This is a genomic window from Stenotrophomonas sp. STEN087 (assembly GCF_056759115.1).
This window is the reverse complement of the sequence record NZ_JBRRCR010000019.1, coordinates 1-53718: the sequence shown is the minus strand read 5'-3', so window position 1 is coordinate 53718 and position 53718 is coordinate 1. Positions and strand designations below refer to the sequence as shown.

Sequence of the window (53718 nt, the reverse complement as noted above, 5' to 3'; positions counted from 1 at the left end):
CTGCAGAGAGGCGTTCGACCGCCAGCCCAAGCAGAGCCAGCTTGTCTTCCGGTGAAGGCAGCCGGCTCTCGTCGATCTGCCGCTGTGCGCGGAACAGGTGCGGCAGATGCGCGTAGCCATACACCGCCAGGCGATCCGGGCGCAGCGCCAGCACCAGCTCCAGGGTGCGCCCGAAGCCCTCCAGGCTCTGCCCGGGCAGGCCGTAGATCAGGTCGACGTTGACCGAGCGCATGCCGCTGTCACGGCAGGCCCGCAGGATGTCCAGCGTCTGCCGCACGCCCTGCACGCGGTTGATCGATTCCTGAACCTGCGGGTCGAAATCCTGCACGCCGAGGCTGGCGCGATTGAAGCCCAGGCGCGCCAGCATCGCCACGTCACCGGCATCGATGAAACGCGGATCCAGCTCGATGGAGAAATCGCGCTGTGACGAGTCACTGAAATCGAAACGGCGACGCAGCCCTTCCACCAGCGTGGTCATGGCCTCGGCATCGAGGAAATTGGGCGTGCCGCCACCCAGGTGCAGCTGGATTACTTCGCGCCCGTCATCGAACTGCGGTGCCAGCAGGTCCGCCTCGGCCAGCACCCGCGCAACGTAGCTGTGGCCACGGCCGCGATCGCGGGTGATCACCCGGTTGCAGCCGCAGTAGAAGCATGGGCTGGAGCAGAACGGCACGTGCACGTACAGCGACAGCGCGCGCGCCGTCTGGTTGCTGTCGGCGATCGCCTGGCGCAGGGCCGGCGCGTCGAAGCCATCGTGGAAATGCGGCGCGGTCGGATAGGAGGTGTAGCGCGGCCCGGGCCGGTCATGCCGGCGCAGCAGATCAGGGTCGAAGGTCCAGGCCAGGCCACCAGCAGCGGGAGAGAACGTGTCCATGGCGCCAGCATCGCGCCGGCGCGGCGTCCCCGCCTTGACCTTGATCAATCCTGGCCGCGAGCACCCAGCACCGGCAGGCCCACCTGCGGCCAGCGCAGCATCTGGTAGCGGCGCCAGAAGGTCTCGGCGATGCGCTTGGCCACGTCGTCGGCCAGCGCCTGCATCGGCGGGTTGCCGCACTCGGCCGTGGTCCTGTGGAACAGCACCAGCCAGCGGTCGAACAGATCCTTGTCCAGGTCGATGGCCATGTGCTTGGACATCGGCGAACCACTGAAGCGGCGGGTACCGCGCAGCATGGCCGACCAGAAATCGACCAGCTGGTCCAGGTGCGAGGGCCAGTCATGGACATGCCCGTTGAACACCGGCCCCAGCCGCTCCTCCTCGCGCACCCGCGCATAGAAATCGTGGACCAGGCGGGTCACTTCCTCTTCGCTGCACAGCGCCAGCGAGGCGACGGGAAGTTCGGTCGGGGATGGTGCGTTCATCGGGTTACCCAGTACGGATCGGCAGTGTGCCGAAGGCGGCGGCTGCCGCTGTTGATCCAGATCAATGTCGGCGCGGACAGGCCCGCCTAGGCTGACGCGCTTGCAGGACGCATGCCCTGCGGATGCTGCGCCGACCACCGCGAAGTATACGCGCCGCCCTCTTCCTCAGACCTGGGACAGCATGAACACATCGTCTTCCGGCCGCCGCCAGCGGCGGATCCAGCACTGGGGCGCGGTCCTCTGGCCCAGTTTCATCGCCGCCGGCCTGGCCTGCGTGGTGTTCTTCGCCTTCGTCGATCCCCTGCGGCTGCAGGCCATCAGCTTCCCGGGCAGCACAATCAGCCGTGAACTGGGCTACACCGCGGGCTTCTTCATGTTCTGGGCGGTCACTGCGCTGTCCAGTGCAGTAACCGGCTACCTGCTGCGCCCGATCGGCGATGGCGACGACGATGAGCTGCCACTGGGATGAGCTGCGCCCTGCCCTCCCTGCCGCGCCCCTGGCGCTGGCGTGGCGCCCTCAGTGCCACGCTGCTGGCGCTGTTCTACGTGCTGCCCTGGCTGCGCTGGGATGGACGCCAGGCGCTGCTGCTCGACCTCGCCGCACGCCGCTTCGATCTGTTCGGCTGGACGCTGTGGCCAGATGACATCGGCATGCTGCTGGGCCTGCTGGCGGTGCTCGCCGTGGGCCTGGCCCTGCTGACCCACCTCGCCGGCCGGGTCTGGTGCGGCCACGCCTGTCCGCAGACCCTGTGGATGCGCGCCTTCGACGGCATCGCCCGCGTGCTGGCGCAAGGGCTGCCCCCGCGCGCGGCCACGGTCGCGACCCGACTGTGCTGGGTGCTGCTCTCGCTGTGGACCGGCATCACCTTCGTCGGCCTGTTCAGCCCCATCCACGGCCTGCTCGGTCTGCCCGCCGCAAGCGGCTGGAGCGGATGGAAAGTGTTCTGGGTGCTGTTCTATGCCGGGGCCACCTACGGCAATGCCGGCTTCCTGCGCGAACAGGTGTGCCGTTCGCTGTGCCCGTTCGCGCGCCTGCAGCCGCTGCTGACCGATCCTCATACCCCGCGCATGCTGTACGACGCGCGCCGTGGCGAACCCCGTGGCGCACGACCTGCCGCACTGGGCGGCGTGCAGGCGCGCGGCCGTGGCCTGCTCGATCCGGTCACCGCGCAGGACTACGTGTTCCGTGCCGCCCATCCGCTGCTGGCGGGGCCGATGCCCACCTTCAGTGCGGACCGGCTGGGGGATTGCACCGACTGCGCGGCCTGCGTGACGGCCTGCCCGATGCAGCTGGACATCCGCCATGGGCCCCAGGCCGATTGCCTTGCCTGCGGTGCCTGCCTGGAAGCCTGCGCGCAGCAGCAGCACCGCGCCGGATTCGGCCCGGGACTGGTGCGTTACTGCAGCCCGCAGGTGATGGCCGGGCAGGCGCCGCGCTGGTGGCGCACACGCACCACCGTGCTGGCATCCCTGCTGGTGGCCCTGCTGGCGTGCGGCGCCTGGCGCCTGTGCTGATTCAACGCGGGCGGCTGCTGCCGTCCGGCGGCACCAGCTGGGCCCGGCGCACGATACCCAGCTGCTCGATGATGAGCGCCAGATCGTTGGTGACTTCGGTACGCTCGGTCCCCTGCGGAACCAGGCGATCAAGCACCTGCTGGTAGGTGTCCCAGAACGCCGGACCGCATCCGTGTTTGTGATAACTGGCTTCCAGTTCGCGGCGTACCCGTTCAGCCAAGCCATGCATGCCGTATTCCATACGACCTCCGTTGGACTTGTCCTGCATCTTTGACGGTCAACCGATCTACGTGCGTGGTACTGAAAGACTCCCGGCCTTCACAACCGGTTGATGCCAATTAGTCATAATTTTCACGACAGGTCAATTACAGGGTGCGACTTTTGTGATTGAAATTATTAATCGTTCATGATCTGAGCAACTGGGCCGCCCCGCCCGCCGTCGCGCCAAAGCCGACACCCTCGCCCGACACGCATTCCGCCGCGCCCCTGCAGCGCCTGTTTCAATCGAATTCAACTATCGCGATAAGCACGCTTAACAAATCGGGATAACCGCGCTAACCGCGACAGTATCAGTCGTTACTTAGATGGTTTCTACCTGATCGCTCTTTTCCGCAGGAAACAGACTCGGATAGCGCTGCTGCAACATGTAGCGCCGCAGCGGCGGAATCGGAAAGTCGCGGGGCCATTGCGAGACAGCGGATCGGCTGATTCCAAAGAGCCTGGCCAGCTCGGCGTCGGTCTCCAGTCCCAGCCGGTTGCGCACCTGACGCTTGCACCAGATTTCGTCCATTTTCGATCTCTTTCGTCATCAGACTTATTCTGGTGGCAAGGATTCTTTTGAATCCACGCGTTAAGCTGGCTTGCATAGATGAATACTCTTGGACAACGACTCGCCGCCGCCATGAAGGATGCCGGGCACCCCCGCCCGGCCGACCTGGCCCGCGCTGCGCAAAGCACTACCGCCACCGTCAGCAACTGGCTCAACGACAACGTCAAGGCCGACCACGTAAAAGCCGAGCAGCTCTTCCGCATCGCCGATGCTGTGAAGATGGATCCGCGCGAACTGCTGTTCGGTCCGGTCGATGGCGCGGTCGGCGAACGCGGCAGCGCCTATATGTACCTGCCCAGCGAGGCCTATCTGGATGTCTGGGAAACCGCCTATGAGCTGGTGGCCAACATCCTCGACCGGCGCGGGCTTGATGTTGGCTTCCGCCGGCAGGCATCGCTGGGATTGATGGCCAACGATCTGCTGCGCGAAGGCATCAGCCGCAGCAAGGTCGCCCGCGTGGTCGCCACCGCCCTGCCCTGACAGATTTATGCCCAGCGCCGCGTCGCGCTGGTAGCATGGCGCGTGATGGGGATGGGGCTCCCCCGATAACCGCCTGAGATGGCTGATGGCTCCTGTTGTTGACGAACCCGGCGTTCGTCGATGGCAGGCCGTGCCCGCCATTGCATACGCCGTCGATCCTGCTAACCAGCATTCGAGGCAAACGATGCAAGCACTGAACAACTATGTCCTGGTCTTCCTGGGAGGCGGCGCGGGCGCGTGCCTGCGCCATGCCTGCAACCTGCTCGGTGCGCGCGTCGCCGTCGGCAGCCCGTGGCCCTGGTCGACCTTCCTCATCAACATCAGCGGCGCACTGTTGATGGGCGTGGTGGTGGAGGCCTTCGCCCTGCGCAATGGCGCCTCGCCGCAGCTGCGGCTGCTGCTGACCACCGGCATCCTCGGCGGCTATACCACCTTCTCCACCTACTCGCTGGAAATCGGCCTGCTGCTGCAGCGCGGCCAGCACGGGCTGGCGGCGCTGTATGCCGGCGGCTCGGTCGCACTTGGCCTGGCCGGCCTGTTTGGCGGCATGAAGCTGGCCCGGCTCGCGCTGGGCTGACCACTCAGGCGGCGCTGGCGCGATCCTGTTCACGCCACTGCCGTGGCGACTGCCCGGTGTGTGCCTTGAACGCACGCGACAGCGCGGCTTCGCTGCCGTAGCCGACGTCGTCGGCAATCCGCTTCAACGGCCGCCCCTGGCGCAGCGCCTGCTGGGCCAGGCTGACACGCCAGCCCTGCAGGTACTGGCCCGGCGTGGTCCCCATCGCCTCGCGGAAACTGGCGGCGAATACGCTGCGCGACATGCCGGCGGTTTCGGCCAGGTCCTCCAGCGTCCAGGCCTGCGCCGGCGCCTCATGCATGGCCACCAGTGCCAGGCGCAGGCGCGGGTGGCCGAGCCCGGCAAACAGGCCGCCGCGCATCTGCCCACCTTCCATCAACTGCCGCAGCACCTGGATCATCACCACCTCGAACAGGCGATTGACCATGACCGTGCGCCCGCAACGCTGCTCGAACGCTTCCTCGAACAGCAGATCCAGCGCGGCGCTGCCGCCATACAGATCCGTCAGCGGCATGCAGATGAAATCGGGCAACGCCGCGCTGATCGGATTGAGCCGGCCGCCTTCGAAATGCAGGTTGGCGCAGGCCATGTCGGCACCGTGCTGCGGGTCGGTACTGAACCGGTGCGGCATCGGCCGCGGGTACAGCAGCAGGCTGGGCACATCCACCTGCACGGTCTGCTGGCCATGGCTGACCTGCACCGGCCCGCGCCGCACCAGGTGCAGCTGGCCGGCCTCATCCTCGCCCGGCAGGCTATTGATGCCGCACAGCGCGCCGGCATGGAACACCGAGGCGTTGACCGCGAAACGTTCCAGCAGGATGGCAAGGCGGTCGACCATGACGGGACTCCGGGTCAAGCGGGTGGTGGCTGATGCGACTTATCGTATCGAATCCAGCCGTGCCGTGGGCGGCACTGGCCTGCGCGGCGGGCCGGCGCTATACAGGCGCTCATCCGCGCTCGCATGGAGGCAATGATGTCCGACCGTATCGCCCTGGCCCTGGTGACACTGCTGATGGCCGCGACCGCGCACACCGCGCCGACAGCGAAGATCGAACAGCTGGCCTGGCTGGCCGGCTGCTGGCAGCTGGAGGGGCAGCCGGTCGGCGCCGGCGAACAATGGTCCACGTTGGCTGGCGGCACCCTGTTCGGCAGCAGCCGCAGCCTGCACGAGGGCCGCACGGTGGGCTTTGAGTTCATGTCGCTGCGCCAGCACGATGATGGCCGTCTGGTCTTCACCGCCCTGCCCAATGGACGGAATGCCACCGACTTCAGCGCCACGCGGGTCGACGCCAACGAGGCGGTGTTCGAGAACCCGGCCAATGATTTCCCGCAGCGCATTCACTACCGCCGCCTAGACGACAACCACCTGCACGCACGTATTGAAGTGGCACGTGACAACCCCACGCAGGCCATGGACTTCCCGATGCACCGCGTGGCGTGCGGCGGCCCCGGGGTGCACGAATGACTTCGATGCGCGCGCTTCTCTCCTTCGTGTTGGCAATTGGCCTGCTGCGTCCCGCTACCGCACTGCACGCGGCCACACCGCCAGCGCCGCGCGCGCTCAGCGGTGAACTGCAGGGCGCACCCTGGCGGCTGGATGTTCCCGCGCAGTGGAACGGCGAGCTGGTGATGCTGGCCCATGGCTATGAGCCGGTGGGCGTGCCGCGCGAGACACCGATGGCGGCTGCAGACAGCACCCAGGCACTGCTCGATGCCGGTTACGCCGTCGCCCAGAGTGCCTACTCCAGCCAGGGCTGGGCGGTGGCCGATGCGGTGGCCGACATGGAGCGCCTGCGCCAGCACGCGCTGGGCGAACTCACGCACGTGCGCCGCACCTGGATGCTCGGCTTCTCGATGGGCGGCGCGGTCACCGTGGCCAGCCTGGAGCGCCATCCGCAGGGCTATGCCGGTGGCGTCTCGCTGTGCGGCGCCAACCTGCCCGGCGACATGCTGGCTGGGGAGCTGCTGACCACTTTGGTCGCCTTCGACTATTTCTTCCCCAAGTCCGAGGGCCTGCCGGCCGGCGGCCTGCTGTCGAGCGAGGCCGGCGCGCTGCCGCAGATGGCGCTGTACCAGGGCATCGCTGCCGCACTGGCGACTCGTCCGGCACAGGCTGCACAGCTCGCCACGCGCCTGCAGGTCGCACCCGATGCGCTGGCTGGTGCGATCAGCCTGCACGCATTGGTCCTGCACGAACTGGCGAAGCGCGCCGGTGGCATGCCGGCCGGCAACATCGGCATCGTCTACAGCGGCTTCGGTGACGACGCGGCCTTCAACGCGGGCGTGCAACGCGTGCAGGCCAGTGCCGCTGGGCAGACGTACCTGCGCGACCGCCTGGCACTCAACGGCGCGTTGCAGCGGCCACTGGTGATCCAGTTCAACCATGACGATCCGAGCATCGTGCCGCGCATGCAGGAGGTGTATCCGCAGCTGGTGGCACGTGCAGGCAGCGCATCGAAACTGCATGTACTGCCTCCCGTCGGCGAAGGCCATTGCGGTTTCTCCGGCGCGCAGGTTGTGGATGCACTGAAGGCGGCTGCCGCGCACTGAGGCTACGATGGAGGCACGGCGCAGCGCGCGTCGCGCACTTCATTCCACTGCCCTGTGAGCCCATGGCCTTCTTCGAACGACTGAGCGACACCCGCTACCTGCCGACCGCACACGTGGGCGGCGCCTGGAACACCAACGAGCAGCACATCGCCCCGGCGATGGGATTGCTGGCCCACCACCTGGAACGCGACGCCGCGGCGCGAGGGCACGGCTTCCTGATCGGCCGCCTGTCCTACGACATCCTCGGCACCATTCCGATCGAAGCGATGGACGCACACGTGCAGATACTGCGCGGCGGCCGCACCATCGAACTGGTGGAAGCCACCCTCAGCCACCGGGATCGCGCGGCCCTGCGCGTGCGTGCGTGGCTGATGCGCCCGAACGATACCGCGGCGATTGCCGGCACGCCGCTGGCGCGCATCGCAGCTGCCGACACGATGCCCGAATGGGACCCGGCGACGGTGTGGCCGGGCGGCTTCATCGAGAACGTGCAGATCCGCCGCGATGACCACGGCCCCGGCCGTGCGACCTACTGGGCACGCGCGAAGCAGCCGCTGCTGGACGGCGAGACGGTAAGCCCGCTGGCCCGCGCCGCCACCCTGTTCGACCTGTCCAACGGCATGGCCGTACGCGCCGATCCAAAGGACATCGCGTTCCCCAACCTGGACCTGACCGTGCACCTGTTCGGCACGCCGCAGGGCGACTGGCTGGGCTTCGACACCTCGGTGTCGTTCGGCAGCGAAGGCATCGGCCTGACCAGCACGGTGCTGCATGACGAACGTGGCCCGATCGGCAGCATCGGGCAGGTGCTGACCGTGCGCCCCTGAGCGCAGCCGCGCAGATGCAGCGGGCGGCGTCAGCCGCCCAGCGTGCCCATGGTGAAGGTGTAGCCCGAGCGCATCAGGAAATCGCGCATGCGCAGTTCAGCGCGACGCGGTGATGGCAGATCGGAGGGCCCATACAGGGCGTAGACCACGCCCGAGCCTTCGATGCTCTCACGGCGCACGCCGCAATGGCGCGTTTCGGCCGCGATCACCCAGCCGTCCTTCAATTGATCCGGCCCGATCGACTGACCGTTCTTGAGCCGGAATGTCAGCCAGCGCACATCCGCAGTGGATCTGCTCATCGCTGGCCTGCCGCGTGCTGCATGCGGTCTTGCATGTCCCTGCGTGCCATTGCTGCTCCCGAATACCGAAGCTCGACCATACCCCCTTCTCATGTCGTCCCGGTTTGAGATTGGTGACGCTTGCACATGCATTAGCGCTAATGCATATTGCCTCTTATGAAACGAACTGCCGGACTGGGCGAACTGCTCCGCTACACCGCCGAACTCGTAGACCAGGGGGCCGAAACGGTCTACCGGGACATGGGCCTGGACTACCGCGCGCGCTACACCCCGGTGATGCGCGCCATTGCCGGTGGCGCCCGCACCGTAGGCGAGATCACCGACGCCAGCCGCCTCACCCAGGGTGCGATCAGCCAGACCGTCGGCCTGATGATCCAGCAGGGCCTGCTCGAACGCCTGCCGATGGCCGAGGACGCACGCAAGAGCGCGCTGGCTTTCACCGCCGACGGTCGCGCACTGCTGCGCCGGCTGGAGCCGCACTGGTCGCTGGTATTCGAGGCGATCGGCACGCTGGAGGCGGAGATCGGCCATCCCCTGCTGGACGTATTGGAGGCCACGGCATCGGCACTGGAACACAAAGGCTTCGCCGCGCGCCTGACCGAAGTGCGAGGACTGCATCGATGAGTACCGCCACTCCCACCAACTGGTTCGACGCAGGCGGCAGCGCCTACGCCGCACATCGCCCCGACTACCCGCCTGCCCTGGCCGACTTCCTGGCGCAGGCCTGCAGCACGCACGCGCTGGCCGTGGACGTAGGTTGCGGCACCGGCCAGCTCACCCGCCTGCTGGCCCCGCACTTCGATGCGGTCGTGGGCCTGGACTCCAGCGCCGACCAGCTGCACAACGCCGCCCCTGCGGCGGGCGTCAGCTACCAGCAGGCCCCTGCCGAACACCTGCCCGTGGCACCCGGCAGCGCCAACCTCATCACCGTTGCCCAGGCCGCGCACTGGTTCGACCTGCCGGCGTTCTACGCGCAGGTGCGCCAGGTGGCGGCTCCAGGGGCGATCGTCGCACTCATCAGCTACGCCACGCCCCGGTTGGAGCCCGACCTGCAGCTGCGCTTCGCCCGCTTCTACGCCGATGACCTCGGCGCGTACTGGCCGGCCGAACGCCGCCAGGTCGACAGTGGCTATGCGGAACTGGAGTTTCCCTTCGCCGAGTTCGACTACCCGCCCCTGGCCATCGAACGCAACTGGACCCTCGCCGATACCCTCGGCTACTTCGGGACCTGGTCGGCGGTGCGACGCGCGCGCGAAGCCGGACAGCAACCGATGCTGCAGGCCTACACGGAAGCATTGGCCGCGCAGTGGGGCGACCCGCTGCAGCGCCGAGCGATCTTCTGGCCCATCAACATGCGGATTGGACGGCTATGACGACGATTGTTTCCCTGCAGCCAGGCGTGCGCTTCGAGGCGTCCCAGGTGGTCTCGGCGCATCAACTGGTACCGAACGTGGCGCCGGACTGGCCCGGCTTCCTCGGCATGCCACCGGTGTTCGCCACGGCGATGATGATCGGCTTCATCGAACAGACCTGCATCCAGGCCCTGGCCCCGTATCTCGACGCCGGGCAGGCAACGGTCGGTACGCACGTCGATGTCAGCCATGTCGCGGCCACGCCGCAAGGCATGCGGGTGAGCGCGCAGGTGGAGCTGGTCGCCATTGAAGGGCGCACCCTGCTGTTCAAGGTGCGCTGCGAGGACGAAGGCGGATTGATCGGTGAAGGCCTGCACCGTCGCGCGATCATCGACAGCGCGCGCTTCCTGCAGAAGCTTGCAACGAAGACCCCGCTGCCAGGCTGAAGCCTCCGCAGGCAGCTACGCGTGCGCGGCCTGGTTGCGCTGGTAAAGCGCATCGGCCAGCACCTGGATTTCCGCGCGCATCGCCAGCACCTGCAGCCAGTGCGCGGGGATGCCGGCCGCACCATGGAAGGCACCGGCCAACTGGCCGAGCACCGCCGCGGTGGTATCGGCATCGTCGCCCAGGTTGGCCGCTTCCAGCACCGCAGCGGCGAAGGTGTCGTGCCGGTGGAAGCACCAGAGCGCCGCCTCCAGGCTGTCCACCACATAGCCACTGCCGCGGATCTGCTCTCGGCTTGCCTGCTGATACTGCCCAGCGGCGATCTGCTGCAGGCGTTCGCCCTGCACCGGGATGTCGCGCAGATCCAGCACGGCCTGCTTCGGCTGCCCGTCCAGCGCACGCTCGATCGCGGCCGCCAGCAAGCGGCATGCATCCAGGCACTCGCGTGCGGCATGGGTCGTGCGCGAACTCAGCTCGGCCATTGCCGGCAGTTCCGGCGTTCCTGCATAGCGCAGCACCACCGGCGCCAGGCGCATGATCGAGCCATTGCCGGCACTGCGCGGGTCCTCATTGCCCGACAGCGGCTGCCCGCTGAGCAGGAACTGGTCGATGGCAGCGCGCGTGGCCATGCCGATGTCGAAGCACTCACCGGTCGCGCTCCAGTAACCGTTGCGATACCAGTTGGCATAGCGGGTCATCTGGTCGCGCGTATCGAATTCATCGCAACGCACCAGGCTTTCGGCCAGGCACATCGCCATCGAGGTGTCGTCGGTCCACTGCCCCAGCTTCAGATTGAACGGGCCACCGCCGACCATGTCGGTGAGCGGGGTGAAGCTGCCGCGCGGCTTGAATTCCACCGTGGTGCCGACGGCATCGCCGCAGGCCAGTCCCAGCAGTGCGCCGCGGAAGTTGTCGATCTGGTTCATGCCTTGAGTGTAACCAGACACACCATCAGCTGCTGCCGGACAGCCGTCGCAGTTCCAGTGCGGCGAACGTGTACCAGCCAAATGCCGGCAACAGCGCGATGCGCTGGGTCAGCCCGTGCCAGGGCTGCGGATCGAAGCCCGACAGCATCAACCAGAGATAGGCCATGCCCAGCAGCGAAGCGGCGCGTGCCACCCAGGCGATGCGCCTGGAGGCATCGGCACCGAGCTCAACCAGGAACAACAGCGGCGTCAGGATGGAAAAGATGCCGATAGAGTACATGCCATGCAGCGGACTGCCGGTGGTGAACACCCCGTTGCTGAGCATGGCCACGCCGAACAGCATGGAGGTGAGCGCGGTGAGTGCGAAGCGGCGGCCCCAGCCCAGCAACGCAAGACTGAAGACGATGATGGCCGCGCCATTGACCGCGATGCAGGCCGTCAACATGTTTGCCGGCAGGCCCGGCATCAGTCCCATCTCGCTGAGGTGCTGCGAGAGCGAGCTGTAGCCGGGCACGGTGAAGCCGAATGCGATTGCGGCGAACATCGCGCCGAGGGGAAGGTAGATTGCCTCCCGGATTGCCAACGCGCGCACTGCCTGCCCCTCTTCCCGAGTGTGACGGCGGACGTTAGCAGGGGTGCTTGTTGGAGAGGAGTGCGGTTTGGCAGGGGGCCGCGCAAAGAAAAAGCCCTGACCGGAGTCAGGGCTTTTCAATTGGAGGCCTCAAGCGGAATCGAACCGCTGTAAACGGATTTGCAATCCTACGCATATCCTTACTTTTCCGTGACTTAGATCGCATTGGCACCCGATAAGCCATCCGATTGGAAAGCAGTTCACCTTCGCGAAGGTTCCTTGCCTGTCCGCTAGTTAGTATTTGTACTAACATCCGCGCCGTCGCGGCGGGTGAGACCCGCCAATCTCAGAGTACGCGCCATGCAGTCCCTTCCCTACCCCACCACCCTTGCCCTGGCTCTCGGTCCGGCGATGATCGACGGCCCCGTGCAGTTCGTGCCAATGGCCGCAGTACGCGCGCGGCTGGGCTTCCCGTCGCCGGCCGACGACTTCATGGATGAAGCGATCGATCTGCACCGCCTGCTGGTGCGCAACCCGGCCGCCACGTTCTTGTACCGGGCCGATGGCTGGTCCATGAGCGGCGTCGGCATCAGTGATGGGGACATCCTGGTGGTGGACCGTTCAGTCACGCCGCTAGCCGGTGACCTGGTCATTGCCATATGGGATGGCAACCAGCCCACCTGCAAGGTGCTGCAGCTGTTCGAGAGTCACATGGAGCTGCATTCGGCCAACCCAGACTTCCCGCCCATCGTCCTGGAACAGCCCACTGAGGTCGAGGTGTTCGCCGTTGTGGGCGTGGTCCGCCAGATGAGGCGCCGAGGCCCCTATGTTCGGGCTCGTTGACGGGAACAACTTCTACGCCAGCTGCGAACGCGTGTTTCAGCCGGCGCTACGCGGCGTGCCGCTCGTGGTGCTGAGCAATAACGATGGCTGCGCAATCGCGCGCTCGGCCGAGGCCAAGGCCATGGGCATCAAGATGGGCCAGCCGGCCCATGAGCTGAAGCACCTTGTGCGTCGCCATGGCCTGCAGATGCGTTCGGCCAACTTCGGTCTTTACGGCGACATGAGCGCCCGCGTAGTGACCATCCTGCGAGAAGCCGCACCCCGGGTGGAGGTCTACAGCATCGATGAGAGCTTCATCGATCTGGAGGGCGTGCGGGACCGCGAGCGGTTCGCCCGGGATCTGCGGCAGCGCGTGCACCGATGGACCGGCATACCCAACTGCATCGGCATAGGGCCGACGAAGACGCTGGCCAAGCTGGCCAACAAGGTGGCCAAGAGCGCCGACGGCGTGATCGACCTCGGGGACGCGGCCTACCGAAACTCGGTGCTGCAGATGTTCCCCGTCGGGGATCTGTGGGGTGTTGGTCGCCGACTGGCGCCGCGGCTGGAAGCCATGGGCATCAGCACCGCAGCCGCTCTGCGCGATGCACCGGCGGACGACATCCTGGCCACCTTCGGGGTAACGCTCGCGCGTACCCAGCGCGAGCTGCAGGGGCACCCCTGCATGGAGCTGGAAGAGGTGGAGCCGGACCGGCAGCAGATCATGGTCAGCCGTTCGTTCGCTGACCGAGTCGAGGACCACGAAGCCGTAGCCCAGGCGCTGGCCACCTTCGCCGTGCGCGCCTGCGAGAAGCTGCGTGCCCGGGGCCTGGTCACCGCCGGCGTGTGGGTGTTCGCCCATTCCGACGTGTTCCGGCCGGAGTTGCGGCAGCACAACGCCAGTAGGACCGTGGGACTGCCCGCGTCGACCGCAGACACCACCGTGGTGCTGGGTGTCGTGCGCAAGCTGCTGCGCGGCCTGCTTCGCGACGGGATCGGGTACAAGAAGGCCGGGGTGGCGCTGCTCGACCTGGCCCGGCCGGATGAGCTGCAGGAAGATCTATTCGGGCCGACGGTGGTCGGCAACGAGAGGCTGATGGCCACCATGGATCGGATCAACCAGAAGTTCGGGCGCGGCACGGCGGGCCTTGGCGCATCAGGTTGGCAGGCGCGGCCAGCGTGGGGCATGAGGCAGCACATGGTCTCGCCGAACTACACCACTTCCGTTCAGGAAATACCCATAGCGCGCTGCTGAGTTGGAGAGGTACAAGCACGCAGGGACCGGGCTGGCCGGTGCGAGGTTCTATAGCGACGGCATCGCCCCTCCCGGTTAAGGGAGGGGCTTTCAGTTTCCGCAGCGGTCAGCCGAGTGTTACTTTCGGCGGACCAAGAACGCAAACGGCTTTCCATCCTTACGGAAAACCGGCTTCCCGGTGATGTAGTGCCTGAACGACATGCAGAACACCCATGTGTAGCCAGGTGGAGCGACGAATGGTTCCATCGTCGTAATTTCCTTCAACTGAGATTGAAGGCAATAGTTGCCTGAAGCCGGCAATCCAGATATCGTTTCGCCGTCCCCGCTAGGACGCTTCAGGTGACAGAGGGGTGCCTTACCACCTTGTCATTTGTTAAAAAATCGTTGCAACCGAGGGCGATGGCTTGCCGGCCATCGCCCTTTTTTGCTTTGTGGATGCTGGCCTACCGCTATGCAAATTGATCGGCCGAAGATCCACTTCCGTTTGGGTACTTCTTCCACCTCGCAACATAGATTCCAAACATCTGGCTGAGCATTTCCCAATCATCAGCATCCATGTCGTCAGGCACAATTACGGAAACACTCGGCTTGCCAGGGATCGGTATCTCAAACCTGTGGGTGTTGGGACGCTGAGCGTCCGTGACAGCCGCAGGTAGTGCGACAGCAGGCTCCGGGGTTGGATCGACCCGCTTTTCTTTCTTCGCCTTCGAGACACCAGACGAAAGTTTGGGCGGCTTTACGTTGTGCGAGACCTTAATTCCGGCTTCCTTTGCTGCTGACAGAAAGAAGCTTATTGCCTTTACAACTGTGCTGCCCTGGACGCCTTGCTGACGGAACAAATCAGAGACCTGTCCAGTACTAGCGCGCTCAATGTCGAAGTCCGGCGCCTTAAGTAAAAATGCGTAGGCATCCTCAAGGATCTTCCTAAGCACCGCCGGGCGCTCGGCATCTTCGGCCATCACGTACTGTTCAAACAGAGCCGTAGGCTTCACAGGCTTGTCGCCTGCCGCCAAGCCAAGAAATTTGAGCGCAGTCATCGTCTCAGATTTGCCAGATCCAGACAGGCTGCCCATCAACGTCCTATCGATCTGCATAGGGACATGGCCCCCATCACGAATCGAGTTCGCGAAGCTCACCAGCGTCTTGAAAGAGCCGTATGCGGGTGAAACACCTTTCGTCGGGTCGAGTTGTTCAGCCATGCCTGCCTCCGAATCATGGGGAGATCCTACTTGCGCCTTTTACGAAAATCAACCACCCGTGATAAACAAATCTCGATTCGTGAGATTTTTAGATTTTTACCTTTTATTTCAATTGGTTAGATTTTTTTGAATCTGTTTTGGACAAATTTTTGTAGGCGGTTCGTAACGCCGCAGCTATTGAGCAAGGCGACGTGGACACTTGTCGCAGCCGTTTTGAAGGGCTGCCTCAGACCTGTTTTCCTGCGGGGCCACCCCCGTGGCTGTGGCCCTGCACATAGCAAATCAGCTGCCGACAAGTCAGGACACGCGGCGTCGTTGCGGGCGCTGATAACGCACGCAGCAACACCGAGGGGCTGGTGGAGCCTGTCGCCTAAGCCTTACAGCAGGGCTGCCTGCCTATCGTCCCAGCTCTTGATGATCAGCTCACCGAACTTGCGCCCCCGGCCCTGCCCGCCGCCAATCGTGTAATCGAGCTGCAGCGGCACCAGGTCGAACCCAGCGAACACCTCGCGGATCTGTGGGTGATCGTTGATCGACACGACGAACCGGCCAGCAGCACTGCGCATCAGCTCTGCCATCGCCTCGTACTCGCTGAAGGGGAAGTCGACGCCGTAGCCCTCAGTCTCCCAATACGGCGGGTCCAGATAGAACAGCGTGCCGGGCCGGTCATAGCGTCGCACGCAGTCCTGCCACGGCAGGCACTCGATAATGGTGTTGGCCAGGCGCAGATGCATCGCGCTGAGCTCTTCCTCGATCCGCAGCAGGTTGAGCCGCGGACCTCCCGTGGTCACCACACCGAACGTCTGCCCCTGCACCTTGCCGCCGAATGCCAGCTTCTGCAGGTAGTAGAAGCGAGCCGCCCGCTGGATGTCGGTCAGGGTTTCGGGGCGCTCCATCTGCGCCCACTCGAACATCTGCCGCGACACCAGCGACCAGCGGAACATGCGCACGAATTCGTCCAGGTGATGCCGGACGCAACGGTACAGCCCGACCAGCTCGCCGTTGATGTCGTTGAGTACTTCCGTCGCTGCCGGGTACGGACGCATGAGCAGGGAGGCGGCGCCGCCGGCGAATGCCTCCACATAGCAGTCGTGCTCAGGGAAGTGTGGATACAGGTGCTTCAGGAGTCGGCGCTTGCCGCCCGGCCAGGAAATGATGGGCTTGATCATGGGATCTCAGGTTTTGCGATGGGTGGGGCCGACAATCCCAGCCGCTCTCGAGGGCGACAGGGACGCGGCCAATGCCAGGTGCTGAGATCACCTGTGTTGCGGCACTGCCCGGGTGCTTGCCGGCACACGGGCAGTGCCCTGTTTCATGGAGCTATTTCAACTTTCGAGCTCTGCGACAGCTGACCGAAGGCGCACCTTGGGTTAGAAGACCTCGATCCCTCGATCCGCCATACGAATGTTCTTCGACCTGGCATAGATGGCGGCCAAGTCCTCCGGGGAGACGATGTGGTCGTACGCGATGACCTCGGCTACTGACACGCCGCGATCGTATGGCGTGCCAGTGGGTGGCGCGTAGTACGCATTGCCGATACCCAAGCCCCGGGCAGAAGCGGCATAGGCGCTCGCCATCGTCCCGCTGACTGCAGTTGCGCCACCGACGGAACAGCGCCAGGTCTTCGCGGGGCCATCCACCTGCATGCAGAGGAAGATCCACTTGCCCAACGCGCTGGGGATGTTGCTCGCCGGCATCGCCGTGCCTGACCCATTCGGACGCAGCAGGTGCTGGATGGTGTCCGAGGTCGGCCCGCGCAGCAAGCCCCAGCCCTTTGCGTCCCCGTTTGCCGCCTGAGTCGTCCCGGCGTAGATCACGGCCTTGCCATTCTGCACGTCGTACCGGGTGACCATGCACACCGTGAATGCCGGCGACTCTGCGATGTTGCTGGCCAAGCCATTCAGCACGCCGTCGACCGTGGTGATGTAGTTGTCCTGGAAGACAGGAGCTGCGGCAGCGGGGGCGAACGCCGCAACTCCCTTCAGGCCATACAGTGAGTCGTCGCTGCCGCCGAACAGGAAGTGATCCAGCGCACCATCCTCGCCGCGAATGGGGTAGACGGGTTTCAGGCTGGACGGGTTCAGAGGCGGAACACCCGGCCGGCGGGGGATGCCTTCCAGGGTGGGAAGAAGTACCTGAAGCATGAATCAACCTCCGATAGAAATGAGCTGGTGACACAGCGCCTTGTGCATCTGCAGACCGCCGCATTCCGGGCTCCACTGCCCGATGGATGCGACGCTGCGGATGGTGGAACGGGGGATGGTTGCTGCCTCTCGAGGTACGCCGCTGGTGTGCCCTACGACCGCAGCGCCGACCTGTGAGACCGCTGCGGCATCCGGCACCGTGATGGTGATCTGGCTACCGCTGACCGTGACTGACTCGACCGCACCAACGTCGACAGAGATGCCGGCGTTCGCAATGTCCGACACCGCCCACGCCGCGTCCCGCACTGCAGGCTCGCTAAGCTCCACCTGGATCTGGGTCGCGCTGATCCTGGTGGCGGAAACCATGTGCAGCGGGCGCCAGTACCCCGTGCGTTCCATCACCTCCACGGCCCTGTCGAAGAACTCACCCCGCATGGCATGGCCGACGCTGGTGTTGTGGAGGAAGTCGCTGTGGAAGGGGTAGCAGTACGTGGGCCCGAGGCACCAGAAGTCGCCCCACTTCTGCTCGATGGCCAGCGCCTTATCCAGCACCGACCGGGGCGACTGGGAGCCTCCGATGAAGCTGCTCATCTGGCTGGTCATCATGCGCAGCGGGATGGTCTGCCCGGTAATCGGATAGATGGCAGCCTGATGTGCCTGAAGCAGGCTGTAGTGCTTGTCTCCGATCAGAGCATCAGCCGAATTGCTCTCCATCTGCGCCATGTTCAGCCAGGCGTGAGCAAACCGCTTCCCCTGCGCTGCAAGGATCTGGGTGATGCGGGTAACGGTCGCGACCACGTTGGCGAAATAGAAGAAGCCGGCCGGGGCGCCAGGCATCATGTTCTGAATCGACTGCCCTCCTTCACCGTTCGTCCAGACCACCACAGCAGGGGCCCACCCGTTCAACTCCGCCGCCGCGCGGCGCACGTAGCTACGTCCAGCGGCCTCTTCGGCCACAGTGCCGTGCTGGTTGGTCGATGCGATGGCGCTGCGCAGCCTCGCCAGGCCCGTGATCGAGGAAGGGACCAGTTCAGTGGAAAGGCCGCCCTGGGTGGGCGTGCCCGTCCAGACGTTGTTGGCAGCGGTGGCCGGCATCAGCAGCTTGCTGGGGAACTCGTAGAGCTCTCCGTAGACGATGGACCGGTTGGACGATCCCGCCTGCCCAGCGGCGTTGGACTGTCCAGAGCCGGAGATGCCACGAACCACGTCGACCGGGTATCGATTGCCCGATCCGAGCGCGACGCGCACGGCATGCGCCGCGCCCTGCAGATCCCGGAACACCCCCTTGCCGGCGCCGCCCTCAGTCTGCACCTGAAGCCAGACGCGCGACGCATCTGCATCCACGACTCGATCACCTAGGCCGCCCACGCTTCGCAAGGTGCCGTTGTCGATGTAGGCGACGTTCCCATCGTCAGCGGCGGCGGCCTCGCCTCCACTGCCAGGGTAGAGCCGATCTTCGCTGATGCTGTAGTACACCAGCGGGTAGACCTTTCCGTCACTCGGGTCTCGGGTGGCCAGCAGAGGAACGATGTCCCCATCGACAGTGAAGAGGCGGGCCGTTTCCGGAACAGCTTTGGCCAGATTGGCCAGCGCAATGTTGTTGATGCTGGGATTGTCCGGGGCGAACCAAGCGAGCAGTTCGCCAGTGGACACGCGAAACGCAGCCAGCGGGACGCCCGTCACCGGGTCAATCGCGCCGATCGGCACCAGGTCATCGCTCGCAGCGTAGAAGCTGAACTGCTCGAACGGAACCATGACCGCATCAATCTTGGTGGCCACCAGCGAGTTGGACGCCTTGAGCAGCAGTTCCGAACGATCGGCCTTCTGGCTCAGCAGGTCGGCCCGGGAGAACACCCAGGACGCGCCATTCCAGATGTACTGTCCAGCGCCGGAGCCGTTGTTTACGAAGGCGCCCTGACCCACATAGGTGCCCGCGATTGCCTGCAGCTGAGCCAGCGTGTCCGCGTAGATCGCGTTCGACTGCTGCCCCGCAGTCAGCGCGTCGATCTGCGCTTGAGCCTGTTTGGGTGTCGGCAGCTCGTTAAGGCGGAAGGCCGCCAGCACATCACCAGCGCGAACCACACCCAGCAGCGCATCATCCACGCCCGCATATCGCTGCGGCAGGTCCGATGCAGGGATTACCTGCCGTCCATCAATCGTCGTCATCTCTCCCCCTTACAGAACAGCCGAGGCGTCCACCGCCCCGGTATTTATGTTGGCCAGCTGCAGCGCCTGGCGAATGCTCACGTCCAGCAGCACCTGGCCAGACCAGACAACCAGCTCCGGCGGCTCGCCCAGCAGGGCCAGCAGGACATCCCTGGCCACCTCGTTGGCCTTGTCCGGCCTCGGGTCGGTGTGCTGGAACTCCCGCGAGATGGGCTGTCCATCAGCGCCAACCACTGCCTCGCCATCGGAGGTCACAGCGCGAGCCCTACCCCGAAACAGGATCTGCCCGCCCAGCAGCGTTCGCGTGCAAACCACGGCCACCAGCTCTCCGGTGTCCAGCTCGACCGCCGTCTCGCCCTCGGCAACCAGCACGCCTTCTCTCTTCACATAACTCATAGCGGAACTTCCTCAAACGCAGGATTTCTGGAGCCGCCGCTACCGCCGCCGCCGCCGATGCCACCACCGCCACTGCCGGAGGAACCGGCAGCCGGGAAGGTGATCTGGAGGGAGCTGATTGCCACGTTGCCGTTGGCGTTGGCGGTTTCGACGATGTTCGTGGTCAACATCAGCTGTCGGCTGCCGCCGGCCAGCTGCGGATCGACGTAGTAGAGATAGACGGTGACCTTCTGCCCAGCAGTGCCGGTCAGGGTGGCGCTGCTGGCGGCGTATGCGACCTGGACGGAACCAATGATGAGCGTCCCAGCGGTCACGCTGACTGTGGCCACCGATGCGCCCTCGGCGTCACTGGACGCGGCAAAGGTCACCGAGGTCGTCATGTCCCACATTGACTGCTGGTTGCCGATGTTCGGCAGTGCGGCAGCGCCGATTCGATTGGTGTCCGGCACATCGACAGCCACATCCACCCATGCGGAGGCGCGTCCGTTGGTACCGATAGACCGCATCTGCAGCTCATAGGGCGTACCGCGCTGCAGCTCGCGCACCACAAACACGGTGTTGGCTACCTGGCTGCGGTACTGCCAGGCCGCATCTGGCGCACCAAGCGCGCGGAAGCGCAGTTCGTACGAGGCGATTGGAACCGACATTACAGCGCCTCCGTCATAACCGTGGCGTAGCCATGCCGCGGCGCCGTGCCAATGCGGACCACTGCGGTGGGAATACCCGCATCGTCCACCTCATCGTTGACGGGCGACGACACCGCGACGGTCACCTGCGGCGCCGCCGGCAGGCCGTAGTTGCGGCCACTCACCTCGCTGATGATCTCCGCCGGCGGGTTCTTCCAGTAAGGGGCAACGCGGGCGTCATACGCCACAGCCGTGAACGAGGACGACAGATCTTCCGAGTACCTCACCCCGGTGATGATCAGGGTGGTCATCTCGATCCCGCGCTCGCCGACCACAACCCGGTCGCCAGCGACCGTACCTGCTGGCCTGCTGTCCAAGTAGAACGTGTCGCTGAACGCGCTGTGCGGCCTGCAGTTCACCTTGCGCTTGCCGCCGTTCCCCGTGCGCGTCTGGATGCCGTACAGCTTGGTAGGATCGCTGTAGATCTCTGTGTCGAGCTTCAGGGTGGCGCCCTCGGCGCTGTCCGGCGTACCAGTGGTCAAGCTCAACACCCGGCCCCACCCCGTGCCCCACTCGGCCACGTCATGGGCGACGTCCACCACATCCCCACGGACTATGCCCAGCCCGGAGATGTCGGTGGTGAAGCTGTAGACGGTGCTGCGGTAGAGACCCTGGGCAAGGTGGTAACGCGCCAGGCGCCATGCCTGCTGCGGCAGCATGGCCTGCTCGAGCTGGAAGGTCTCAAACAGCGTGGCTTCCGGATCGGCCGAGGCCTGGCCCCGAGCGTCACGGCCGCGATAGCTGTAGCCGTCCTGGACGACGATGATCTCATCATCCTGCCAGTCCGCGTCTGGGTTCTTGAACTGCACCCTCAGCGCGTGCGGCACCTTGATGAACTGCCGGCTTGCGCTGAACTCTTTGATGTCCAGGGGCGACAGCTCCGCCGTCGCTTCGCTGACGTTCCGGTCGAAGACCACGCAATACCGGCCGTCCCGGTTACCGATATCGCCCAAAGCCGTGCCCAGTACCTTGCTCAGGAGGTCCCTCGCCGTCAGCTGGGCATCTACCACCATCCGGCATTCGAGCTCATTGGCGTCGCAGAACGCAGCGAAGTCCGCGAAGGAATTCAGGTCGATCCGCGAAGCCGGCACGTGCTCGGCCAGTGCCGGGCTCTGCGTCATCAGCCAATAGGCAACCCACGCCGGGTTGCGCGACATCTGGGTCGCCCAGGTGTTCGAGCTGCGTCGGTACACTGGGATGTGTGGCTGGGCCAGCACACTGAACGACTGCAGCGTCCCGGACAGCTGGTCCGTGCCCTTCACGCGCACGTTGAGCTTGAGCGTGCCGGTCGTGCTGGGGTTGGTATAGCGGATGCTGCGGAACGAGGTCCAGATCGCCCCGTCTGCCCACGTCCGGTTGGTCTGGTTCTTCCGCGCCACCCGCGTGACCCGCACTTCGTACTGCCCATTGGCCACGTCCCACGCGATGCCCGATGCGAAGGGATCGCGCGTCTGGTCCCAGGTCAGGAAGAGGCCAGGGCCAGGCGCGGTGGTTGGGTACTCGCTCGCGCCGGGCGTCCAACTGCTGACCAGCTTGGACAGCCGCGGCGTCGGCGGCGGCAGCCAGGCGGTCGTGCCCACAGCGCGGTACTCCACCCGCCACAGCACCCACATGGGCCAGCCCTTGTCCAGCGAGTCGCCGAAAACCTTCAGGCCGTTGGAGAACAACAGGTCAAGGCTGATGGCGTCCACGCCAGGCGCGGTAGTGCGCGTCACCTGGTCGCCCTCGCTGTTCATCGTCGCATTGACGGCCTGCTCATCGATGTCGTTGGTGTAGAGAGTGGCTGCCGCCGAGCCAGGCCAGTTCAGCTCCCACCAGAACGCGTTGAAGCTTTCCACCGGGGTGTCACCGATGCGCATGTCGGACACGGTGATGAGGCCGAAGCCCAAGTCGAACATGCAGCACTGGTAGGCGGTGTAGCCCACCACGTCGGTATAGGGCATCGCTGCATGCGGCGGGAACAGGCGATGCTCCCCCAGCACCAGCGGGATGACCCCGTAGGGGTTGATCTGGTTGGAGTTGCCGGTCAGCGCATTCCACGCCTTCTGTGTCTCAGATCCGCCGCCGGCGGGGGTCGGCACAGACACCAGCGCATTCACCGCCAGCGAAGCGGCTAGGGTGATGCCCGAGGCGATCGCGTTGCCGGCGGCAGCGCTCCACCCGGCGCCCTTTGCCAGCGCGGCACCCCAACCGGGTGCGAAGTAAGCCACAACGATCATCGCCACCGCGGCGAGGATCTGGCGTGCACCGCCCTTGGCCAGGCCCTGACGCAGCACGTCGACACGGACACCGGCCTTTGGCCTCAGCCGCGCCCAGGCCTCGCGCGGCACCTGATAGCCACCCACCCGCACAACGACGTCGGCGGAGATCTCCGCGCCGCCGGCGGCAGCCCTGAGCATCTGCAGCAGCGTCTGCCCGGGCTGGGCGTAGACCACGCCTGCCACGTCGAACTCGTGCCCTCGCAGGTGCAGCGGAACGTCATTCATCCTTCTTCCCCATATATCGATAGAAGCCAGCGATGCGCGCCTCCCACATGGGGGAGCCGAGCCGCTCGATGCGGCTGGTGCGACCCAGCTCCACGTGCAGAAAGTCGCCGCTGCCCATGCACACACCGACGTGCCACGGCCTGCCTGCGCTGTTGAACACGACCACGTCGAAGCGCTTAGGCATCTCGACCTGGGACCAGCCAGTCGCATCGGCCGGTGCCGACACATCAGGCATAGGGATGCCCTGTTCGGCCAGCACCATGCGGGCGAACTCCCGGCAGAACTTGTCGCCCTTGTACTGGATGCCGATCCACTTCCTCATACGAACAGCCCGGGCGAATTGGATGGCGTGTAGGTCTGCGCGGGCACGCCCTGGTTGAGGAAATCTTCCTGGTAGCCGAGCTGCACACCCAGCTCCATGATGTCGAAGTCCACCTGCAGCACGGAGAAGTTGAACGGCCCCATCTCCACCACGCTGGGCTGGCTCGCCAGCACGGCCTCCAGACGCACCTGCGGCCGCGGACCCTGCAGCGCCTTGATCTGCCGGGTGATGTCGCGGTCGACGTTGTCGATGCGCAGAGTGACGTTGGGCGTCGCGTCGTCAGTGTCGTCGGGGAACGATGCTTCGAACGGGTACGGCTGCCAGACGGTACTTCCCCGTGCCACTGGCTCGGTGTTGTTGACGATTCGGATCGTCTGCAGATCCGGATGGGTGATGGTGAGCAGGCACAGCCAGGTTTCGGCGGTGTCTTCTGCCAGGATCGATTTGGCGGCCGCAGCCGAGAGCACACGGGGCATCAGGTCGTCGGCCAGTTGTTGGAATCGTAGAAGTCGAGCAGGAACTGCCCTTCATAGCTGGCGACAATCAGCAAGTTGATCTCCACCCGCCACATGTCCTCCCACTTGGCATAGCTCGGGCGAGCCATGAACTTGTAGGTGGCGTAGCGCTGACCATCACCAGGCCAACGCCAATCCCACCAGTAGAAGGGAAGCACCCGCCGGGCACTGATGTTGTAGAAGTCCATCAGCGTCTTGAGCTGGGCCGGCTCCAAGTAGAGCCGGCACTTGAACGTCTCGAGGGAGCCGGTCCGGATCGGGCGCGTCTTTGTTCCCGCCCCCATGGGCGACCGCAAGACATCCTCGCCATACGGTACGAACTCCAGACTTTCGTTCTCCGGGTCCGGGATGCTCGATGGCATGTAGAGATCAACCACCGCGGCTCCCCCTGTAGGCCAACCCATACCGGCTGCGGAAATCGTTGTCGAAGGCCCCGCCACGGATCTGGCTACGCATCAGATCGCGCAGCGTGATGCTGATGTCCAGGTTGCCGGAGCTGTCAACCTCAGTCTGGACAGCGCCGGACTCCCCCTTAACGCCATCGATGTAGACGCTCACGTCCCCTCGGCCCGCGCTCCCGGTGCCGCCGCGCATCGAGGCGTCATAGGCAGCCGTCTGGCGCCGCGAGAGAACCCGCTCGCCGGTCTGCAGAACGGTGAGGCGCTCATCTGCACGCAGACCATGCTGGCCGCCGGTATGGAAGCGCGGGGCGGCGCCCAATGCGATCGGGCTGATCGGCAAGCTGACGCGCGGGCCACCGGTTCCCACTCGACCGCCAGTGTGTCTCTTTCCCGCAACCACGGTGGAGCCGCCTTGTGTGCTGCCAGACGCACCCTGCCCCCACGATCCGAACAGTGCGGAAATGCCCCTCAGAGCAGCCTCCTGCGCCACCATCCGGGCGACGCCAGCCACGAAGCTCTTGACCATGTCGCTGAAGGATTCATTGAAGCCCTTCGTACTGGTGGTCAAGTCCGCCAAAAAGTCGCCAAACGCGCTGCTCGCTGTGTCCTCGATCTTCTGCCGCCAGACCTGCTGGGACGCGGCAATAGTGCCGATCTGTGTATCGATCTCCTGCAGGCCGGCCAGGGCCGCGGTCTGCTCCGGCGATCCCTGGGCATAGCCAGCCATGGCATCGACGGCAGCAACCCGAAGCGCCTGGAGATCTGCTAGGGCCTTGGAACGGGCTTGGGCGAGCTGTTCCTCACCTTCTCCATAGCCCAACATCCGGCCGCCGACCTGAGCTCCAATGGCCGTCTCTCGCCCCTGCAGCTGGGCCGTGATGCGCCCCATCGCCTCGCGCAGCTCATCGGTCTTGGACTTTGCCACCAAGCGATCGATGAGGCTGGTCACCAGCGCCTGCCCCGTCTTGTCACCCTCAGCCCGAAGCCGATCAAACAGGCCTTTGTACTGCGCTTCCAGCTGCCGCCTCTCTGCCGCGCCCGTTTCACCGTCCAGCTCAAGCAGCCGGCCCTTCACCTCGGCCAACGATTTCGCAAGGCCTTCCTCGGCCTTCTGCTGATCCTGCGCCGCCTGCACAGCAAGCTCGGCCCGGTCGCGCTGCAGCTTGACAATCTGCTCCTCGCTACGCCTCCGCGCAGCCGCATCTGTAGCAAGGGCCTGCTCGCTTTTTGCTTGCTCGAGCTCCAGATCGATAGCCCGCTGCTGCAGGGCAAGGCGCTTGGAGAAGTAGTCCGCGATGGACACGCCATTCGCCTCATACAGGCGATCCAGCTCCGCCAGGGAACGGCGAACCGCATCAAGCATGGTTGCGTTGGACTTGGCGATCGCAGTGGCACCACCCTCGACCCCCTCAACCACCGGCTTGAGGATCTGATCAATGCCGGTAGTCATGATGTCGAACAGAGCCGCATCGATCTCATCGAGGCTCTTCTGCGCCACATGGGCCATGGCCTTCGCACGCGTCACGCGGGGATCGTTCTCACCGAGCGATACCCGCGCTCCACCAAGTGGTCCACCGCCACCCGCAGCGAACCCGGTGGCTTGCGATTCGTACCGCGCAGCCTCCAAGTGCGCCTTAGCCGCGCGCAATGTCTCAATGGCCTCGTTCCGCTTTGCTGCAGCGAGCTCGAAAGCCGCGTCGCGCGACTGCTTGCTCAGATCCTTAACCTGCTTGAGGACACGCGCGTGCTCCTCCGCTGCCTCCTTCGCGTCCTGGGTGCGTTGGTACAGGTAGTAGAGCGCGGTCGTCAGCGCAGTGATTGCAAGCGTAACTGGACCACCAACCGTAGCCAGTGCCGCCTTGAGACCTTGTGCGGCCGTAGTCGATGCGAACAGACCGGCCCGCAGGCTCACCAGCCAGCCGATTGCGATTCGGACCCCCGCAATGAGCGCGGGCACCGCGCGCCCGGCGAGCGTGGTGCCTACCGCCACGGCAAGCAATTCAGCGTGCCTCACCACCTCGACAAAAGTACTGATGATTCGACGCAGGTAGCCAACACCATCCTGCGCCATGAACTTGGCGAACGCCGCAACCGCGCCAAGCACGCCAGTCGCGATCTGCGAGAACGCCGCCTTGATCTCCGGCCCTGCCAGCGCCTGGGCAAGCTCGTTGAGCGCTTGGGTTACCCCACTGAGGTTGGCGCTTCCAGAACCGTCCAGGAGGTCACGCAGCGAGTTTCCAACAGCGGTCAGGGCGCCACTAAAGGTGTTCCTGGCCGCCGCAGCGGCACCGGCATAGCTCTCGGCCATCGCGTCCAGGACGATCTGCTGAGCCTCCGCAGTCCGACCGGTGGCCTCCATGACCTTCATCTGCTGCTTTTGCTGCTCGGTGAATTTGAAGCCCTGTTTTGTCAGCGCTGTGACGCCCTGCGACGGCTTGTCCAACGCCTTACCGATCGTCTCAGCGGACTGCTCGATGTTTTCGCCCAAGCGAGCGGATTGATCGATGGCCATCTGCAGAGCTTGGGGAAACTGCTTGCCAACAATCCCGGTGTAGGAGAGCAGCCGGGTCTGGGCCTTGACGATCTCACCAGCCGAATGCGTGGTGGCATCGGCCATGCCGTTGGCCATCTTCATCAGCTGCTGCTCGGTGAATCCTGCCTGTTGCCCTGTCGACGCCAGAACCGCCCTCAGCTGGGCGACTTCGTTCGAAGCGTCACGGGTTTCGGTGATCAGCGCACTGAAGACACTGCCAACCGTCACACCCGCAAAGAGCCCACCGACCAGGTTGCGCAGCTGCCCAAAACCATCCGTGATGCCCTTGAGGTCGATAGACTTCGCCGCCTCCTTCTTGAAGGCAGCCACCTCCGAACGCACCAACGCCAAGCCCTGCTTGATGTCGTTGATGTCGGCAGAAATGCGTACGCGGAGATTCGGGGCAGTCGTTGACATTTCAGTCCGTCAGCTTGTTCAGGTATGCCGTGTATTCGGGTGCATCGAACTGCGCGGCCCGGAGATTCATCAGCTCCTCGGCCAGCCAGCGGCGCCTCGCTAGGGCAGCCGCCTCGGTGAACGCCCTGAACTGCGCCAGGGTGTACCCCTTGATGCAGCCCAGAGCGTGACCGCTTTGGATCAGGAGCTGGATGGCGTCGGCCCAGCCCCACGAATCCGCGTGCGCAGGGCGACCAGGAGCGGGCTGATCTGCCGAGTAAAAAAATCCCGGTTCACCTCCACCACTTTCAGGACCAGGCTGATGAACTCGGCCGGATCACCCTTTTCCACGAACTGCACGTCCCGACCCGCGCAGATTGCGGTCGCGGCGAAGAGCGGACCGGCGTGGTCAGCGATGAGATCCATCACCAGCTCGGGGCTGATTTCGATCTCCAAGGCGATATCTGCCGATCCGGCTGGGCGAAGGGTCGCCACCACCGGACGCAGCTCGCGGACCACCGAAGGGATGAGGCCAACGGCAAGCGGGGAAATCACCAGCACTTCGCCCTGGTACTGAACCGAGGTGCTGGCGGCCGCCAGCACCTCCATCTCATCGGCGCGGCCGTCGCTCACGCGATCACCTCCTGCACCACTTCGAAGTACCGCGACAGGCCGGCTCCCTTGGACGAGTCAGTCATCAGGGCGCCGGTCACCTCGCCGGCGCCGTGCTCATCGCCGATAGCCGAGAACTGCGCCATCACACCGCCAGACACGCGGTGCGCCAGGATGCGAACGGCCTTACCGCTCTGCGCCTCGTTGAGGCCCAGGAAGAGCAGCTGGTACTGCTTCGCCGCAGTGACGATGGGCTGGAGGACCGACTGCGCGCCGAACGCGTACGTGACCTTCAGGTTCGCAACGCCACCAACCGGGTCCACGATGGTGCTGTCCGCGGGAATGAACAACGCGCCGTCCTGCAACACGTAATCGGTGCCGGCCGTGTAGTTCGTGCTGCCACTTGCAGGCTTGACAGAAGTGATCTCCTTAGCGATCCGCAGCAGCGGCACCAGGCCGCCCTTGTAACCGACCACGGCCTCATCCACGGCATTCCCGGCGACCACATTGGTGACGGTGCCGCGAAGTGCACGCGCCAGGTTCTCGGGCGCGAAGTCGTGGAACGTATAGGACATCTCGACGCCGGTCAGCCTGTCGACACGGTTGCGTTCACCGCCGCCCGGCTGGGTGTGATCCGCCAGGGTGATGGCATTGGTCTGGGGGCTGAAGTTCAGCGCCGAGCAGTTCCCGACGTCAATGAACGGGCCCGGCACGCCGTACTCGCGTGCCAGTACCTTGCCGCTGCCCAGGTAGCTCTGGTCTTTCATGGTCATGGGTATTTCTCCGGGTAATGCCGCAGGGCGGCCGTCAACGAATAGGAATGGTCGAGGTGTAGCGGAGCAGTGCGCCGACCCAGTCGGCGCCAGCGGGCGCCCTCATGGGCTCCATTGACTGGTATTGCGGGGCGGTAAAGCCAGCCGGCCACGTACTGGGCCGGCTATCGAGGCTCCGTTCGATGTCATCCACCACCTCGTCCAGCCGGGCCTCTGCGGCGCTATGGGCGACCCGCTTCACCAGGACACCGATGGTGGTCAGTCGGTGCGTTCGGGCCGTGGCCGGCTCCGGCGAGCGCTCCTGGCGCTCGATGTAGACGGCCAAGCCATCGTCCACATACTCCGGATCAAGCTGGCCTGGTTCGAGCGTCACGACCAAGCCGACATCGGACCAGTAGTCGGCGGCCTTCAATGCCTGTTCCAGATTCGCGGCAAACGCTTCGAGAAGCCTGCGGCGCGGCGTTGGGCTAGGCATTGGATACCGTCCAGCGGACCCGCGATCCGTCATCAGAGAGCTTGTCCTTCAGCTTGAAGCGATTCCCGTCCACCTCGACCACGCCATCGCGCTCGCCAACCACTTCCGCACGGAACAGGCTGATCACAACGTCACTGGCTGCCACCGGCATCAGGTCATCGCCGAAGGCCTGCGTGCCACGGTCGACCATCACGGAACAAGGGACGCCAGCACCGCCCCCACGTGGCATGTAGACAGCATCAAGGTCGGCGATCCCAGCGGCACCGAACGCTGCCACCGCTTGCCGATCAAAGTCAGCTAGGAATGCCTTCTGGCTCACGAGCGCCCCCTGTACTTCGAGGTTTCCAGAGCCTTGGACAGTTCGCGGTTGAAGTGGAACGGCATCAGCTTGTCCCACGCCCGCTGCGCAAGGCCGAAGATGTTGTAACGGGGCGTGTAGTTGGCAGCTCGCGTGAAGATGAACACGCTGCGGACCGCTGAGCCCCACGCGGTCGCAATGCGCTCGTAGATGCCGGGCCGGAGCTTCCCACGCTGCACCTGCAGCGCGAAGTACTCGCCGCCGCGCCTGCGCTTCGATCGCCGCCGGGCCTTGCTGGTTTCTGTCTGGTTCTGCAGCGCGTCCTGGCGAGCGCCGAGCTGGGAGAGGATCTGGCTCACCTGGCGTGGGCGCACGTTGCCAAACTGGTCCAGATCCGCGCCATCACCGGCCACCGCAAACATGCCCGGGGGCATGGCGCCGCGCTGCTGCAGCAGAACCTCGAATCCCTTCTTTCGGCGCGCACCACCATCCACCTGCGGCAGCAGGTACTTGGCAGGCGGCGTTCCGTTGCTTGCCTCATCTCGCAGATAGACCTCAGCAAAGAGCTTGGACTTCGTGGCCTTGCGGTACTGCGCGGCGCGTTGCGTCATGCGCGTTGGCCGGTCGAACACCCGTCCAGCCATTGCCTCCCACTGCTGCCGGATGTCGAATGCCGTAGCGTTGCAGGCTTGCATCACAGCGAACGTCAGATTCTTCCGCTCAAGCTCGCTGAACTGGCGCCCCAGCATGTTGTCTGCGTCAACGGCAAGCCTGATCTGGCTCATCATTCAACCCCGGCGCTACACAGTCGCGCATAGGCCTGCAGCCCCCTCACCTGGGCGTCGCACTGGGCGGCGGCGCCAACAGCTCGGCCGACACTTTCAATTCGGTCGTCGGCTCGACCATCAGGCTGGCTGGCGGCAGCGGCGGCCGCGGACAGCTCGGCAGTTGCGACTGACGCTTGCCAACGCTGGTGCAGGCGCTTGTTGCCACTGAGAAGATCAGCGACAAGGCGATCAGATGCCGTCTGTGCATCGTTCTTTTCCTTTTCGTACTGGGAGGCCAGGGCGTTCGCGGCAGCGGCGCTGCTGCGCTCTGCCTTCAGGGTCTTCGCTGCGTCATCGGCAGCGGAGCGGGCAGCGTCACGCTCGCCTTCCATGGCATCACGGCTCGACGCGGCCTGGTCGGCCGCACGGTGCGCGATCGAAACCGAGCCGCGCTGCCAGACGACGACGCCCAGCAGCAGGAGGATGGCGACGACGAGGGCGCGGATCATGCGGACACCACCGGGTCTTCGGGCGGGATGACAGCGCCAAGGCCGCGCAGCGTGGATTCAAGCTGGCGGACGCGAATACGCAGTGCGCTTGCGTCCTCCTGCGCCTTGAGGCGCATCTGCATCTCGGCCTGCAGCCGCTCGTCCTGAGCAGTGACACGCTGCTCCAGGAACCCAATTCGCTCGGAAAGGCCCTTGATGAGATCCACGTTAGCGTCGGTCTCCGTGCGCTCCTTCCTGTGCGCGAGGAAAGCCGTCCACGTCTCGCGTAGCACCCACAGCGCTACCACGCTGCCCGCAGCCCACCAGGGTGCCGTGGCAGTGACGCCGCCGCCGACCATCAGCGCAGCGCCTCTGCAACGCCGGTGTCGATCACATCCTGGCGCCAGTACATGCCACCGTTTTCATGCTTGGCGATAGCGGTAGCCAGACGGCTCAGGGTGACCGCGTTGTCCAAGCGGATGATTTCAGAAGGCGCAACGCCAACCGCTGCGGCAACCTGCTGGACGTAGGCACCGGTATTGTTCTCAACTGGCGGGGCCCAGCGCCCGATGATCTCCTTCACGGTGCGCAGGCCGTGCTTGCGCTGGTAGGTGAGCAGGGTCTTCGCCAGAGCGCGGAACCCGGCCTGCGGGGTCAGGAACACGCAGAAGCGCTGCTCGCGGGCGATCGCGGCGGCGGACCGATCCTCACCCTGCCACGGCGTGCTGGTGCGGTCGATGTTGCCAGGATTGTTGTTGCGTACGCCGCGCGGCGTGCTGGTGGTGCCCATGCGATCCCCCGTTGTCGCTGTGGAAGAACCGGCACCGCTCACGCCACCCGGGCGTATGTGAGCGGTGCCGGCCTGTTCTGTTACGCGCCTGCTGCGGCGGAGCCCGGGGTCAGCCGGACGAATACAGTCAGCGCGCCAGCCTCGGCCGCGTAGACGGCGAAGCCGATGTCGGCAACCTGATTGGCACCGGCTGCTGAAGCGATAGCGTGATCGGCGGCGGTGTCCCAGTTGACGGCGGCACCGACACCGAATACGGCGGCCGGCAGCTTGGGAAGCTCGAACACGCCTTCGACGTGCGTGGCGATGATCTCGCCGGCCTTGCCATCGGTAACGGCGACGGCAACCAGCTTGCCCTGTACCACCAGCTCGCCACTCTTGGTGTCAGCGGTCAGGGTCACGTCGAGCACGCGACCGTCCTGATGTGCGTTCTTCATAAATGTTCTCCGGATGCGTGAGGTACTTCAGGAAGCCGCCGCTTTCGCGGCAGCCCCGATGCGTGACGGTCAGGGGTTGCCCGGGTTCTTGTAGATGCCGCGGTAGTCGGCAATGGCCGGTGCCGCATCCAGGCGCACCTTCCAGGCCACGCCGTCGACGGTGAAGCCCTGGTGCTGTTCCAGGTACGGCGTCTGGTTGCCGTCGAGGTAGCCCACCACGATCCCGTCCACGTAGGCGGGATTGGAGATGCCGTACCAGGCCTGAGCGCTCTTGGCGTCCAGACGACCGTCGTCCCAGACTTGGAAGGTTTCACGCACGATGTTGGGGTCATTGCTGCCAACGCCCGCGCCCACGGCGAACTGGGCGGTGCGCACGGTCTTCGCCAAGCCGCTGAGGGCAACCGGCGTCAGCAGGCCACGCATCGGCACCTGGATGAGATTGCCATCAGCATCCTTCTGCAGGCGCATGGCTGCCTGCATCGCGCCGACGCTGGCGGTGCTGATCAACGCCGCCGGCAGCAGGTTGTTGTGGTCAGCGTGGAAGAGGGTCTTTCCATCGGCCAGCTTGGGGTTGCTGTTGATCAGGTCGAACACCGCCTTGGCGAGCGTACGGCGTGCAGCCTGGCCCATCTTGCGCGGCACGTCGCCGAACACGCCCAGGTCGTCGTTGATGATGGCCTGGCGGGTGATGGTGAACAGCTTGCCGTAGGTCACGATCTTCATGGCCTGCGACTGCTCGGAGAACGTGCCCTGCTTGTACTCGCCGCCCTCCGGGACGACGTCCAGGTCCGAGAAGGCGCCCAGACCCACCAGGTTGGTCGGCTTGAAGTCGCTCACATTCACCGGACGGGTGTACTGGTCGAAGGTCTCTTCCACTTCCTGGTAGCCCTGCAGCAGGGCCCGGCGCGAAGCGTCACCCAGCAGCTGCGGAAAGTCCGAGCTGCTGTGGGTGAACGCCATGCCCACCACTTCCAGGCGTTCCATCCCACGGGTGTCAACACCGGCCTGCTGCACGCACGCGCGGGCGATCTCCGTCAGCGACATGCCACGGAAGGCGTTACCGTCCGTCGCCTGGACCAGGCCGGCACGAGCCTCGATCGCATTGGACATGGCCGAGCGGGTCAGATCGCGCTGGTCGGTGCCAGCGGTGACGGCCGCACCACCATTGAGCGGTGCAGAGTTGCTGCCCAGCAGTGCCAGGATGTGGCGACCCACCGCGTCGGCAGTGATGTTGGAGTCTGCCTGCGCCATCACGCCATCCACGTATTCACGGACCTGTGCGTTACCCATGTGCGGGAGCGCAATGGCCTGGATCTGGGTGTTGCGCTCACGCAACGCGCCCAGCGCGGCCTGGACCGGGTCGCCCGACGTCGGCGCGGGAACGGGAGACGCGGCGACGACCGGGGTAACGGGCGCGGCAGCGGTGGTTGCGACTGCCGGGCTCTGTCGACCGGCGTTCGCGAGGATGGCGCTGTACTGCTTCTTCATGGTTGGATCCTCGATATGGCCGATCACGGCCGACTGGCTAACCTCGGGAAGCGAGGCGAATACTTGCGGAGAGAGGCTGGCGACGATGCTTCGACGCAGCTGGGACAACACTGGCGCGCCAGCACCTTCGATGGACTGCAGATAGCCGCTGATGGCGACGGTCGATGCCGACGACCACATGGCCGTCGCACCGGGGTCCGCGTCCACCACCAGGTCGGCCAGACCGGCATCGACCGCCTGCGGACCGGAGAACCAGTGGTCGGCGTCGTCAGTAAGCAGTCGCTCCATCTCTTCGCGCCGGCCAGAGCGGGCCGCGTACGCCTCCAACATGGCCGACGCGTGCGCGTCCAGCGCCTCTGCGTTCTGACGGAATGCGGTAGCGCTGCCGGCAGCCACGGTACGCGGCGCATGAACCATGACCAGGGAGCTGGCATAGACCCGGCGCTCATCGCCAGCCTGCAGGATCAGCGAGGCAATGGAAGCGGCCTGCCCTTCCACGGTGACGATCTTGTGCGCCGGATGGGCCTGCAGCGCGTTGTGGATTGCCATGCCGTCAGCGACGACACCACCAACACTGTTCAAACGCACGTGAATGGTGCCCGCAGTGATCTGGCCGATCCGCTCGACCAGGTCGGCAGCGGACACCGACTCTTCGAACAGATAGCCACCGATGGCGCCATAGATCATCACGTCGGCGACATCGGCCTCTGCCCGGACCTGATACAGGGCCGGGCCGAGCTCGGCTTCGGTTGCCGCGTCCGCGCGGATGGTGTTCTGGATCGCGCTGGCCAACAGGCGTGCACGCATGTCATTCGCTCCTGGAGAGATCGCGCGTCAGCTGACCCAAGACTTGGGCACGCGCTTCTGCACTGGTGTTGGGCGCCGGCGGCGCAAGGGTCTGGGTCTGTTCCTGCCAGTCCTGACGCTGACGCAGGACCTCAGCGGGGTTATTGCCGTACTGAAGCGTGTTCTGCTGCGGCGACACCCAGCCGCGGTCCTCTGCCTCGCCGCGCGCGTAGGCCTCCTTCAATGGGTCAATCCACGGCATCACCGGGCGGACGTACGTGGAGGCGGCCAGATTCCGCAGCGTCCAGCCACGCGGAAGGCGCACGCGGCCCGAAAGCACACACGCTTGGACGAATCGCACGCGCTGCGGTCGAACGCACAGGGCAATGAAGCGCTCGGCCAGCATCAGGTAGCTACCCCATTTCTCGACCAACTCCTGACGCTGTGCCGAATAGGTGCCGTTGTAGTCCAGCGACAGGCTGGAATAGCTCACGCCGATGCCGCCGGCAGCGGCGCGCAACTGTTCCTTGCGCCAGGTCGCGGCATTGGGATTCGGCCGGTCGGTGCCCAGGCTCTCAATCGACTCGCCAGGCAGCAGATCATCGAAGATCGCGCCGGGGGCGAGGCGCAGCTCACGAATAGGAACACCGTCCTGGAGGATCGCCTGCCCGCCTAGATCCGCACCGTACTGCTCGCCGCCGCCCTTCTTGATCTGGAACGTCATCGACGCCGCCACCTTGGCAGCAATGCGTTCGGACTCTTCATAGTCCTTCACGTCCTCGAAGCGGGACATTGCGCTCGCAAACACGCTGAGCCCCCGCACCTGGTGCAGACGCTTCATCAGCGCGATGCAGTGCATGAACTCGGCCGAGACACGCTTGGTCTCCAGCCGAGTGCCCATCGGATCACCTGGATGACTCTTGTAGACGTGGAACGCGATAGGTCGGCCCCATGCGTTGCGCTCGACGCCTTGCAGGATGTTGCGCGCCGGATCGTTGAACTCCAGCGGCACCAGGTCGGCTTCCAACATCTCGAAGCTGTACGGCACCGCGGTGCCGTGCTCGAAGTATGGGACTGTGCCAATCAGGTCCTGGTAGAACGCATCACCGTCGCGGAACCAGCTGCGTGCCAGCAACTGCTGGCACATGCCGTAGTCGTGCGTCCGGGTGGCCTCGGGCGCGTCCCACCAATCGTCCCAGAGGTCGTCCAGCTGCAATGCCAGTTCGCGGTTGATCGGCTGCCCAGGGAGCCGTGGCGCGGAGAGTACGTCGATGCCTGCGCCAACAGTATTTTGGACCAGGACGTTCAGCGCGTTGTCCGCCAGATCCAGGTCACGCTCCAGATGGCGGGCCTGATCCCGGAGCTGGCGCGCATCCATGCCTGCAATGGTATTGCCGCTGCCCCAGTCCCTCGCCAACTTTCGGTTTCGCGACGGACGCGTGACCTCGTGTGCGCGGCTGACTACCGGAGCCATTTGGGCCCGCGCCGACTGGATGGCTCGGTCGGCGCCGAGAGCGGCGCTCAATCTAGCCTTGGCGATCTGGGCGGAAGACATCAGGTCACACCACCGAAGTCGGCGTTGGCCCAGCGCGCTCGACGGGAAGCAGCTGCGCTGACTCGGAGAACGGCGGCCTGCCACTCTTTGCGCCCGGAGCGGATCTCTGCGAGGTCTGCACGGGTCAACTGCCGATCACCGAGACGGACGGTCTGGCCGCCAAGCACGGCGACCTCCGCGTCGATGTAGAAATCCAGCATTTCCTGAGCAGTCCTCATGACTACATAGGCTACGGATAGCACTGTCCACGAACTCAATAAAATCGTGGACAGTGGCCCGCGTAACTAACTGATTCAAAAGAAGCAGAAAACTAATTTGTCTCCACTTTCATTGAAACCGTGGACGACCCCTGTTTTCCCTTTCTCGGAAGCCCCCCAGGGAACAGCTCATGAAGCTTTGATCTGGACACGTCAAAGTCTCGCATCACCTGTTTCACGGGAATCCCAGCCTCCAGAGAACGACGAATCTCAGTAAGGGGGTAGGTTCGAACTGCTGCAGGGAAGTAGGGCTGCTCGCCGGCAAAGCACTGCATCACCGATTCAACGAACGGCAGCGCCATGCGCTCACTGATACCAATGTCGGCACGCATGGCGGCTAGGATCCGCTCCCTCAGCTCTTCGGCTGACTCGGTTCGTTTCGCCATTACAGCGCCCACCCATCTCGCGCCAGCCCGTTGCTGCGCGGCCGGACCTGTTGCGTTCCACGCGAAACACTCTTCGCCTCGACCTCCGCAGTCGCTGCCTCTGTTTCACGGGAATCCGTGCTGCTCACGGTCAGCAGCAGGCGGGCCTCCAGAACGTCCCAGTCCGCACGCGTATAGCGATGCAGGCGGACCTCCGGGTGGTGCGCGGCAGCATAGGCATAGACCCAGGTATCCAGCGGCTCGTTACGTGTAACCCTCTTCTCGAATCGGTTCTTCACCGGGTTGTAGACCTCCGACACCAAACCGGGAAAGTACTCATCCGGCAACTCATCGCTGAAATGCACCAAGCGCGACTCAACGGCGCGCTCCGCATCGGCAGAGAGGCGGCTATACAGATAGTGCTTCGCAGCCACGGTGCCGACGTGGTGAATGGTGATTCCACGCTTGTCCGTCTTGCCGTTCCAGGTCACGTCAGCCAGCTTGCCCTTCGATAGCACCGGGGCATTGTTCGGCACGGCGCCGAAGATACACATGGGTCTGGTGACACGCCGCTGGCGAACGTAGTTCTTAACCGCCTCCGTGCGGTGACCGCCGGCGTCAATAGCGACCGCCATCGGGCGCAGAAGAGCGCCGTCCGCACGCTCGATAGCGCGATTCAGGAGGTCCGTCAGCGCAACCCACACGGCATCCTCTGCGGGGTCACCCTGCAGTTCCACATAGTCCAAGGTCCAGGCGGTCATGCCACGCCCCCAGCCGATGGTGTGCACAGCGAGGCGTCCGTCTTGGGTATCGACACCCACTGTGACAGCCAGCACGCCGAGCGGCGCCAGGCGCAGGGCATACGGCTCGGCACGATCCCTGATCACGTTGTGCTTGACCGCGCGCATCGACGGGTCTTCCCACGTCTCGGCGAGCCGGTCATTCACGAAGGTTTTGAGGGAGGCAGGGTCGCCCTGCGCGTCCAGCCACTCTTTCACCAGATCCAGCCAACGTGGCCCCAGGCCGAACTGGTAGTAAAGGCAATTGATGGTGTAGCCACGAATCGGCGAGTCGGGATTGGCCGCGACCCATCGCCCCTTGACGATCATGTCGGTCTTGAAGTGTTCCTCGATGGCGACACCGCACTCGCAACAGGCGTACCACGCATGGCTCTTGTCGGGCGACCACACCAGGCCACTCCACTGCAGCGCCTGGTAATGGCCGCAGTGGGGGCACGGCACGTGATAGCGGCGCTGGTCGCTCTTTTCGTACAGCTTCGCGATCCGGCTAAGTCCGGCGATGCCCGGTGTGCTGATGTACTGCCGCTTGTAGGTGGTCGGGAAGGAGGACGTGCGGCCGTCCAGCATCTTCACCGGATCGTCGCCGGTGGAGAGCTGCTGCGGAGCCTCATCGATCTCATCCACCTGCAGGTACTTCACCGTCGAGGACTTCAGGCGCTGCGGGCTACCCATGTGCTCCACGAACAGCTGGCCGCCAGCGAAGTCCTTGAACGTGCGCTGGTTTGCGCTGTCGCGGCTGGCGGTGCTGGTCAGCGCCTTCTTGACCGCCGCGCACACCTCGATCATCGGGTTGAGCTTCTGGGCGATCCACTTGTTCATGGACACCTCACCCGGCAGCGCATACATCATCGGGCCCGGCGCATAGTCCATCCAGTAGGCCATGGCATTGGTCGCCAGCTGGCTCTTGCCGAACTGGATCGGGAACATGCAGACCTGGTCATGCACCGGGCTACGGGCGGACATGTTGTCCATCGGCTCACGCAGTGGCGGGTTCCGGTCCGTCACCCAACGCCCGGGCTTGCTGCCGCTCTTGGTGGACAGACGCATGTGTTCGTCGCACCACTGCGAAACGCTCATGGGCCGCCGAGGCTGCAACGAGCGCGCCAGCACCGACGCCAGGCAGCTCTGTGCCTCCATCATTCCGCAGCCTCCGCTGCCTTGGCCGCCAACGTGCGGAAGCCCTGGCTGAGTTCTTCCAGGGCGTGGCTCACCTCATCCCAGACCAGCCGCCGGCAGCCGGCCTCGTCCAGCGTTGCGGCGAGCTGCGGCGCCAGCGTGTCGGCCAGGCGCTCCATCGCACCCCGGAACGTCGTTGCATGCTCAGCGAGGAATGCCTCCACGTCCGCGCGCGGCAGCAGCAGCCCCAGCTCCTTCTGCAGCGCGATGTGCGCCATGTGCGCGTCGGTCTCTGCCTTGTCGGCCAGCGCCTTGGCCTTGCGCGCTGAATCCGGTGTCTGGGGCCGACCTGCCCGCGAAGGCTTGGCTTCGTCGTCGTCACCGTCCTCTTCGTCGTCATCGATGTCGGCGTCGGCAGTACTGTCCCCCTCCCCGCTCCCCGCCAGCGCGCTACCGCGCTCATCAGCGTGGCGCTGGGCGACACCGGCATAGACCGGGTCTGCGGTGCGAGCGTAGAGCGCCAGGGAGGCGGCCTTCAGGAATCCCTTGCCGCCCTCACCAACCACCACCCTGCCCTTCCTCCTCAGCTCGACCACGTAGGACGGCTTGCAGCCGATCAGCGAGGCCAGCTCCTTGCCAGTGATGGTCACGTCTTCCTCAGCCATTGCTACCCCCTTCTCCATTTCTTTCGAAGATCGTTAAAGCGGAAAAACGCGCGCGCTTGAGCATGTGCGGGCTGTGCGGCTGCATGTGCGGGACGCGATAGCCGCTGAATCGATGCGGCACAAGGCGTGTGCGGCGTGTGCGGGATGTGCGGTCACCCATATACGCACGCGAGCCGCACTGCGGCGTGGCGTTGCGATACCCGTTCGCGCCCGCGCCCGCCCATGTAGGCCGATTCCCGCACGTCCCGCACACGCTTACTGCCGCAAGCGGCTCGCGGCAATTCAAAGCCCGCACATCTGCCCGCACATCCCGCACACGCCGCACATTGACGGGCATAGTGATCACGCACGCCCCTTGTAGTCGGAGTACATGCGGCGGAATGACACGACCTGGTCGCCCAGCCATGCGGCCTCTGTCTTGCCGTCAGGAACCGTGCAATCACCCAGCATCAGGAACCCATGAGGCCCGTTGACGGTCTGCTCGATCTGGTAGCGCTTCCGCGCTCGGTCGGGGTGAAGGATCTGGCGCTTGCGCACCAGCGCGTTGATGAACTTTGGTGACGGCGCCGGGCGTGGCATGCCCTCGCGTGCGCACCAGGCCTTGTAGACCTCGTACCACTCCTTCGACAGCGCCGGCATGGGTTTCAGCCCGGGAATGTCATCGCCGTAGAGCTCGTCCAGGAACCGCTGCGGGCTGTCCTGGCTAAGGCCGATCAGTTCTTCCTTGGCCTGCGTCATCGGCGGGTTGGTGCCGTTGGTGAAGCTGGTAAGGTCAACCTGCAGCAGGTAGTGGTGCAGCGCCGCCGTCGCGCCGTTGCGGATATCGGCCAGCACCTCGGTGTAAAACTCCAGGCTCAGCTTGTCCGGGGTCCAGATCACCGCATGGCGGCGGTCATCCTCTTCCAGCACGACCGGCATCGCCTCGTTTGAGAGGAACACCAGGTTGGCGTGGTTGTCTTCCTCGTACGCCTGGATGTTCTTTGGGTTGATGCGGATGCGGTCACCCGTGATCAACGCTTTGAGCTTGTTCTTGAGGTGGTAGACCTCAGTGCGTGCAACCACTTCGTCGGCCAGCAGAAACAACTTGCGGCTTGCCCAGTCGTTGAACTTGTCTTCAAGGGCGGCTTGGTCAAGCACGCGCCCATACTCACCGTAGAGCTTCATGTACTCATCGAAGAACATGTTCTTGCCGGTGCCCTGCGGACCATGGATGACGATGGTCGATTTCATCTTGGCGCCTGGATATTGCAGCGGGTAGGCAAGCCACTTGACCACCCAGTCGTACAGCGCCTTCTGGTTGGCCTCGTTGCCGCACATGTGCCAGAGCAGCTGCAGCAGCCGGTCGCAGTTCCCCTCCTGCGGCACGGTCGGCCAGCCTGCAAACAGATTGCATGTAACGCCCGGCTTCTCGCCCGAGGGGTCGAAGTCGACCTCGCGGACACGCACAATGGACCGATCCGAGTGCTCCATCCACGCACGGTGCAGTTCCTTGCGCACGCAGGCATCGCGCATGTCACCCAGCGCAACCAGCATGTGTTCCTTGTGGTCGAACACCGTGCCGCCCTGCCCGTAGACCAGTGCGAAGCGCTCAAGCAGCTCGGTCAGCGAGTGGATGGGGGCAAGGCGATCGTTCCCCTCGCCCCCGTTGCTGGTGCTGGAAGGCGCGCGTTTTTCTGCAGGCACCCGCCAGGAGAGCTCCGTGAGACGGGCCTCGACCTGCGCGCGCACGACATGCAGGCCTTCTAGAGCGTGCAGATCGTTGAAGTCGCTGATCTTGCGGCCGTTGTCGATGAAGCGCTCGCGCCTGCCCGGCTCATCGGCGAAGACCGGGTGCAGCACCGCGCCGCCCACGTCCAGCGCTGCGGCCTCTGCACCGAGCAGGCCGGCGTTCGACGCGCCATGCGGCTGCATGCACGACGGACAGAACTGCGGATGCTCGGCGAGCACAATTCGCGTCTTGCAGTTCCGCTGCCGGCACTTCTGCAGCACGTCGTCGTCGGCGCACAGCAGCATCTTGATGCCGCGATAGCGCTTCGCGAGGGCCGAGGCGACGGCCAGCATGTTGCCAGCATCGAACGCCACGGCCACCGGGTAGCCCGTCGCCATGTGCAGTGTGGCCGCCGTGGCATACCCCTCGGCCACCAGTAGGATCCACTGCGGGCTTCCGCCGATCAGGTGGAAGTGGCCCTTCTTGACCATACCGGCCGGCCAGTACTCCTTCGCGGGCTTGCGGCCTGCGGCAGCCAGCTTTGCGCTACGCAAGACCTGCAGGCCGTGCACCTGGCCGTTGACGTCAAGCAGCGGGACGAGAGCGGCGCCCGTTGAGCCATAGCGCAGACCGAAACCCTGCACGCCCTTGCTGACCAGGTAGTCGGCCTCGCCAACGGCATTGGCCTTGGCCCAGGCGGACGACGCCCGCTCTGCCGCGCGCTTCGCTTGGGTCTGGCGCGCGGATTCCGCACGGCGGCGATCCTCGGCCAGCCGATTGCGCAGCGCTTCGCGCTGCTCATCGGAGAAGGTCTTGTCGCGCTTGCGCAAATCGACCTTCGTTGCGCCGTTCTCGTTGCCGTGCCAGACGCCGTATGTCCCGACAACCAGCACTTCGCCGGCCGACGTGTTCAGTTCGTGGAGCGCGTACCAGCCGCGGCGCTCGCGTGAGCCCTCGACGCGGCAGCGGACCATGCGCCCGGTGGTGTCCAGTTCGGTGACCAGTAGGCCGGCAGACTGCAGCTGCTGCAGCACATCCCCATAATTCTCAGACATTCAGTAGTTTCCAGCCCTGCTATCTACCCAAAGAACGGGGTCCGAATTACCCGCGACGGGGATGTCCAGGGAGGACCCATCGCTGGAATCGAGAATCGCTCTCAATGCCAAGGCCGATTCAGTAGCGCGGGCAAAACGCGGTCTTTCACGAGCCACCCGGGGGGATGGGGCTGAATCAATGCTTGCGTGGTACATCAGGGTTCCCCAAAGGCAGGCTGCGCTGCCGGTTGTCTTGCTGCTCTTGCCGCTGGCGGATGCGCTCGCGCTCTGCCAATGCTTCTTCACCAATCAACCCGGGCACCGCATCAGTCAGCGCCAGGGCCGCCAGTTCCATCGCCTGCCGTGCAGACGCGGTGGCAATGCCACGCCGTCGATACCGGGATCGATGGGCGTGGTGGGTGGTCACGTCAGTCCTCCGTCCCCTGCTGACCAGCAGCGCGGCAGGCATTGCGCTCGAGGCGGTAGCAGAGCGTGCGCACCTCGCGCGACAGGTCCTGGATTCGATCCGCCTCGGGGACGGTGAGGCGCCTGTCTGCCAGCGCGTCGATACCTGCACCGGCCAGGGCGCCTGTCAGTTTGTGCAGCTCCAGCAGCTTGGCTTGGATCGCGGCCAGCTCATCAGGCCAGCCACCCTCGGGCGGCGGCGGGACGTAGTCGACCATCAGGTCATACTGGCCTGCGAGGGAGCACACCCAGTCGGTTGCACTCTCCTGCGTGACCACGAACTGCTGCAGGTAGTCGGTCAGGATCTCGGCCATCTCCATGGAGATAGACTCACCATCGATGCCTCGCAGCTTCTTGCGCAGCGTCTCGGCCGAGATCGACTTGCGCCTGCGCTTGCTGATGTGCGCCGCCGCATCCTGCAGGCCGCCTGGTGCGCGGGTCACTGCGTTGTGTAGCGCATCCCGCCAGTACAGGTCAGACCGGCGGCAAGTCATGCTTCCCCCTGATTTCTAGCGCATTTCATCGTGGGAGACGGCACCCGGACTGAAGCAACATGATCCGCATGACGAAGACCGCTGAACCCCCACGGCACGTGCGCTTCATCGCAATGCGCCATTTCGATGTCAATCATGGAGTGACGGACATTGCCGCAATCTTCTTTGGATTCGATGCGGCCCCGTTGAGCCCCGCCCTGCGCATAGTCGAGTCGCTCGGCACCACGACTTCGGGCCCAGGTTGCCCCCGTCGCAGCCATCAGTTGGGCACTCCGGTTTGATCGGGCAACCCGAAAACGTCTGGGCGAAGCAGGTGCCTCGACACTCCAGTGACCCTCTCTATAGCCAGCGCATGCTTCGCCGGCACCGGCCGCGATGCCTTGACCCATTGATTCAGTTGCTGGGGCGATACGCCAAGGATTCGGGCCAGCGCCACTTGGCCCCCCTTTGTCTTCTCAACCGCGGTCAGAATTGCGCTCATGCCAGCAGTAAAGCACAGCTTTATCTTTCCTGTAAAGCCCCGGTTTATTGGAAAGTTGCCAGTATCAGCCGATCATCAAGCAATGCTTGACAATAACGAACTCGCCCGGCGCATTCGCTTCGCATTCGAACACTCCCCGCGCGGCACGAAAGCGCGGGTAGCCAAAGAGTGCGGAATCAATCCACAAGCCATTACAGGCTGGGAGCGGAAGGGCGCGATCGACAAAGCCTACATCCCTGCGCTCGCTCGCTATACCGGCCGCCGCGTGGAGTACTTCCTCGATGGTGGCGTGGACGACAAAGAGAGCCAGAGCGACGACGTGCGCGGAGCAATCTCACCGGGTGAGAGACATGCAGACGAGCATGTGCGTGTCATGCAACTGGATGGGGAAGCCGACATGGGGGACGGACGGATCAATGATGACTACCCGGAGATCATCAAATCGATGGACTTCACACCTGCATACATTCGATCGGTTGTCGGCTTTGTGCCGGCACCTGGACGACTCGTTCTGGTGACCGGTCGAGGCGACTCTATGATTCCGGTAGTTCAGCCTGGCGAGTCGTTGATTGTCGACACCGGGATCACGTCCTTCGATGGCGACGGCATATACCTGATCAACACTGGTAACGGCCAACAAATCAAAGCACTGCAGGACCGCGGAGAAGCCGTCTATGTGGTGAGTGCCAATGCGGGCCTGTACCCGGCGTTTCCCCTACCGACAGGGGCACTTATCGGCGGGAAGGTGTACCTGCGAAACCGAATCGACCGGTTGAACTAACCGGAGCGGCCAAGGCTCATGCGACGGAACTCTGCCCTCAAGTTCAAAATTTTGGCACTGGTTGCTACTGCGTGCGCGCTCACTGCGTGCTCGCAGGTGCAGGAGTACCAGTTCAGGTCTGCTGCGCGAGCGTCGTTCGACGATGTTCTATCGGATGCAGAAAGCGCTCGTTTCCGCAGAGAAAGGATCGTCTGGTCAAGCACTGAGAAGAATGAGCTCGCGCTCTGCGGTGAGGTGAACGCGAAGAACTTGCTAGGCGCCTACGTTGGCTGGAAGCGCTTCGTCGTAGTTGGACACGCCTCGCCTGCGTCCGCAACTGGCCCTTTGATAGAGGACAGCAGCTACCTGCAGGGAAAGTTCAAGGAACAGGGGCTCTTGTACTGTGGATGGCGCTGAGCTAGGCGCCAGTTCATAAATCTACGCTTTACATTAGAAATAAAGCTGTGGTTTACTCCGCTCGTCAGCAGCGTTGCTGACGGGCGACCGGCGGGTCGTCACCCTGCCGCTCCCCCTCTCGCGGCAGCAGCCGCCCCAGGCAGATGACCCGCCGGCGCCCTCCCTTGACCAGGAGCGCGCCATGTCTCATCGCCACGCCGATCCGAGCCCAACCCTGCTGCCACTGCTGGCCGTCAAGGCCCTGCTGGCGCTGGCGGCTCGCGATCACAGCACCGCCCGGACCCTCTGGACCCGCAGCAAGGGCGAGCACAGCCGCAACCAGCTTCGCCGCTCGCGCCGCATGGGCGTTGCCAGCCTTCGCTTGGAAGCCTGCTCACGGGATATGTCGGCTGAGGTGCGGGCATGAGCGCCACGCTCCAGTTCATCGCGCCCTGCTTCGACGCAACGCTGTCAGTGAATCGCTACACCGCCGACCGGTGGGCTATCCATCTCTTCAAGTCTGAAGAGAAGCGAACGAAGTTCCGGTCCATCGTGCTGATACTCGGAGAGCCCAACCAGCTTCCGGAGCTTGAACCCGGCGATACCGACAGCGCACCCAAGCTGTGGCTCGGCAAAGCTGCTTTTGAGCTTCCGACAGAGCTGGCATCGAAGCTCAGATCTTTCTTGGGCGAGCACATCGAAGGTGGTGTCGCGTGAGCAGCCGCCTCCGCATCACCTGGCTGGCAGTCGGTCTTCTGGCCGCCGTCGTCGTCCCGCTGCGCATCGCCGAGATCCGCAGCGCGCATGCCTACCACGATGCCGCGAAGGCCCGCTGGGCAGCCAGCAATTCGGTGAGGTGCTGAGCATGCGCCAGACCTCACGCCCGCTGCCTGCATCGGTTCCGTCCTGCGGCCACGGCCACCGGCCGCAGATCGTCACCACCAGCGGCGCGCCGACCGGGCATCGCCTGGGCACGGCCTGCCCCGACTTGGTGCACATCGAGTGCCACCGCTGCGGCATCGCTACCCGGCCGGTTCCCTACGACCGCGCCGCGTTGGCCGAGCTGCGCTGGACCGACTCCACCTTGGCGCACTACCGCATTCCGATCTCCCACCTCGCCCGAAACCGCGGCGAAGTGCTGGCCGAACTCGCTTCAACCGCCCTCTCCACCCCCATCGCCGCCTGACCAGGAGACACGCCATGGCCGCCGCCCTCAAGCCGAAAGAACGCGCCGCGTTGCTGGCAGCGCATGCCGCTTCGGACCACTCACTGCACCGCACCCGCGAGGGCTTTGCGCCCAACAACCGACCGGAGAAGGTATTCACCCGCCGCGTCATGAACTGGCTGGATGAGCGTGTGCTGATGCGCTACGACGACCCGCAGCTGCCGCGCACCGCGACCTTGACCGCCGCCGGCCTCGCTGCTGCAGAGGCAGAGGTTGCCAAAGCCCGCGACCTGGCGCTGTCCGCATGAGCGCTGCAGCAACTCTTCCGGTTGAGCAGCAGTTCGCCACCGGCCACCAAGGCGAGTCCCTGGTGCTGATGGTGTGCCAGGGCTGGATCTGGGCCGGGCTGTATACCGCCGCGCCCCGCGAATCGCTCACGCAGCTCGCCGCCAGCGCCAGCCGGAGCGTGGGGGTATCGCACAACTCGCTGCGCCTGGGCGGCACGACCTTCCCCATCAACCGTCTGGCCGCTCAGGCCGCACACCGCTGGCTCGACCGGCAGGGCGTTCGCGTCCGGCCGATCCCCCCCAACAACCGCGCTACGCGCACCACGAAAGGAATACACGCATGAGCCGCTCTGTCGTGATCTATGGGCCGCAGCGCTGCGGCAAAACCGCCAACGCGCAGGAGCTGCGCGAACACTTCGGCATGAAGGACGTGCTGGACGACTGGGATGGGCACACCGCCTACCCGCTGGACGACACCCTGGTGCTGACCAACAACGCAGATGCCGTCGCGCATCAGTCGTCCCGCGTGCTGCACCTGGGCAGCGCGATGCGCCAGATGGTTGCCGGGGCTCGCGCATGAGTACTTCCCCGCAGCATACCGGCCGCGCCGACCTGGTGCGGAAGGCGCTTGCGCAGTTCCCGCAGGGCGCAACGATTGAGCAGCTGAGGACCATCGGGCGCATCAACGAGTCGAGCCACGTCATCAGCCACACGCTGACCGGGCTGGCACGCAGCGGCCAAGCCACTTGCGCGCGCTCCGGCCGCATCGGCATCTGGCGCCTCGCGGGCCACGTCCAGCACGCGATCGCGCCGCTGCGCGCGGCCGAGCCCCGCGAACGCCGGACATTCCGCGCTCTGGTCACAGCACTCCCCGAGAACGGCCGTGCGAGTGACGCGTCGACCACAGTGCGGCACAAAGATTACGAGCGCGATCAACTGGCCGAGGATCTCGCCGCCTTCTGCGCAAAGGGCGGCGTTATCGAAGAGCTGGGCACCACTCCGCTGCGCCCCACGCTGAGCCGCCACGCGGCCAACCATGGCGGCTACATGGACCGCCTGCCCGTCCAGAGCGCGGACTGACTTCGATGAGCGCCCCTTCCACAGATCGCTCCACCGACGCTGCAACGGCCAGGAAAGTGCTGTACGCAACTGGCCCCGCACACCAGGCGTTCGGACAGTCCCGCGCGGCTTACCACGTACTGCCGCGCCGAGCCCTGCAGTCGATGCCTGCAGAGTGGCAGGAGCGTTACATCAGCCTCATTGCGGAGGCCAGGACCTACCTGCCGGCGGACGCGTTTCCGCAGTACCAGGTGACCCGCCTGAACGATGGGAAGTACGCCGCCGATCCACACCGCCGGTACCGCCGTGCGGGGCCGATCCCCCCTCGCCCGGCTGGCGCTGCAGCAGACACCACCTCCGCGCCGCTGGGCGGCGCATTCGTCAACACCGACGTCGACTTCTAGCAGGCACACCAATGACCGCAACCCACCAGACGAAACAGCTCCCCATCGCCTACGCCTGCCCTGTGCTGCGCGATGCCGTCCACACCTTGGAAGCGATCGCCGTCGAGGCGGCATGGCTTCCCAATGCTGCGAAGGCGGTTCCTCTGGCGCAGGCCTCGACCGCACTGCTTGACCTGTATGTCCGCCTGCCCCGCATGCAGGATCTGCGCGTGTTCGAAGCCCCTGTGGCTGCGTGGCTCGCCTCGCTCCGCAGCAGCTACCAGGAAGGCGACACGCCGCTCTGCGATACCACCAAGGCCCGGCTGGCGCACGCGGCGCAGCTGCTGCAGTTGGTGCGCAGCCAGAACGGCACCGGCATTGATCCGGCAGATCCGTGGCGTGGGATGTATGACCCCTCCCGACTGCCGGCGCGCGACGGCCATGGCGAGGTCATGTGCCATCCGGATGTGCCTGCATGGGCTGACGGCCGCGAATCGTCCCTCCTGCCGCTGTTTTACGCGCAAGGGTTCGACCTGGTCGTGGTGGAGGCCGAGTTCGAAGAGGAATCGGTCGGTACCGGTGTGTACGCCAACATCCAGCAGATGATCGACTGGAACCCGGAAGGCCCTGGCGCTGACTGGCGCCTGGTGTGGCTGGGCGAAACGGAGGACGGCCTCGCCGCGTGGTTCGTGCGGCCCTTGGCCGTAGCCGCTCTCGAAAAGATGGGGGCCCGCGCATGAACACCACGATGGCAGACGGCGCCAGCGAGCGCCTGGACGCACAGATCGCCGATGCCCTGTTCGGGCAGCCGGGCATGAGCAAGCTGGACGTGGCAAACCGGCTACGCGAACTGCGCCACGACGGCACCCCTTTGCTGGTCGATGCCGGAATTCCGACATCGCCCTCCCCGGCCGGTCAGGGGGATGCGCTGGTAACCGACGCGATGGTCATGGCCGCATTGCAGGCGGTCACCAGAGAGACGCTGGCGGGCGTTGGCGATTGCGACAGCAAGGTGATCGGCGTCCTGACTGCCTACGGCATCGACGGAGCTGTGCATATCCCGACGATGGTTCACGCCATGTTGAAAGCCGCCCTCGCCGCCCGCCAGCCGGTGGAAGAGACCATACGCAGCGACCTGTCCCGTTACGCCGTATCGGCATCGCAGGTGCGTCGGGGCTACGACATGGAGTGCGACCGTTGCCGGAAATACTGCGATGAAGGTCTGGGGCCGTGCCACCCGGCCGGCGTAACCGCAATAGATTTGTTGACCCTGGGCGGCGGGCGGGCGGTGGCGTGGATGACGCATCACGATGAGCCCATGCTCTACCCCACCTTCAGCCAAGCAGCTACCTACTGCGACGACGATGAGCCCCCAATCCCGCTCTACGCCGCCCCGCCCGCCCAGGCCGTCGACCTGGCAGAAGAGATGCTGCGGCGACTTGTGGACCAGGTGTACATCGGCACCGATGGTGGCATGTATCGCGCATTGCGCGCCCTGATCGACAGCAAGGCGGTGCGCAATGGGTGAGCGCGAACAGTGCTGCCCGAAGTGCAAGGGCACTTCCGGGTACTTCTTCAGCCTGACCACAGTGCATGGGATGGCCGCATGCGGATGGACGGCGGACGATGAACCTGAAGCCGGGGAAGGAGTCCGGGGGAGTGGCGGGTCCGGCGTATCGCTCTTCGAGCGTATGGACTGCGGACAGAAGCTGCGCGAGGCGACCGTGCTGGCGATTCGGTACAGCAACGCCTCAAGGAGCCATGCTTGAGCGCCAAGCGACAGCCCCCCGTGGTCGACCTTGACGACACCCTGGGCCTTGAAGGTGCGGCCAGGATGATGCGGCTTGGCCTGGAGGCAATGAAGGACCTAGTGGACAAGGGTGAAGTGCCGGCGGTACGCCTCAATCAGAAGCACACCGTCATGCTCCGCGAGGATCTAATCGACTTCCTGCGCTCGGAAGGGCGCCGGCAGGCAGCGGAGCGGAAGAAGTCAGCGATCGGCAACCGGCCCGCCGCCAACGCTCTCGTGGACCCTACACCCAAACGCAAAGGCAAGGCTCGCCGCTTCAACCCGCCTGACCTGCGCGCGTACGAGCAAGCCGATCACCAGAGCTGATCGGCCAGGTCCGAGGCGCGCAGGTTGGCGTACCGCTTCAACTGCCGCGGATCGCGATGTCCGGTGATGCTCGCGATCTTGATGTCCGTCAGCGTGGTCTTCTCATACAGGCGGCTGGTCGCTTCGTGACGCAGATCATGGAAGCCGAGATCCGCGCAGCCCGCCGCAACGAAGATGCGCTCGAACTGGCGTGAGAGCTTGCTCGATACGCGGCGCAGGGCCAGGGGGCTCCGCTCGCCCTCCCAGAAGGGGAACAACCGCCCGCTGAAGTCCCCCTGGTACGCCGCGAGCTTGGCTAGCAGCACCGACGTCATCGGCACCTGGCGCTTACTCCCGTTCTTTGTTTTGTCCAGGAAGATCGTACGGCGCGCAACATCTATCTGGGTGTTCTCCAGCGTGTAGATCTCCCGCATGCGCATGGCCGTCTCCAGCGCCATATCGAACATCAGCACGAGTGCTTCCCGCTGCGGAAGGTCCAGCGGCCGCTGGCGGCCTTCGGGCTTTGCTCCAGCCAGGATCTCGCGGATGCGAGCTTCCTCGCCATCTTCCAGTCGGCGATCTCGCTCCTTGTCCGTCTTCGCGTGCCCTTCGATTCTCGCCACGGCCACCCTGTCGTCTGGTGTGTAGGTCGAATAGCCTCTCGGCAATAGGCGCAGCGGATTCATGGGCAGCGCGCCGTGAGCGGCAAGCCAGTCGAGAGCACGCGACAACGCGCCCACGTAGTGCCGGATGGTAGACGGTGCGAGATTCTGCTCGCGCTTCATCCTGGTGACCCAGTCAGTTGCCCAGGTGAAGGTGAGCTGGGGCAGCGTGATGCCGATGGGAAGCCGCGACAACAGCACCGGCAGAAGCTGCTCATCATCGACAGAGATGTGCTGGGCGCCGCGATATTCATTTACCTGGCTTCGCAGATCCTTCGCCGCCGCCTTGGAGTTGGCCAACTCCTCCGGGACAATGCCGCGATCAAGAATCGCCTCCAGTCGCCTGACGTATTCGTCACCCTCAGCCTCAGAGGTGAAGCTCAGATAAACCGGCTGAGGCAGGAGGCCCGCCCGCTTGATTGTGTACTGCCAGGAGAGGCCTCGCCGCCGCTTAGTTGCCATTGGGGTCCCAAAATGCCCTGATGTTGTTCCGACAATTGCGCCTTGGAAAATTCAGCTTTGTTCGAATGTACTTCATAACCCAGCCCATTTAGAGATAACAACGAGCAAAGACATCGACCGTCAAGGCCCCTCCAGAATCATCTCAGCGCAGCATGCTGTACTAATCGCGACGCCTAACTCTCAACGAACGGAAGAGCTATGCGGCGACTGATTCCTTTTACGACGCAGCTGCTTCGCCAGTGATTTGACGAGTGCAGCATACTTCTCGGCCTCCGCTTGATTCTTCCGTTGGTAGTAGTCCTTAGCTGAGGGCGCGCGGAGCGCGATACTTATAAATCCTGCAGCCTCGTCCAGCAAAGCGAATGAATGAGGATTTGTTAAATCATTGCGCACAAAATGATACCTAGCTATAGCTTTACGCAAGAGACATAGATTGACTGGCTTCCCATACTTGTGCGCGTTTTCGATGGATTTATCGCCTTCTTCTACGTCACCAAGCTTGTAATACACCAAGGCCAATGTTAGCCATGCATCATCACTCTCAGGGGCTAGCTGGGTAGCCTTAATTGCCGGCTCCAATGCTAAGGCCGCCCTTCCCAGGCTTCGAAGCAGAAATGAGGCATATCGTTCATGTAGCGCTGCATTCAGAGGCTCATCCAGCAAGGCAAGCTCGAAAGACTCATTGGCAGCGACATAATCACGCCTCATAAAGGCAACCTTTGCCGCCTTCGCATAATCACTTTGGAATGCATCCACAACCCGATCTTGCCGATAGTTTCTTTCTATCTCGAACCTGTCGTTAGCTGCCTTATCAACTTTAAACGCAATCGCCTCTAGACGGCTCGAACTCTCGCTAGAGATCGCCATCTTCTTTTTCAGGAAGAACTTCTTTGCAAGCTCCACAATTTCAAGATCGTAACTATCACCATGATCAACGATTCCGGCAAAATAAGTCTGCTCCAAACTCACAAGAAACTCAGAGTGAAGAACCTCTGTTTCACGGCACACATCGCTCACGGACTTGCTATCTAGCGGCGTTGCCAGAAGAACCAGAACAATAAAGGCATTTTTTGATCCCGCATCCATTCTTTCCCAAGCATCTTCATATAGGAATTCGAGCAATTGATCACTTGTCCGCCCCAGGATATGATTCAGACCGTCATCGATACCTGAGCCAGACCTTGCAATATATCTAACCAGCGTATCGATCAACAAAGGCTTGTGCATCAATTGAACGCACGCCTGCCGAAGGCGCGGCTCTCCAGCTTGATTGATCGCGCGCGCATCCAACTCACTCCCAAGCTGCCGAATCAATTGAAGCGAATCAGTATCCGAAAGTTGGCTGACCTCAATGGGCACAGCAGCCATCAGCTCTCGGCGTCGTGATGTAATAACTACACGCCCGACAGTTTTCGCAACGCTGGCAAGAAAATCAGCAAGATCTTGAGCCTCGCGCGCAGATGTGGCAAGCGTCTCGGTATTATCAATAATCAGGACAACATCATCTCGAGAAAACTTCTCGGCTCTAAGCTCTGTCGTAACCCTATTTATAAGCTGCTGCCCGGTGAGCGTGAACCAGTCTCGAGTCAGGGCTGTGTGAAAGGCATACATTAGCTCACGCAAACCATCCTCCATGGCAGATGATATGCCGCGAAAATGAACAAGCCCCTCTTCAGTCCACTTTGTCCTCTTGGCGGTATAGAAACTAATTAAACTAGGGAGAGCCGCCCCCTCTGCCGTATTTCCGTCTAAGAGCCCGTTGAAAAATTCGAGCGCTAGCGTGGTCTTACCAAATCCACCATCACCATAAATCAAACAAGTATTCCACTGCCCAGTCTCACGGATCCATTCTGAGAGCTTATCCAACTCTTTTTGCCGCCCAACGAAATTTGCGGTCTGACGTACAGGTATGTTGTTTAGGACGAGCTTGTCACCATCTCGCTGCCTAACTTCTTTCCAGTTAAACCGTGCAGCAATACGATCTTCCTGTGCGAAAATCGTAGACGGAGGCAAATCATAGACCGACTCTCTTGCCAGCTCCCAAGAGAGCAATTGAAATTTAAGCCGCCAGATGCCCTTGCGCGCTACCACCCCGCGCACAACCACGGCGTGACCATCAATCAGCAGCGGTGTCGTTATAGGAAAGACGTTGTCTCCAACGTTGACGACTAGTCCAGACGCGTTCATAACCGGAAGAGACTGTTCGGCACAGTCGATTAGGCATTGAATGAGAGTCCCAGTTTTTTCTGCCCAGTCGGATGTCATGGATGAGTCCAGTACGCCATGCCCAGGCCTCCCGTTACGAAACTCAACCCATTCTCGAAGTGAGGTGACAAGGGGCGTCTCATTGACCCCCTGTCGCTCAAACCAGCCGGTCATAAAAGTCCGAGAGACACCCGCACGAATGATCGGTACGACGTAATCAAGCACTTCTACTGGCAGTCCATCAGACGGGTTCGCGAACCTATCCACAAACCGTTTGATATCTAGCTCGCCGTTAACAACAGGAGTGGCCTGACGGGACACCTCAAGCGCACTTATTGCGATCGCCTGCAACAAAGATCGCAGAATTGATGTCAAATAATTCAGCGACTCTGCGTCAGACGCCAGGCCCCGAGCCACCGCAAGCTCATTTTTATAGATCTCTTCCATCATTGCCCCCTCCTTTTTCGCAGAGTGTAGCGAATTTTGAGAACGAGCTATCTCCTACGAATGGATAGCTCACTCATATCTGCAGGAGCATGCGCAGTCCGCCGCTCGACACCAGGAGGGCCACAACGGGATCCGTAACGGGGCTTTGATCACTAGGAGTCGCGACGTTCGCAAGACCGATGAGTACTGCGACGATGATGAGATGCAACGCAGTGCTCGCTTGGCTTTTCCTCATCCTGCGATCAAACGCCGCTATCAACTGGAAGTCACTCGTATCGAAATCTCGCGTAAACGCACTACACACATGTTAACGCGAGTTTGCCACCCGAATACGGGTGGCAGACCGATGATTTCATGGCCGAATCAGGGGATTTTGCGAACCGGCGGCAAATGCCAGACAAAGAAAAACCCCTGACGAATCAGGGGTTTATTTGGAGGCCTCAAGCGGAATCGAACCGCTGTAAACGGATTTGCAATCCGGTGCATAGCCACTCTGCCATGAGGCCAACGTACTGCGGCCAGGAACGATGCCCCTGACATGACAAAACCCCGCGATGGGGCCTGTCGAAACTGGAGCGGGAAACGAGACTCGAACTCGCGACCTCAACCTTGGCAAGGTTGCGCTCTACCAACTGAGCTATTCCCGCGTAAGCTGCCATGGTACCGGAATTCCGGAACACACACCAGCGATTTCACCTTTCTGACTGCGCGCAAAGCCTTGTGGCCCAACGTGCCCCGCCTTGCCGAGGCGGGAGAAAAACAAGGCCCCTACCGGGGCCCTGTAGAATCTGGAGCGGGAAACGAGACTCGAACTCGCGACCTCAACCTTGGCAAGGTTGCGCTCTACCAACTGAGCTATTCCCGCAGATTCCGTTCGACCTGCGTCGAAGGAGCGC

Annotated in this window: 65 protein-coding genes, 3 tRNA genes and 1 riboswitch (1 of these 69 only partly in view); of the genes, 25 read left to right on the top strand and 43 right to left on the bottom strand. The window is 64.0% G+C overall.

Going from position 1 to position 53718, the window contains the following annotated elements; translation table 11 throughout:
- Together hemN and ACVOK1_RS07590 are read right to left on the bottom strand one after the other, a co-directional pair.
- On the bottom strand, positions 1–874 hold the 5' portion of the coding sequence (gene hemN / locus ACVOK1_RS07595) for an oxygen-independent coproporphyrinogen III oxidase (protein WP_406232068.1). 536 nt of this gene lie to the left of the window's left edge; 874 of the gene's 1410 nt are visible here — the first part of the coding sequence; the start codon lies at positions 872–874; its stop codon lies off the left edge, out of view.
- A 44-nt stretch (positions 875–918) separates the two neighbouring features.
- Complete coding sequence (locus tag ACVOK1_RS07590) at positions 919–1359, bottom strand: group III truncated hemoglobin (RefSeq protein WP_481561637.1); 441 nt, start codon at positions 1357–1359, stop codon at positions 919–921.
- 181 nt (positions 1360–1540) lie between these two features.
- Here ACVOK1_RS07590 and ACVOK1_RS07585 point away from each other — a divergent pair, with 181 nt between their 5' ends.
- Both ACVOK1_RS07585 and ACVOK1_RS07580 read left to right on the top strand, forming a co-directional pair.
- On the top strand, positions 1541–1828 hold the full coding sequence (locus ACVOK1_RS07585; RefSeq protein WP_481561636.1) for a hypothetical protein: 288 nt from the start codon (positions 1541–1543) through the stop codon (positions 1826–1828).
- Positions 1825–2874, top strand: coding sequence for a 4Fe-4S dicluster domain-containing protein (locus tag ACVOK1_RS07580; protein WP_481561635.1), 1050 nt, complete (start codon positions 1825–1827; stop codon positions 2872–2874). Before ACVOK1_RS07585 ends, ACVOK1_RS07580 begins: the two co-directional genes overlap by 4 nt.
- A 1-nt stretch (position 2875) precedes the next feature.
- On the opposite strand, the gene ACVOK1_RS07575 is transcribed toward ACVOK1_RS07580, so the two are convergent.
- Positions 2876–3115 carry a hypothetical protein gene (locus ACVOK1_RS07575; protein ID WP_116862951.1) on the bottom strand — a complete coding sequence of 80 codons (240 nt, stop codon included), beginning with the start codon at positions 3113–3115 and terminating at the stop codon, positions 2876–2878.
- Positions 3116–3454: 339 nt separating this feature from the next.
- Positions 3455–3664, bottom strand: a complete 210-nt coding sequence (locus ACVOK1_RS07570) for a helix-turn-helix domain-containing protein (protein WP_481561634.1) — start codon at positions 3662–3664, stop codon at positions 3455–3457.
- Between the two features lie 78 nt (positions 3665–3742).
- Between ACVOK1_RS07570 and ACVOK1_RS07565 the strand changes: the two genes are divergently transcribed.
- Positions 3743–4183, top strand: a complete 441-nt coding sequence (locus tag ACVOK1_RS07565; protein WP_234456129.1) for a helix-turn-helix domain-containing protein — start codon at positions 3743–3745, stop codon at positions 4181–4183.
- A 38-nt stretch (positions 4184–4221) separates the two neighbouring features.
- A riboswitch (Fluoride riboswitch) is annotated at positions 4222–4285 on the top strand.
- Between the two features lie 82 nt (positions 4286–4367).
- Positions 4368–4760, top strand: coding sequence for a fluoride efflux transporter CrcB (gene crcB, locus ACVOK1_RS07560; RefSeq protein WP_116862948.1), 393 nt, complete (start codon positions 4368–4370; stop codon positions 4758–4760).
- A gap of 4 nt (positions 4761–4764) precedes the next feature.
- On the opposite strand, the gene ACVOK1_RS07555 is transcribed toward crcB, so the two are convergent.
- Positions 4765–5598, bottom strand: a complete 834-nt coding sequence (locus tag ACVOK1_RS07555) for an AraC family transcriptional regulator (protein ID WP_108768433.1) — start codon at positions 5596–5598, stop codon at positions 4765–4767.
- Positions 5599–5733: 135 nt separating this feature from the next.
- Between ACVOK1_RS07555 and ACVOK1_RS07550 the strand changes: the two genes are divergently transcribed.
- The 3 genes from ACVOK1_RS07550 to ACVOK1_RS07540 all read left to right on the top strand — a co-directional run bounded on the left by ACVOK1_RS07550 (position 5734) and on the right by ACVOK1_RS07540 (position 8137).
- Complete coding sequence (locus ACVOK1_RS07550; protein ID WP_481561633.1) at positions 5734–6225, top strand: DUF6265 family protein; 492 nt, start codon at positions 5734–5736, stop codon at positions 6223–6225.
- 5 nt (positions 6226–6230) lie between these two features.
- A complete protein-coding gene (locus ACVOK1_RS07545) occupies positions 6231–7310 on the top strand; it encodes an alpha/beta hydrolase (protein ID WP_481561632.1) in 1080 nt (359 codons plus the stop codon).
- Between the two features lie 62 nt (positions 7311–7372).
- The gene (locus ACVOK1_RS07540) at positions 7373–8137 is read left to right on the top strand and encodes a thioesterase family protein (protein WP_481561631.1); all 765 of its coding nucleotides are present in this window, start codon (positions 7373–7375) and stop codon (positions 8135–8137) included.
- Positions 8138–8166: 29 nt separating this feature from the next.
- Here the strand turns inward: ACVOK1_RS07540 and ACVOK1_RS07535 are convergent, their stop codons facing one another.
- Positions 8167–8436: a hypothetical protein gene (locus ACVOK1_RS07535; RefSeq protein WP_108768429.1), complete on the bottom strand. Its 270-nt coding sequence runs from the start codon at positions 8434–8436 to the stop codon at positions 8167–8169.
- A gap of 156 nt (positions 8437–8592) precedes the next feature.
- Between ACVOK1_RS07535 and ACVOK1_RS07530 the strand changes: the two genes are divergently transcribed.
- Genes ACVOK1_RS07530 through ACVOK1_RS07520 form a run of 3 tightly spaced genes read left to right on the top strand, consistent with a single transcriptional unit; the run spans position 8593 to position 10234 of the window.
- Positions 8593–9060, top strand: coding sequence for a MarR family winged helix-turn-helix transcriptional regulator (locus ACVOK1_RS07530; protein ID WP_481561630.1), 468 nt, complete (start codon positions 8593–8595; stop codon positions 9058–9060).
- Complete coding sequence (locus tag ACVOK1_RS07525) at positions 9057–9809, top strand: class I SAM-dependent methyltransferase (RefSeq protein WP_481561629.1); 753 nt, start codon at positions 9057–9059, stop codon at positions 9807–9809. The genes ACVOK1_RS07530 and ACVOK1_RS07525 overlap by 4 nt, the downstream gene beginning before the upstream one ends.
- Positions 9806–10234, top strand: a complete 429-nt coding sequence (locus tag ACVOK1_RS07520; RefSeq protein ID WP_481561628.1) for a thioesterase family protein — start codon at positions 9806–9808, stop codon at positions 10232–10234. Before ACVOK1_RS07525 ends, ACVOK1_RS07520 begins: the two co-directional genes overlap by 4 nt.
- Before the next feature lie 15 nt (positions 10235–10249).
- On the opposite strand, the gene ACVOK1_RS07515 is transcribed toward ACVOK1_RS07520, so the two are convergent.
- On the bottom strand, positions 10250–11158 hold the full coding sequence (locus ACVOK1_RS07515; RefSeq protein WP_481561627.1) for an ADP-ribosylglycohydrolase family protein: 909 nt from the start codon (positions 11156–11158) through the stop codon (positions 10250–10252).
- Positions 11159–11183: 25 nt separating this feature from the next.
- Positions 11184–11750 (bottom strand): DUF998 domain-containing protein, encoded by a 567-nt coding sequence (locus ACVOK1_RS07510; RefSeq protein ID WP_481561626.1) that lies wholly within the window; start codon positions 11748–11750, stop codon positions 11184–11186.
- Positions 11751–12089: 339 nt separating this feature from the next.
- Here ACVOK1_RS07510 and ACVOK1_RS07505 point away from each other — a divergent pair, with 339 nt between their 5' ends.
- Positions 12090–12572, top strand: coding sequence for a LexA family protein (locus tag ACVOK1_RS07505; protein WP_481561625.1), 483 nt, complete (start codon positions 12090–12092; stop codon positions 12570–12572).
- A complete protein-coding gene (locus tag ACVOK1_RS07500) occupies positions 12556–13806 on the top strand; it encodes a Y-family DNA polymerase (RefSeq protein ID WP_481561624.1) in 1251 nt (416 codons plus the stop codon). Before ACVOK1_RS07505 ends, ACVOK1_RS07500 begins: the two co-directional genes overlap by 17 nt.
- A gap of 449 nt (positions 13807–14255) precedes the next feature.
- On the opposite strand, the gene ACVOK1_RS07495 is transcribed toward ACVOK1_RS07500, so the two are convergent.
- The 30 genes from ACVOK1_RS07495 to ACVOK1_RS07350 form a co-directional block, all read right to left on the bottom strand.
- A complete protein-coding gene (locus ACVOK1_RS07495; RefSeq protein WP_481561623.1) occupies positions 14256–15005 on the bottom strand; it encodes a hypothetical protein in 750 nt (249 codons plus the stop codon).
- A 377-nt stretch (positions 15006–15382) separates the two neighbouring features.
- The gene (locus ACVOK1_RS07490) at positions 15383–16174 is read right to left on the bottom strand and encodes a DNA adenine methylase (protein ID WP_481561622.1); all 792 of its coding nucleotides are present in this window, start codon (positions 16172–16174) and stop codon (positions 15383–15385) included.
- 201 nt (positions 16175–16375) lie between these two features.
- Entirely contained in the window at positions 16376–17149 is a 774-nt protein-coding gene (locus tag ACVOK1_RS07485; protein WP_481561621.1) for a hypothetical protein, read from the bottom strand.
- 3 nt (positions 17150–17152) lie between these two features.
- Positions 17153–19315 (bottom strand): hypothetical protein, encoded by a 2163-nt coding sequence (locus ACVOK1_RS07480; RefSeq protein ID WP_481561620.1) that lies wholly within the window; start codon positions 19313–19315, stop codon positions 17153–17155.
- A gap of 9 nt (positions 19316–19324) precedes the next feature.
- Complete coding sequence (locus ACVOK1_RS07475) at positions 19325–19711, bottom strand: hypothetical protein (RefSeq protein ID WP_481561619.1); 387 nt, start codon at positions 19709–19711, stop codon at positions 19325–19327.
- Entirely contained in the window at positions 19708–20358 is a 651-nt protein-coding gene (locus tag ACVOK1_RS07470; protein WP_481561618.1) for a hypothetical protein, read from the bottom strand. The genes ACVOK1_RS07475 and ACVOK1_RS07470 overlap by 4 nt, the downstream gene beginning before the upstream one ends.
- On the bottom strand, positions 20358–22883 hold the full coding sequence (gene gpJ / locus ACVOK1_RS07465) for a TipJ family phage tail tip protein (protein ID WP_481561617.1): 2526 nt from the start codon (positions 22881–22883) through the stop codon (positions 20358–20360). The genes ACVOK1_RS07470 and gpJ overlap by 1 nt, the downstream gene beginning before the upstream one ends.
- Positions 22876–23205 carry an NlpC/P60 family protein gene (locus ACVOK1_RS07460; protein WP_481561616.1) on the bottom strand — a complete coding sequence of 110 codons (330 nt, stop codon included), beginning with the start codon at positions 23203–23205 and terminating at the stop codon, positions 22876–22878. Before ACVOK1_RS07460 ends, gpJ begins: the two co-directional genes overlap by 8 nt.
- Positions 23202–23681 carry a DUF1833 family protein gene (locus ACVOK1_RS07455; RefSeq protein WP_481561615.1) on the bottom strand — a complete coding sequence of 160 codons (480 nt, stop codon included), beginning with the start codon at positions 23679–23681 and terminating at the stop codon, positions 23202–23204. Before ACVOK1_RS07455 ends, ACVOK1_RS07460 begins: the two co-directional genes overlap by 4 nt.
- Positions 23681–24097, bottom strand: coding sequence for a hypothetical protein (locus tag ACVOK1_RS07450; RefSeq protein ID WP_481561614.1), 417 nt, complete (start codon positions 24095–24097; stop codon positions 23681–23683). Before ACVOK1_RS07450 ends, ACVOK1_RS07455 begins: the two co-directional genes overlap by 1 nt.
- Positions 24090–27071 (bottom strand): phage tail length tape measure family protein, encoded by a 2982-nt coding sequence (locus ACVOK1_RS07445; protein WP_481561613.1) that lies wholly within the window; start codon positions 27069–27071, stop codon positions 24090–24092. Before ACVOK1_RS07445 ends, ACVOK1_RS07450 begins: the two co-directional genes overlap by 8 nt.
- A 180-nt stretch (positions 27072–27251) precedes the next feature.
- Positions 27252–27683: a hypothetical protein gene (locus ACVOK1_RS07440; protein ID WP_481561612.1), complete on the bottom strand. Its 432-nt coding sequence runs from the start codon at positions 27681–27683 to the stop codon at positions 27252–27254.
- The gene (locus ACVOK1_RS07435; RefSeq protein WP_481561611.1) at positions 27680–28435 is read right to left on the bottom strand and encodes a phage tail tube protein; all 756 of its coding nucleotides are present in this window, start codon (positions 28433–28435) and stop codon (positions 27680–27682) included. The genes ACVOK1_RS07440 and ACVOK1_RS07435 overlap by 4 nt, the downstream gene beginning before the upstream one ends.
- Positions 28436–28469: 34 nt before the next feature.
- The gene (locus ACVOK1_RS07430) at positions 28470–28847 is read right to left on the bottom strand and encodes a hypothetical protein (RefSeq protein ID WP_481561610.1); all 378 of its coding nucleotides are present in this window, start codon (positions 28845–28847) and stop codon (positions 28470–28472) included.
- A gap of 55 nt (positions 28848–28902) precedes the next feature.
- Positions 28903–29229 (bottom strand): head-tail joining protein, encoded by a 327-nt coding sequence (locus tag ACVOK1_RS07425; protein WP_481561609.1) that lies wholly within the window; start codon positions 29227–29229, stop codon positions 28903–28905.
- Complete coding sequence (locus tag ACVOK1_RS07420; protein ID WP_481561608.1) at positions 29226–29993, bottom strand: hypothetical protein; 768 nt, start codon at positions 29991–29993, stop codon at positions 29226–29228. Before ACVOK1_RS07420 ends, ACVOK1_RS07425 begins: the two co-directional genes overlap by 4 nt.
- Complete coding sequence (locus tag ACVOK1_RS07415) at positions 29993–30484, bottom strand: lysis system spanin subunit (protein ID WP_481561607.1); 492 nt, start codon at positions 30482–30484, stop codon at positions 29993–29995. Before ACVOK1_RS07415 ends, ACVOK1_RS07420 begins: the two co-directional genes overlap by 1 nt.
- On the bottom strand, positions 30481–30690 hold the full coding sequence (locus ACVOK1_RS07410; protein ID WP_313203719.1) for a hypothetical protein: 210 nt from the start codon (positions 30688–30690) through the stop codon (positions 30481–30483). The genes ACVOK1_RS07415 and ACVOK1_RS07410 overlap by 4 nt, the downstream gene beginning before the upstream one ends.
- Positions 30691–30821: 131 nt before the next feature.
- Positions 30822–31253 carry a structural protein P5 gene (locus ACVOK1_RS07405; RefSeq protein ID WP_481561606.1) on the bottom strand — a complete coding sequence of 144 codons (432 nt, stop codon included), beginning with the start codon at positions 31251–31253 and terminating at the stop codon, positions 30822–30824.
- Between the two features lie 80 nt (positions 31254–31333).
- Positions 31334–31687, bottom strand: coding sequence for a DUF2190 family protein (locus ACVOK1_RS07400; RefSeq protein WP_481561605.1), 354 nt, complete (start codon positions 31685–31687; stop codon positions 31334–31336).
- Between the two features lie 69 nt (positions 31688–31756).
- The gene (locus ACVOK1_RS07395; RefSeq protein ID WP_481561604.1) at positions 31757–33982 is read right to left on the bottom strand and encodes a ClpP-like prohead protease/major capsid protein fusion protein; all 2226 of its coding nucleotides are present in this window, start codon (positions 33980–33982) and stop codon (positions 31757–31759) included.
- Position 33983: 1 nt separating this feature from the next.
- Positions 33984–35516 carry a phage portal protein gene (locus tag ACVOK1_RS07390; RefSeq protein ID WP_481561603.1) on the bottom strand — a complete coding sequence of 511 codons (1533 nt, stop codon included), beginning with the start codon at positions 35514–35516 and terminating at the stop codon, positions 33984–33986.
- Complete coding sequence (locus ACVOK1_RS07385) at positions 35516–35716, bottom strand: primosomal replication protein PriB/PriC domain protein (protein ID WP_481561602.1); 201 nt, start codon at positions 35714–35716, stop codon at positions 35516–35518. The genes ACVOK1_RS07390 and ACVOK1_RS07385 overlap by 1 nt, the downstream gene beginning before the upstream one ends.
- 110 nt (positions 35717–35826) lie before the next feature.
- Positions 35827–36105, bottom strand: a complete 279-nt coding sequence (locus ACVOK1_RS07380) for a hypothetical protein (protein ID WP_481561601.1) — start codon at positions 36103–36105, stop codon at positions 35827–35829.
- 53 nt (positions 36106–36158) lie between these two features.
- Positions 36159–38078, bottom strand: coding sequence for a phage terminase large subunit family protein (locus ACVOK1_RS07375; protein ID WP_481561600.1), 1920 nt, complete (start codon positions 38076–38078; stop codon positions 36159–36161).
- On the bottom strand, positions 38075–38719 hold the full coding sequence (locus tag ACVOK1_RS07370) for a hypothetical protein (protein WP_481561599.1): 645 nt from the start codon (positions 38717–38719) through the stop codon (positions 38075–38077). Before ACVOK1_RS07370 ends, ACVOK1_RS07375 begins: the two co-directional genes overlap by 4 nt.
- A 342-nt stretch (positions 38720–39061) precedes the next feature.
- Positions 39062–41482: a DUF5906 domain-containing protein gene (locus tag ACVOK1_RS07365; RefSeq protein WP_481561597.1), complete on the bottom strand. Its 2421-nt coding sequence runs from the start codon at positions 41480–41482 to the stop codon at positions 39062–39064.
- Between the two features lie 175 nt (positions 41483–41657).
- A complete protein-coding gene (locus ACVOK1_RS07360) occupies positions 41658–41888 on the bottom strand; it encodes a hypothetical protein (RefSeq protein WP_329914542.1) in 231 nt (76 codons plus the stop codon).
- 1 nt (position 41889) lies between these two features.
- Positions 41890–42369, bottom strand: a complete 480-nt coding sequence (locus ACVOK1_RS07355) for a hypothetical protein (protein ID WP_481561596.1) — start codon at positions 42367–42369, stop codon at positions 41890–41892.
- 310 nt (positions 42370–42679) lie between these two features.
- On the bottom strand, positions 42680–42901 hold the full coding sequence (locus ACVOK1_RS07350) for a YdaS family helix-turn-helix protein (RefSeq protein WP_481561595.1): 222 nt from the start codon (positions 42899–42901) through the stop codon (positions 42680–42682).
- Here ACVOK1_RS07350 and ACVOK1_RS07345 point away from each other — a divergent pair.
- The 13 genes from ACVOK1_RS07345 to ACVOK1_RS07285 all read left to right on the top strand — a co-directional run bounded on the left by ACVOK1_RS07345 (position 42900) and on the right by ACVOK1_RS07285 (position 49067).
- Positions 42900–43682, top strand: coding sequence for a S24 family peptidase (locus tag ACVOK1_RS07345; protein ID WP_481561594.1), 783 nt, complete (start codon positions 42900–42902; stop codon positions 43680–43682). The two genes, ACVOK1_RS07350 and ACVOK1_RS07345, sit on opposite strands and share 2 nt — an antisense overlap.
- A gap of 577 nt (positions 43683–44259) precedes the next feature.
- Positions 44260–44484 (top strand): hypothetical protein, encoded by a 225-nt coding sequence (locus ACVOK1_RS07340; RefSeq protein ID WP_108766048.1) that lies wholly within the window; start codon positions 44260–44262, stop codon positions 44482–44484.
- Entirely contained in the window at positions 44481–44774 is a 294-nt protein-coding gene (locus ACVOK1_RS07335) for a hypothetical protein (RefSeq protein WP_481561593.1), read from the top strand. The genes ACVOK1_RS07340 and ACVOK1_RS07335 overlap by 4 nt, the downstream gene beginning before the upstream one ends.
- Positions 44771–44920: a hypothetical protein gene (locus ACVOK1_RS07330; RefSeq protein WP_481561592.1), complete on the top strand. Its 150-nt coding sequence runs from the start codon at positions 44771–44773 to the stop codon at positions 44918–44920. The genes ACVOK1_RS07335 and ACVOK1_RS07330 overlap by 4 nt, the downstream gene beginning before the upstream one ends.
- A gap of 2 nt (positions 44921–44922) precedes the next feature.
- Positions 44923–45243: a hypothetical protein gene (locus ACVOK1_RS07325; RefSeq protein WP_481561591.1), complete on the top strand. Its 321-nt coding sequence runs from the start codon at positions 44923–44925 to the stop codon at positions 45241–45243.
- Positions 45244–45257: 14 nt separating this feature from the next.
- Positions 45258–45530: a hypothetical protein gene (locus ACVOK1_RS07320; RefSeq protein ID WP_481561590.1), complete on the top strand. Its 273-nt coding sequence runs from the start codon at positions 45258–45260 to the stop codon at positions 45528–45530.
- Positions 45527–45853, top strand: coding sequence for a hypothetical protein (locus ACVOK1_RS07315; protein ID WP_481561589.1), 327 nt, complete (start codon positions 45527–45529; stop codon positions 45851–45853). The genes ACVOK1_RS07320 and ACVOK1_RS07315 overlap by 4 nt, the downstream gene beginning before the upstream one ends.
- Positions 45850–46089, top strand: a complete 240-nt coding sequence (locus ACVOK1_RS07310) for a hypothetical protein (RefSeq protein ID WP_116862910.1) — start codon at positions 45850–45852, stop codon at positions 46087–46089. Before ACVOK1_RS07315 ends, ACVOK1_RS07310 begins: the two co-directional genes overlap by 4 nt.
- Entirely contained in the window at positions 46086–46589 is a 504-nt protein-coding gene (locus ACVOK1_RS07305) for a hypothetical protein (protein ID WP_481561588.1), read from the top strand. The genes ACVOK1_RS07310 and ACVOK1_RS07305 overlap by 4 nt, the downstream gene beginning before the upstream one ends.
- 5 nt (positions 46590–46594) lie before the next feature.
- Complete coding sequence (locus ACVOK1_RS07300) at positions 46595–46972, top strand: hypothetical protein (RefSeq protein ID WP_481561587.1); 378 nt, start codon at positions 46595–46597, stop codon at positions 46970–46972.
- A gap of 11 nt (positions 46973–46983) precedes the next feature.
- Positions 46984–47691, top strand: a complete 708-nt coding sequence (locus ACVOK1_RS07295) for a hypothetical protein (protein WP_481561586.1) — start codon at positions 46984–46986, stop codon at positions 47689–47691.
- The gene (locus ACVOK1_RS07290; protein WP_481561585.1) at positions 47688–48479 is read left to right on the top strand and encodes a hypothetical protein; all 792 of its coding nucleotides are present in this window, start codon (positions 47688–47690) and stop codon (positions 48477–48479) included. Before ACVOK1_RS07295 ends, ACVOK1_RS07290 begins: the two co-directional genes overlap by 4 nt.
- 237 nt (positions 48480–48716) lie before the next feature.
- Positions 48717–49067, top strand: a complete 351-nt coding sequence (locus ACVOK1_RS07285; protein ID WP_481561584.1) for a hypothetical protein — start codon at positions 48717–48719, stop codon at positions 49065–49067.
- Here ACVOK1_RS07285 and ACVOK1_RS07280 read toward each other — a convergent pair.
- The 5 genes from ACVOK1_RS07280 to ACVOK1_RS07260 form a co-directional block, all read right to left on the bottom strand.
- A complete protein-coding gene (locus ACVOK1_RS07280; protein ID WP_481561583.1) occupies positions 49055–50170 on the bottom strand; it encodes a site-specific integrase in 1116 nt (371 codons plus the stop codon). The genes ACVOK1_RS07285 and ACVOK1_RS07280 overlap by 13 nt on opposite strands.
- Positions 50171–50350: 180 nt before the next feature.
- The gene (locus ACVOK1_RS07275; RefSeq protein WP_481561582.1) at positions 50351–52822 is read right to left on the bottom strand and encodes an nSTAND1 domain-containing NTPase; all 2472 of its coding nucleotides are present in this window, start codon (positions 52820–52822) and stop codon (positions 50351–50353) included.
- A gap of 432 nt (positions 52823–53254) precedes the next feature.
- Positions 53255–53328: transfer RNA gene (locus tag ACVOK1_RS07270), tRNA-Cys, on the bottom strand.
- A 65-nt stretch (positions 53329–53393) separates the two neighbouring features.
- Positions 53394–53469, bottom strand: a tRNA-Gly gene (locus tag ACVOK1_RS07265).
- A 142-nt stretch (positions 53470–53611) separates the two neighbouring features.
- Positions 53612–53687, bottom strand: a tRNA-Gly gene (locus ACVOK1_RS07260).
- Between the last annotated feature and the right edge of the window lie 31 nt (positions 53688–53718).

What these genes read in the sequence shown, in the direction of transcription:
- ACVOK1_RS07590 (WP_481561637.1), bottom strand. Translation starts at nt 1,359, where the DNA reads ATGAACGCACCATCCCCGACCGAACTTCCCGTCGCCTCGCTGGCGCTG.
- ACVOK1_RS07585 (WP_481561636.1), top strand. Translation starts at nt 1,541, where the DNA reads ATGAACACATCGTCTTCCGGCCGCCGCCAGCGGCGGATCCAGCACTGG.
- ACVOK1_RS07580 (WP_481561635.1), top strand. Translation starts at nt 1,825, where the DNA reads ATGAGCTGCGCCCTGCCCTCCCTGCCGCGCCCCTGGCGCTGGCGTGGC.
- ACVOK1_RS07575 (WP_116862951.1), bottom strand. Translation starts at nt 3,115, where the DNA reads ATGGAATACGGCATGCATGGCTTGGCTGAACGGGTACGCCGCGAACTG.
- ACVOK1_RS07570 (WP_481561634.1), bottom strand. Translation starts at nt 3,664, where the DNA reads ATGGACGAAATCTGGTGCAAGCGTCAGGTGCGCAACCGGCTGGGACTG.
- ACVOK1_RS07565 (WP_234456129.1), top strand. Translation starts at nt 3,743, where the DNA reads ATGAATACTCTTGGACAACGACTCGCCGCCGCCATGAAGGATGCCGGG.
- crcB (WP_116862948.1), top strand. Translation starts at nt 4,368, where the DNA reads ATGCAAGCACTGAACAACTATGTCCTGGTCTTCCTGGGAGGCGGCGCG.
- ACVOK1_RS07555 (WP_108768433.1), bottom strand. Translation starts at nt 5,598, where the DNA reads ATGGTCGACCGCCTTGCCATCCTGCTGGAACGTTTCGCGGTCAACGCC.
- ACVOK1_RS07550 (WP_481561633.1), top strand. Translation starts at nt 5,734, where the DNA reads ATGTCCGACCGTATCGCCCTGGCCCTGGTGACACTGCTGATGGCCGCG.
- ACVOK1_RS07545 (WP_481561632.1), top strand. Translation starts at nt 6,231, where the DNA reads ATGCGCGCGCTTCTCTCCTTCGTGTTGGCAATTGGCCTGCTGCGTCCC.
- ACVOK1_RS07540 (WP_481561631.1), top strand. Translation starts at nt 7,373, where the DNA reads ATGGCCTTCTTCGAACGACTGAGCGACACCCGCTACCTGCCGACCGCA.
- ACVOK1_RS07535 (WP_108768429.1), bottom strand. Translation starts at nt 8,436, where the DNA reads ATGAGCAGATCCACTGCGGATGTGCGCTGGCTGACATTCCGGCTCAAG.
- ACVOK1_RS07530 (WP_481561630.1), top strand. Translation starts at nt 8,593, where the DNA reads ATGAAACGAACTGCCGGACTGGGCGAACTGCTCCGCTACACCGCCGAA.
- ACVOK1_RS07525 (WP_481561629.1), top strand. Translation starts at nt 9,057, where the DNA reads ATGAGTACCGCCACTCCCACCAACTGGTTCGACGCAGGCGGCAGCGCC.
- ACVOK1_RS07520 (WP_481561628.1), top strand. Translation starts at nt 9,806, where the DNA reads ATGACGACGATTGTTTCCCTGCAGCCAGGCGTGCGCTTCGAGGCGTCC.
- ACVOK1_RS07515 (WP_481561627.1), bottom strand. Translation starts at nt 11,158, where the DNA reads ATGAACCAGATCGACAACTTCCGCGGCGCACTGCTGGGACTGGCCTGC.
- ACVOK1_RS07505 (WP_481561625.1), top strand. Translation starts at nt 12,090, where the DNA reads ATGCAGTCCCTTCCCTACCCCACCACCCTTGCCCTGGCTCTCGGTCCG.
- ACVOK1_RS07500 (WP_481561624.1), top strand. Translation starts at nt 12,556, where the DNA reads ATGTTCGGGCTCGTTGACGGGAACAACTTCTACGCCAGCTGCGAACGC.
- ACVOK1_RS07495 (WP_481561623.1), bottom strand. Translation starts at nt 15,005, where the DNA reads ATGGCTGAACAACTCGACCCGACGAAAGGTGTTTCACCCGCATACGGC.
- ACVOK1_RS07490 (WP_481561622.1), bottom strand. Translation starts at nt 16,174, where the DNA reads ATGATCAAGCCCATCATTTCCTGGCCGGGCGGCAAGCGCCGACTCCTG.
- ACVOK1_RS07485 (WP_481561621.1), bottom strand. Translation starts at nt 17,149, where the DNA reads ATGCTTCAGGTACTTCTTCCCACCCTGGAAGGCATCCCCCGCCGGCCG.
- ACVOK1_RS07480 (WP_481561620.1), bottom strand. Translation starts at nt 19,315, where the DNA reads ATGACGACGATTGATGGACGGCAGGTAATCCCTGCATCGGACCTGCCG.
- ACVOK1_RS07475 (WP_481561619.1), bottom strand. Translation starts at nt 19,711, where the DNA reads ATGAGTTATGTGAAGAGAGAAGGCGTGCTGGTTGCCGAGGGCGAGACG.
- ACVOK1_RS07470 (WP_481561618.1), bottom strand. Translation starts at nt 20,358, where the DNA reads ATGTCGGTTCCAATCGCCTCGTACGAACTGCGCTTCCGCGCGCTTGGT.
- gpJ (WP_481561617.1), bottom strand. Translation starts at nt 22,883, where the DNA reads ATGAATGACGTTCCGCTGCACCTGCGAGGGCACGAGTTCGACGTGGCA.
- ACVOK1_RS07460 (WP_481561616.1), bottom strand. Translation starts at nt 23,205, where the DNA reads ATGAGGAAGTGGATCGGCATCCAGTACAAGGGCGACAAGTTCTGCCGG.
- ACVOK1_RS07455 (WP_481561615.1), bottom strand. Translation starts at nt 23,681, where the DNA reads ATGCCCCGTGTGCTCTCGGCTGCGGCCGCCAAATCGATCCTGGCAGAA.
- ACVOK1_RS07445 (WP_481561613.1), bottom strand. Translation starts at nt 27,071, where the DNA reads ATGTCAACGACTGCCCCGAATCTCCGCGTACGCATTTCTGCCGACATC.
- ACVOK1_RS07435 (WP_481561611.1), bottom strand. Translation starts at nt 28,435, where the DNA reads ATGACCATGAAAGACCAGAGCTACCTGGGCAGCGGCAAGGTACTGGCA.
- ACVOK1_RS07420 (WP_481561608.1), bottom strand. Translation starts at nt 29,993, where the DNA reads ATGAGCCAGATCAGGCTTGCCGTTGACGCAGACAACATGCTGGGGCGC.
- ACVOK1_RS07415 (WP_481561607.1), bottom strand. Translation starts at nt 30,484, where the DNA reads ATGATCCGCGCCCTCGTCGTCGCCATCCTCCTGCTGCTGGGCGTCGTC.
- ACVOK1_RS07405 (WP_481561606.1), bottom strand. Translation starts at nt 31,253, where the DNA reads ATGGGCACCACCAGCACGCCGCGCGGCGTACGCAACAACAATCCTGGC.
- ACVOK1_RS07400 (WP_481561605.1), bottom strand. Translation starts at nt 31,687, where the DNA reads ATGAAGAACGCACATCAGGACGGTCGCGTGCTCGACGTGACCCTGACC.
- ACVOK1_RS07395 (WP_481561604.1), bottom strand. Translation starts at nt 33,982, where the DNA reads ATGCGTGCACGCCTGTTGGCCAGCGCGATCCAGAACACCATCCGCGCG.
- ACVOK1_RS07390 (WP_481561603.1), bottom strand. Translation starts at nt 35,516, where the DNA reads ATGTCTTCCGCCCAGATCGCCAAGGCTAGATTGAGCGCCGCTCTCGGC.
- ACVOK1_RS07385 (WP_481561602.1), bottom strand. Translation starts at nt 35,716, where the DNA reads ATGCTGGATTTCTACATCGACGCGGAGGTCGCCGTGCTTGGCGGCCAG.
- ACVOK1_RS07380 (WP_481561601.1), bottom strand. Translation starts at nt 36,105, where the DNA reads ATGCGTGCCGACATTGGTATCAGTGAGCGCATGGCGCTGCCGTTCGTT.
- ACVOK1_RS07375 (WP_481561600.1), bottom strand. Translation starts at nt 38,078, where the DNA reads ATGATGGAGGCACAGAGCTGCCTGGCGTCGGTGCTGGCGCGCTCGTTG.
- ACVOK1_RS07370 (WP_481561599.1), bottom strand. Translation starts at nt 38,719, where the DNA reads ATGGCTGAGGAAGACGTGACCATCACTGGCAAGGAGCTGGCCTCGCTG.
- ACVOK1_RS07365 (WP_481561597.1), bottom strand. Translation starts at nt 41,482, where the DNA reads ATGTCTGAGAATTATGGGGATGTGCTGCAGCAGCTGCAGTCTGCCGGC.
- ACVOK1_RS07345 (WP_481561594.1), top strand. Translation starts at nt 42,900, where the DNA reads ATGCCAGCAGTAAAGCACAGCTTTATCTTTCCTGTAAAGCCCCGGTTT.
- ACVOK1_RS07350 (WP_481561595.1), bottom strand. Translation starts at nt 42,901, where the DNA reads ATGAGCGCAATTCTGACCGCGGTTGAGAAGACAAAGGGGGGCCAAGTG.
- ACVOK1_RS07340 (WP_108766048.1), top strand. Translation starts at nt 44,260, where the DNA reads ATGTCTCATCGCCACGCCGATCCGAGCCCAACCCTGCTGCCACTGCTG.
- ACVOK1_RS07335 (WP_481561593.1), top strand. Translation starts at nt 44,481, where the DNA reads ATGAGCGCCACGCTCCAGTTCATCGCGCCCTGCTTCGACGCAACGCTG.
- ACVOK1_RS07325 (WP_481561591.1), top strand. Translation starts at nt 44,923, where the DNA reads ATGCGCCAGACCTCACGCCCGCTGCCTGCATCGGTTCCGTCCTGCGGC.
- ACVOK1_RS07320 (WP_481561590.1), top strand. Translation starts at nt 45,258, where the DNA reads ATGGCCGCCGCCCTCAAGCCGAAAGAACGCGCCGCGTTGCTGGCAGCG.
- ACVOK1_RS07315 (WP_481561589.1), top strand. Translation starts at nt 45,527, where the DNA reads ATGAGCGCTGCAGCAACTCTTCCGGTTGAGCAGCAGTTCGCCACCGGC.
- ACVOK1_RS07310 (WP_116862910.1), top strand. Translation starts at nt 45,850, where the DNA reads ATGAGCCGCTCTGTCGTGATCTATGGGCCGCAGCGCTGCGGCAAAACC.
- ACVOK1_RS07305 (WP_481561588.1), top strand. Translation starts at nt 46,086, where the DNA reads ATGAGTACTTCCCCGCAGCATACCGGCCGCGCCGACCTGGTGCGGAAG.
- ACVOK1_RS07300 (WP_481561587.1), top strand. Translation starts at nt 46,595, where the DNA reads ATGAGCGCCCCTTCCACAGATCGCTCCACCGACGCTGCAACGGCCAGG.
- ACVOK1_RS07295 (WP_481561586.1), top strand. Translation starts at nt 46,984, where the DNA reads ATGACCGCAACCCACCAGACGAAACAGCTCCCCATCGCCTACGCCTGC.
- ACVOK1_RS07290 (WP_481561585.1), top strand. Translation starts at nt 47,688, where the DNA reads ATGAACACCACGATGGCAGACGGCGCCAGCGAGCGCCTGGACGCACAG.
- ACVOK1_RS07280 (WP_481561583.1), bottom strand. Translation starts at nt 50,170, where the DNA reads ATGGCAACTAAGCGGCGGCGAGGCCTCTCCTGGCAGTACACAATCAAG.
- ACVOK1_RS07275 (WP_481561582.1), bottom strand. Translation starts at nt 52,822, where the DNA reads ATGGAAGAGATCTATAAAAATGAGCTTGCGGTGGCTCGGGGCCTGGCG.